The following is a 57,671-nucleotide window of genomic DNA, read 5'->3' on the forward strand; positions in this document are numbered from 1 at the left end:
AAATTCAATTTTCATTCACTCTTTTTAGTACATCGTTTTTTTATCAATAAAAAAAACCGACAACTTCCATAATTCAATGATTTTATATCATCATTGAATTATGGAGATTGTCGGTTTCACTTCAACTAACTTCAATAAAGTTTTTTGAAGAGCTCCCATTTTATAAAGGATTGTATGTATTACTCCTGTTAAAAAGAAAAGTATATTTCTGATCTCCTAGATTATGCAATCAATATATCAATTTATGTTATACGCTATCTTTTCATTAAGAAACTTTTTCATTTAGTCAATATTACATATTAAAAAAATGCTAAAGCCTTAATTATAGCAAACTGTTAAAATGAGCATCTATCAATTTTTTAAAACAATTATAAGATAAACCATATTAAGGAGTTTGTCAATTTCTTTATCAGTTTTTAAGATTTATTATACCTAAATAACTTCAAACTTTTAATTATTAGTATGTTAATAAAGTGCAAAACTTGTAGGTTTCTTAATCCTCCCCTAACCTTAAGGTGTTTTTTATTTTTAAAACTTTTCCTCAAGATTATGAAGCAATTTAAAAATCATTACTCGTTCGCCTGTACGGGAGCTTATATCTGTATGAAAGCTTTTCACTTTCTCTCCAGTTAATTCTAGTATAATCTCTTTTAAATCTTCAATTCCAGATTCAACTAGCTCCGAACGATTTTTCTTTATCGTTAGCATACCGTCTTTTGTTTCGCAAACAGTATATTCAGCCGGCGTTAAAATACCTTGTAAATTTACGATAATCATATCCCGTAATATATCTGTCTTAACGGATATAGACCCGCGTCCTAGGTAGTCCTTTTCCCAGTGAGTAATTGCTTTGCTTATCTCTGATTCAATAGAGCCTTTTGAGCTTTTCATCTATGTATCCTCCTTCAATAAAATAAATTTACAATAACAATATAATAATCCGGATTGATTTTATTTTCAATTATTGAGAAGAATTTATTGGGATTGTTGCAAGGTATCCTTTCATATCATAGCGATTTTTTATATTACAATATGGAATTTTTAATCATTCCCAACAAGATACGCTTACTATAAAGGCTTTGTTGCATAGATTTCTAAAAAGGACATTCCGGAGAAAGTAAGGGAGTTCTTGTGACATAATACACAAATGAAAGAGCCTACTCTGATGAGTAGACTCTTTCTCTTTTTAATAGCTCTGCTACAGTTGAATCAACTGTAGCACTAAAGGCCGTACTCCCCAAACGATGGCATACGATTTTTTCCCATCTTTTTTTCTGACTTAAGTCAATCCGATTATATCATTCTACAGCTTATATATGTTTTTGTATCCATTCATGTATAAATTGTTTTTCACCTGGAGTAAAGGCTAGATCCCCATAACGAATTTTCTCGTACACTTCTACAATTTCATGTGAACAACCGATACGTGTTAACCATTGTTGAATCGTTTCATAGGAACGTCTTTGTTTAGATAATGGCAAATTCCGTTCCCATTTCACTAATTCAGCACGTATAGGATTATGAGGCAATGCATTTATTTTTTTCTTTCCAATAGGAGATTGATCTATTTGGTACGGGAGGGGGTTTTCATCTATCTTATCTTGTAGCAATTGTTTTTTATTTCTTCTGGACTTATAAATGAGTCCAACAATAAATAATATGATAATACAAGAGTAAATTATTATATTATTCTTAGATGTAATTTCTCCCTTTAAAAGAGGAATGTGTGAACTTTCATCCCCCGGTTCTCTAGGTTCATCAATCCATAATTTCCCGCCCTTTTCGTCATCCGATTTATTATTCGCTTCACCATAAAAGTCTTCCTTACCCTTTCCACCGGTCAACGTTTCTGCAAAACCATCTATAAGATAAAATTTTGTGTTATTAATCATCCATTCCTGAAATATTTCGCGTGAATATAGGGCTCCTTGTGTTAGAAAAAAGGCAACAATTATAGTAATACAAAATACAATTAAGCGAAACCTAGCAACCATCCACTTGTCCATACTATCTCCTTTCTATTTTACAACCTGCAACCAGTTTGTTTGCTGCTTTGGTGGATATCCAATTATAAGTGGGATAGCACCCGGTTCTTGCTTTCGGAAACCGGTTTTATAAAATACCTCTGAGGACACAGGCTGGTCGTTTTCCGTAATTGTAGACAACAATTGTAAAGCCTTATATAATTGTGAGCGATTTCCTCCCGAACGGATTTGTAAAATACCGTTATTATGTACACTATTTACCCATAGTTCAAAAGAGCAATCTTGTACAAGTAACTGCTTACACACCCCAGTCGTTACCTCAATTAGCCATTCTATATCTGTACGCCATGTATAAGAATTTTTACCAACAAGATTGAGATAAATCGCATAACGGTCCCCTTGCGAAGGTTCGTATTTTTTAGCACTTAATACTCCTGTTCTTGCAGTTGCTCCCCAATGAATAGACCGAAACGCTTCTCCTTCATATGGTTTTACACCTATAATTTTTGTTTCGTTATATAAAGGCGAAACCGTTGCTGTACGGTACCCTTGTTGCCATCGCTTCGTTTCTGGGATAGTTACCTTCGCGATTCTTGGATAAACATGAAATAAAGGCACTTGTTTATATTTGTATGTATAATGTAAAGTAACGAGGCGAAAAGGATCACTCATTACAATTTCTATATGATCCCATTTCCATTTACCACGTTGCTTAGCTTGCGCATACAAATCAATGACAATCTCCTCATTTTTCGAAAGAGATAATGGAATACTATAAAAGTTTCCATGCTTTACCCAGTTTTCTTTTATATGCCAGTCTATCCCTCTTTGTGAACGAAAGCAGAAATTGAGAAAGGGAATAGGCATTTTCATATCATTTTGAATATATATTTTACAATGTCCCTTTTCATCAATAAAAAGCCGCTCATGATACTGTACAATTCTCCATTTTACTTTAGAGATTTTACTAACATACCAATGGGCAAATCCAATTAATAAAAAATAAGAAAACAACAAAAGAAATACAACGAAATTTTGATAAATTAACCAAAGAATAATAGTTATAATTATAAATACTATAATACTAGATAACTCTGCTATACGATGTTTTATAACGATAGTCTCCATCAGACTGACTCCACTGGAGCTGATACAGTTTCTAAAATTTCTTGTATAACTTGTGTCTTAGTTGTTTTCATTTCTCCTTCAATCGTTAGCGTTAATCGATGTGAGCAAACTGGTTTTGCAAGAAATCGAAAGTCTTCTGGTGTACAATAACTACGTCCATTTAATAATGCTCTTGACTGGGCGGCACGCATAAAAGCTAAAGAACCTCGCGGACTAACACCAATTTCTACCAAATTATGTTCGCGAGTAGCCTTAACAATATCTAATAGATAGTTTTCTACTTCTTCGTGGATTAAAATATTCTGAGCTTGTTGTTGTAAATCTAGAATCTCTTCACATGATAAAACACTTTGTAAAGACTCCATTGGATTCCCTAGACGAAATCTACGTAGCATTTCTCTTTCATGTTCCCTATTTGGATACCCCTGTCGAACAGTTAATAAAAAACGATCCAATTGTGCATCTGGGAGTGGAAATGTACCAGATGATTCCAAAGGATTTTGTGTAGCTACTACTAAAAACGGGCTCGGCAATTTGTAAGTATGACCAGAAATAGTTACAGTACGCTCCTCCATTACTTCTAATAAGGCCGATTGTGTACGAGGTACCGCACGATTAATCTCATCTACAAGTGCGATATTTGCGAAAACAGGACCCATTCGAGTTTTAAAATCAGATTCTTTCATATCAAAGTATTCGAGACCAATGACATCACCTGGTAATGTATCAGATGTAAATTGTAAACGTTGGAACTTACCATCTATACTTCTTGCTAAACTTTTTGCCAATGATGTTTTTCCTGTTCCAGGAACATCCTCTAAAAGGATATGTCCGTTTGCTACCAAAGCAATCATGACTAGTTCAATTGCAGCGTCATTTCCAACAATGATCTGAGCAATATTATTTTTAACCGCCTTCAATATATCCATCTAGCCCTCTCCTTTAATCAAGAAATTCTAACAAGAAAATCTTTATTCTCCCAATTTATTAGTTTTGTAAACTAGTGCAGTTGATATGACGATATTAGTATATAAAAATAAAAACAAAGAGATGTGTTTAACATCCCTTTGTTTTTCAATAAACTACTAATTTTAATGAACCATCTTAAATCGGCTTACCAACTGTACATGAACATCTAAAGACCACAGTAGACCCACAAGATGTTCCAGTCTTACAATCCCAAACATCATAAGTATGATTACCCATATAAGATGTACACTTAGAATTAGGATTGCAATAATATCTACCACTACAATCACATAATATAGCTCCTAATAAACCACTCATTTTAACACCCCCTCTTTAAAGAAAATACCAAATTTTCTTTAAATTGTAAATAATTTATTTTTTAAAAAATTCAAAAAATTATCCGTAGTAACCTCTTAAATCCGCAGTAAACCTTGGTAATCCAGCAATTTGTTGCTGCATATTCACCAAAAGAAATGTAGGAAACAACTGAATGTTATAATCTTTCATAAACTCTGGAGACCCTAAGAGCGTTAGAAAGGGTGATTCTTCAAAATGTTCTATATTTAAATTTTGGTTAATTGGATTATTGACGATTAATACATAATTGAATTCGTCTTTATACAAACTAGCTTCTTCACTAAATTCTTTAATATCTAGTGAACAGTACTGACAATGTACATCAACGATTAACAGAATAAGTGGCTTTTTTAATAGATCCTTTAAGGTAAATATTTTCCCCGAAATAGATTGGAGGCTAAAGTTTGGGGCTACTTCCCCTACTAGACCCGGTCCATTTTTTATTTGGGATCCTTGTTCCCTTTCTGATAGGTCTACTAAAGTTTGTAATAACTGCGCGCGCGTCCGATTCGTTACATATAACAAAATAATTACAAATGAAAATGGAAATACTAGTAACAACAAAATATCCCCCTTTTACTATAGTATCGTTTTAAATTAGCATTTATACTCGCATACTCTATCCTCCTTCCACCGTACATTTTAACATAATGTTATATTATGGGAAGTGTATTTTTAATAATTCTGAAAAATTAAACTATTACTCTTCCATATCTCATTTTAACATGATATTATACTGTTAATAAATTACATTTTCGAAATTAAATACAATATATTGAGGGATTTCTAATGATTAATACCTATTTAACAAGATCTATAAAATTAGTTGGATGTGTATGTAAATTAGAGTTGACACTGTATATCATTATACAAATAATTGAAAGTTTTACGCCGCTACTTTTGCTACTCACAACCCAAAGAATTTTAAACGGCTTACAAACACTTGTGAGTACAACCCATAATTCAACTAAAGAAGTCATGTTCTATTTAATCTTACAATTCATATTAACAATTTCCACGTCACTACTAGAAAAGGTAGAATTGTATTTATTTACCCGGATGCAACAAAATATTGAAATGGATGTTAAAGGAAGATTAACACAACAAGTAGTTAACATAAACTATGAGAACTTTGAAAATCACGAATTCTATAACTTAATTCAAAGATTCCAAGGCGACCTAGGATCTCAATTCCTTAATCCAATGATCCAACTTCTAGATATACTTAAAAATAGTATTATCCTAATCTCTGTCCAAATATTTTTGCTGCAGTTTCATTGGCTATTCACATTACTTACAATACTTTCAGCAATACCAATGTTATTAATGCAATTTAAATTTGGAGAACAAAAATACTTTTTAATGAAATTCCAAACTCCTAATGCAAGACTACAAAACTATATTTTTAATTTATTTACTAACCGCCAATCTAACAAAGAAATTAGATTAAACCAATCTCACAATTATTTATTTAAATTTTGGAGAACTAGTCTAAAAGAAAATAATAGAGCTATTCTTAAACAATTATCTTCACAACAAAAAAGAACGCTGCTATTAGATATTCTTACGGCATCAGTTTATGTTTATTTGGCTATCTATTTACTGTGGATGATAACAAAAAAAACTGTTAAAATCGGTGACTTTGTTACTGTAACAGAGGCCGTACAGCGTTCGCAGGGTTCAATAAACCAGATAACATTATTAATATCTTCTTTACGAGAACGCACCTTATTTTTAGAGGATGTTTTCACTATTTTAGATACACCTGCTGACATTGAAAGGAAGAATACTCTGTTCCCTGTTCCTCAAAAAATGGGAATACAATTTAAAAATGTATCCTTCACCTATGCAGGAGCAAATAAGAAAAGTTTAAGTAACATAAACTTAGACATCAGGCCGAATGAAAATATTATTATTGTTGGTTCAAACGGTTCCGGTAAGACAACATTAATAAAATGTTTAACAGGATTATATGAAATTAAGGAAGGAGCTATTTTAATTGATAATATCAACATAAAGGACATTAATAGGGAGAGTTTATATGAAAATATTTCTGTTGTTCATCAAGATTATGTACGTTACGAATTTAGTGTAAGTGATAATATACGTCTAGGAAATGTAAAGACTGCTGATACTGATTCTATTATGAAATCAGCAGATAAAGCTGGGGCACATGAATTTATTCAAAACTTACCCAATCAATACGATACAATATTGGGAAGAATGTTTGAAAATAGCCAAGATTTATCAGGTGGCCAGTGGCAAAGAGTAGCAATTGCACGAACAATGATTAGAAATGCACAAACCCTTATTCTAGACGAACCCTCATCTTCTTTAGACCCTATTACTGAGGCTAACCTTTTTAAGAAATTAATAGATATTTCCAAAGACAAGACTTCAATTTTTGTCTCGCACAGAATGTATGCTTGTCACATGGCTGACCGCATTATTGTAATGAAAGAAGGTGAAATAGTAGAAATTGGAACACACGAAGAACTGATAGATCAAAAAATGCATTATTACAAGCTCTATTCTCAACAAGCTAATATGTATGAAAAAAAGGAAAGTGTCTATGGAGTGTGAAAAATATGTCAGAAATATTAACTATTGTATATCTTTTTTATGGATATTTATTCCTATTTTCAAGTATAAACAAACTTAAAAACATGGAAGATCATTATAACACAGTTATTCTGTATAAGATTATACCTAAACAGTTTATACGCATTTTTATATGGCTAGAGACTCTATTCGAATTTTTTATAGGCGTTGGCTTCCTTCTTGGCTTTGCAACCTTCTATGTCATACCTGGTGCAATTCTATTATTAATCATTTATACAATTGCTATACTAATAAACCTTGTAAAAGGTAGAGTTGATTTTGATTGTGGATGTGGTGGTTTAGTAGGTGCACATAAATTATCTAAAAATTTAGTTTTCAGAAATATACTTTTGATATTTGTATTAATAGGAGGATTTACAGTCCAACCGTTCTCATTATTTGCAATGGCGTTTGATTATAAATTCTTCCTGATGAACAGTGTGTATATATTAGGAATTCTTGTGACTCTTACTAGCAAAGAAATGTTTGATTTAAAACAGAACATAAAACTATTGACTAAGGGGGAATAAATTTGGAATTAATTTGGGTTATTGCTTATTTTTTACTGTGGGTTATTATTGCTGTTCAAGGTTACTTCATTTATAGCTTTGTAAAGTCATTACGTATTTTTATGAGTAAGGTACAGCTAATTGAAGATAAGAGAAATACTTGAGGGGTGTACTATGAATACATACTGGTTAATTAACATTATTTTTCTATTCATATTAGTATTGGTTGAAAGTATAATTCTCTACAAATTATATAACACTTTAAAATTTTTTGTGACTAAGCTATATAAGATAGAAAGTATTAGTTTTAAACAAAAAATTCAAAAAGGATCTTCAGCTATTCCTTTTAGAATAAAAGACCAATTCAATCACGATATACAGATAAACGCAGCTATGAAAAAACCCATAACCATAATATTTATATCTGCTTCTTGTTCTACTTGTAAGCAATTAATAACTGCTATTAAATATACACCTGAATTACCCATTTATAAAAATTTATTATTTATCAGTCTAGGAAAAATAGAAGATAAATATATTGAAATACTCACCCAAAATAACATTTCATATGTCCATTCAGATAAAATTATAGCAGACTATAATATCCGGCAAGCTCCTAAAGCTATGATAGTTGATAAATACGGAGTAATTTTAGAGGCAAATAATATTAACAATTGGGATGAATTATTTAATATGAAACAACCTGATGCAGCTAGCTAATAATGAATTATTTTATGATCTTTATTTACTAGGCTCCCATATATTTATTAATTGAAAGTATAATTTTATACCAAGGGGTTAAAAAGGAGTTCATCACCTGTATATAGCAGGTAATGAACTCCTTTTATTATACCCCCCCTATTTTAATATGTATTTTAGGAAAACACTGTTCTCTAAAAAAGGTACACACTCTTATATAATTTAGACCTTGTTTCTTCTTTCATGTCACACTATTTCCCTCATTATATTTATAAGTCGCGTACCACCACATACCCATCGATTTAAGAATTCAGTTCCTTTTGTTTTTATCAGCTTACTAGGTGTGGCGCTATCCCTTTATAAATAGTTTGTGATACGAATGTCATTTGAAAATAAGGTCAATATATTCACCTTAAAGCACAAGCTTCATTCACGAAGCAAAATTTCATAAAAAAAGCCGATTTCTTTATCGTATAGGAAATCGACTTTTGGCTTAATTATTGATTTAGTAGTAAAAAAACTTTTTAAGATAATTATGTTTATACTATAGACGTTGATCTTTCTGGAAGTTTAAACGAAAATGATCCTCGTCATTATATACCCCAAATTCATATCCTTGCTCTTTATAAAATTTAATAATTTCAGGAAGTGCTTGTAATGTTTGCGCCTTTTCATGCATTAAAACAACTTCTACTTCTTCTGTTGTTTGTTTCTTTACATCTTCTATAATCTGAGCTGGATTATCTTTTAACTTCCAATCATTTGAGTCTATTGTCCAATCCCAAACTTTTATCCCTGCTTCTACAATTTGATTACGAATTTCCTCTCCCTTTAATCCTGGTGCAGATCCATATGGCGGACGGACTAGTTTAGGCGTTATACCTGTAATATTGTGGATAAGAGCTAACGTTTCTTTCATCTCTGGTACAAATTGTCCTTTTTTGTATAACTTCTGACTATTATGTGTCATACTATGTGCACCAATATAATGCCCTTCTTTTACTGCTCGTTTTACATTTTCCTGAAAACCTGTATTTTGTAAATTGCTACCTTGCATAAAAAATGTCGAGGCAACATTTTGCTCTTTTAGTACATCTAAAAATTTCCCAGTTAATTCGCTAGGACCGTCATCGAATGTTAAATACACAACTTTTCCTACCGGTTTTCCATCAGGTCTTTTCTGTTTTGCTGGTGGTGTTTCCTTTTTCTTTTCTTGTTGTTGCGTACTAACTTGATTACTACTTTCATTAGCTACTCCCTTCGCTGGAGTAGAGTTCCATTTCCCAATTAAGAAGAATGTGAAAAAGGTCGTTGCTAAAACAACTCCTAAAGATATGATTGCCTTCGTTACTACACTTGTTTTTTTCTTATTTTTCGATTCTTTCATGATTTTCCGATCCTTTCCCTATTAATTTTCATATTCATTATTTGTAAGGCTGAATTATTAGTTTCAACCGGTGTTTACAATAAATAGATTAATAGAGATGGATAAAGATAAAATGCAGATAATGTCGATTTCATTTAAAAATGATAAAAACGTGTAGAACAAAAATTCTACACGTTTTTATTTAAATAGAAATAAAATAATACTCCATCTTCTGTATTCGAAACACCATATTCCGCACCATGCAACTCTAATATATTCTTTGAAATAGCAAGGCCTAATCCTGTTCCACCTTTGGAGCGTTGACGAGACGTATCTCCACGATAAAAACGATCCCATATTTTTTCTAAATGTTCTAGTTCAATATGTGCACCTTTATTTTCTACACATACTTTTACACGTTCATTCTCTTCTATTGTAGAAATAATAATATTCTCCTGCTCTGGTGTATAGCGAATCGCATTCGTAATAAAATTCGTTATAACTTGTTCTATGCGATGTTGGTTTGCAACAACCTCAATTTTAGAAAGTTGTTTATGAACATGTAATTGCTTAGCTGTTATATCCGAGGTTAATTGCTCACATATATAATCAATCATCTCATCAATATGAAAGACATCTATTTCCATTTTATACGTACCAGATTCGAATTTTGCTAACTCCAGCATATCTATAATGAGCATATCCATTTTATCTACTTCTTTGGACATTGCTTTAAAGTAATACTCCTTTTTATTACTAGCAACATCATCTTCCAAAATTGAAATGCAGCTCTTCATAATACTTAAAGGTGTTTTTAACTCATGTGAAACACCCGCGATAAATTCTTTACGTGTATTTTCTAATTGCTTTTCTTTTTCTATATCTTGCTGCAATTGATGAATATACGAATGCAAAGCTGTAGAAAGCGTATTAATATTTTGTGATAAATCACCTATTTCATCGTTTGTAGTAATAGGTATCGTCTCAGAGAAATCTAAACCTGCAATTTTTTTGGTAGTGTTATTTATTTGTAATAATGGTTTGGCTATTTTTTTGAGTAATAGAACGATATCAACACAATTAAAATTAGTACAAAGATAATTAAATATACATAATAATCCTTTATCATTTGTACTGCTTCATTAACTGGTTGCAATGATGTCATAGCAAAAATATAGTTTATCTCACCATCTGTAGCTGTTGTTGGTTTGATTAATAGCTTATATTTAATATTATTTTCTTCGTAATCCATTATTTCTGTAGAAGTAGCATCATTAGATTTTTGATTCAATAATAAATCAACCTGAAATTGCTTTATTCTATCTATAAGCACACGATTTCCATATATAAAGTTCGTTCCTACAGCCCCCTCTGGTAATTCCACGTTCTGAATGCTTCCTGCTAAATATAATTGTGAACTTTCTTTTGAAGATACAGCTTTTGGCCCATACAATCTTTCTGACAGTTGCTTGTTCTCCAGCCCAACATTTTTCTCTTTTATCGTTAACATCGCAGGGACTGCTATATCCCCCTTCTGTACTCCATCGATAATAATATGGCTCCCTTGTTCTAAACTATATTTCATCCTTTCTATATCTTCTAAATTGATAAAACTATACAACGGTATGTGAATGGAACGTTCAGAAAATCTCTTATTTTCGCTAGGGTCTAATTGAATTTCTAAAGAGAAATCATTTGCATATTTTATATTACCTGCACGATCTAACGTTGTAATCCATGTCGCATTCTCTTGATAGAAATTTTGTTCCAATTCTTGAATTGCTTTCGCGTCATCCCCAGCTTTTACATATGCTTTTTCAAAGGATTGAATATTTGTTTTAATATCATTCACTTTTCGATTTGCGTAGTATTGCTTAAAAAATATAGTTTGTCCAATAAAAATAGTTACTAAAATAAGTGTGCATAATGCTGTTGTTAATATAAATAACTTTAATACAATTCCTTTTTTCATACTTGTCCCTCAAATTTATAACCAGCTCGTACAACAGTTACAATACAAGCTGCCTTTTGTCCTAATTTATGACGCAAATTACGAATATGCCTATTAACAGTGCGATCATCCCCAGCGAATTCATAACCCCAAATTTTATTAATTAGTTGTTCTCTCGAAATTACGATCCCTTGATTTTGCATGAGATACGATGCTATTTCAAATTCTGTATGCGTCAAATTTATATCTTCTCCATCTATAGTTATTGTACGAGAAGGGAAATGTACATGGATGCCACTACTCGTTAATGTGCCTGCAGTTGATACATTAACAGCGGAAGAATATCGGCTTTCTATTAACCGTTTTTCTCTTGCTAATAAAATAGGAGGACTATATGGTTTTGTAATTTTGTAATTGGAATGAATTTGAATCAAATAAAAAACCAAAAGAAATACTATGATATCGCGACTTAAACTAAATAATATGGTGTATATCAAAAATGAGTTTCCTGAATACTTTCGAAATGGAACAGTAAAAAAACAGTCTCAGTACATCAAAGTTGATTTAGAACACATTATGAATACCTTAAAACCTGGACAGGTGTGAATTTAGGATAATCAAATATTTTACATTTAAATATGATAGAATAGAAGTATATCCAAAACGGAGGAATAACAAATGAACTCAAACACAAAACAGTTTATTTATGATATCCAGCAACGAAAAAACAATTATATAGAAAATGCTTTAATAGCAATACAACACCCTAAAAAAGAGCAATCTGAACAGGTCATTCAAAATATAGTAGAGAAGATGGATATGATGAATAGTCTAGTTACTACGTACATGAGGGTTGAATCTGGATCTACGAAAGAATTAAAAGAACTTCAGAAAGAAATTATCCATGCTCAAGCATATATCCAAAAACGAAAATTTGAAGAAACACAGAGATAAAACCCTGTGTTTTTATTTGATGCTCTATGACGCTAATCTGTTATAAATCAAATTACATGTAATTTGATTATTGTTTTGGCATAATCCATACAATTTGTTGAATACATACAATATATGGCACCGTATCTTCAATGAGCAAATGATCGGGTTTCACATCCTTTAATTTACCTCTTATATTTCCTCTTACAGTTTCAATAACCACATGTTTACCAATTACTGATTGTAATGTCTGATATACATAGGGATTAGACACACTTACCATATTTTGTTTACTAAAGTCATTTCCCTCCAAATAACTCATTCTATAAGACTCCTTTCTAACTCGCATTCTTTCTCCTAATATATGATGTAAATCTTATAAATATGCTAGAAGGATAATTCATTATATGAACGAAAATAACATTTTAATAAGATACGGTTTCTATTGCTAAATTGCTAAAAAATTATTTATATAAAGTTACTTTTACTAGTTAATAGGTGATGATATAAGGATATTTTGAATGTACATCTAAGTTGTTCCTTTCAAGATATGTATCATTTTAAATACGCCCTTTATTAGAATAGTACTCATACTTTTTTTGAGATTCTTTCGTAATACGTGCGTTAAGTAAAATTGCTAGCAATAAAAACACTCCATATTTCCCCCCTGTAGCTCCTATGATAATCACACTACTACAAACAAGTACAATTAATAGGATAAACGAAACTAAATAAATACGATCATAATTCTTTGACATCTTCTCGTATTTTATGCGTTCTTTCCTTGCATCCATCTAAATTCCTCCTTTAAATAATCCATTTCACTCTCAAATAAATCTAGCCCTTAAAAAGGAAACAATCTATCGTTTTAAATAATTAGTTTGTTTTTTATCAACTAATTTATATAACGTAAAAAGAAATCCTACCAATATTAAGCTCTCCACCATGATAATCCCGACCCTCTCCTTCCTTTTAATCCCAACAAATCAGATAAAAGTTATGTATATCCCATATTAGCTGCAATAAGCAAAAAGGATCCCCCTTCTCTTAAAGGCCGATCCTTTTCTCCTTGTATGCAACTATTTTTACCTATTCTTGATTAATTAGAATAATAGCTGGTCCATCTACACGAATTCCACCAACTTCGATTTTTTCATAAGACTCAACTGTAATAGAGATGATCCCTTCTCGCTTCTTTAATTCATTACTTAATTCTTTTGTTAACATTTTTTTCATGTGTGTCTCCTTCTTACTGCTTAATTTACTATTGGTATGTAAATAAAATTTAAATTGGTTTCCTGGTCTGGAAACCAATTTTTTGTAGTTGACCATATGGTGTTACCAGTTCGTTTATCAATTTTACGTAAAGAAGATAAACAATTACTATTCACCGTCTCAGTAGATATAAGGACTCTTACAGATAGTGGTGAGATTGATTGTTTTTTCTTCTAGAAATAATGACTTAGATAGTATATTACCTAAAACAATGAAAGCCCTACCTCTCTTTCATCCTTACGGCTCCTTGTCCGTGCCAGTGTGAATCAGGATTGTAAAAATCAAGTGACTATTTAATCGAGTTATTTGATGAAACTTCAAACGTTTGTAAAAGAAATTTAAAAATAAAAATGGATTAGATTGAAGTAGTAACAAAAGAGGTATTTACTCTAAAAGTGAGTTGAAGAAATTGAATACCTTTGAAATACTTTACTTTTAATAATCAACATATACCCAGAAAATTCAGGATATTTCCGAGGGATGTCATACAGTATTTATAATAAATCTCAACAGAAACTTTTTATTTGTTTTTCAGTGATTCCTTTAATTAATTCTAGCTCGCTGACCAAAAATTTATATGCATCATCCAACAATTTTTTTTCGCTTGTATTCAGTGCTTTTTCCTTCTTTATACGGATTAAATCACGTATAACTTCAGCACCTTCTTGTATTTCACCCGTTTTTATTTTATCTGTGTTTACTTTATACCTTTGTTTCCAAGGCATTAATTCGCCTGATTCTCCATGCTGAAAAATGTGTATAATGCGCGTTAATGTAAGTATATCAATAACTGGGCGTATATTCGAACTCAATATTTTGCCTTTAGGAATCATGATTTGCATATTACTAATGGACATTTTTATGACATAATAAAGTTGCTTTTTCCCTGAGAACTCTTTTTCTTCTATGGCTTCAATTATACCTGCTCCGTGCATTGGATAAACAATGTTATCGCCAATTTGAAACATATAACCCACCTCCATATGTGGTAACCTTCTCAAGCTTAACACATATGTTATTTTTTATCAAATATTTAATAATATCATGAGTTTATTTTTGATGTCAATCACTTTTTTCTTCGGAAGTTAAATTAAGGAAAACAGCCGCAAAATAATAGAGAGCGTTCTAGATTTCAAATAAAAGAAAAGGGAATTCCCACGCGTATATTCTGAAATCTCTACTCATTAACGTAGATCAGTTTTTCCTTGAAAACGGCCAAATCGATCCCGTATTTTTTTCAATCTTACATGATACTCCAAAATCTCAATTCTTGCTTTTTCTGCTAGAGGGGCAATTGGTCGTAAGTCTTTTAACCCCCAATACTCAACCACTACATCAAGTACTTGATCAAAATATTGTAGTGGCCCATAGTTTGCTTCTTTTGCAATCACAGCCATTCTATTTTCAAAATCAGGCATGACGGCACCTGGCATTTTAAAATTCCTAATCACATTGGCAATATGGTAGCAATAATTTGGTTCCAATTCTAAATGTGTTCGAATAACGTCTCGATAAAACGCATAATGAAGTGTTTCATCTTTTGCAAGACGGCGTAATAATGTAGCAAGATCTGGATCATGCTTACTTGCCACCTTAGCTACATTATTGTAAAACACCATTGTTGCAAGTTCTTGTAGCGTCGTATACGTCATGGCTTCGATTGGTGTATGAAAATCAGGCTCAAATCCACACTCAACGACTGATTTTCTTAATTCATGTATACGTTTAGGGTTTACACTTCGAGTGAGTAGTAAATATGTCTCTAATAAATTCGAATGTTGATCCTCTTCTGAGGTCCAAGTATGAATAAAGTCTGTAATAACAGAAAGGGAGCCTTTAAAAGTCGCAGATAAATACGTTGTAAACCATGGTAAATTCACTTCTGTTAATAAAGCTGTTTCAATGGCCGTAATTACACCAGAAGGGAGAGTAACTTGACTTTCATCCCAAGGAACTCTTTTAAAGTCCATTCCCTTATCCCATGGTAAAAACTCATGATAACCCCAGTCTATCTTCTGCGCTCTTATTTTATGTTGTTCATACAGTTCTTTTAAACGTGGTTCTAATCGGAAATCTAAATCATTTGTTAGCATATAAGTGCCCCCTTTTCTTACCATAAATATTCAGCTTATTTTTATCCTTAAAAATTTTCTACAAATAAATATTACTTTCCTTTTTTTAAATCAAACATAACAAACTTGTAACAAAACTCTTTAAGAGCGCTATATTTTCATAGGATTTTTTTATCAAAAGAGGGACCGTTACATCTATTTTTTTATAAAATAGATATTGAGGCAAACAATATGTTAGTTAGTCAAAATAAAAACTAACCTCAGTAAATACAGAATAACATTCATCGATAAAGATACTCGTCATGTTGTAAATTTTGGTGAGTGTAAAAAGGTGCATGCCTATAAAGAATCGTTTTATAATAAAGATTGATAGTGTTTTATATACACTATCAACTTATTTAGACGTAAGATTATAATCCAATATATTAGATTAAGCGCTTGAAAAAAATATAGTTGATGAGATAGCCTTAAACGACAATTCCCAACAAGCTTAATGCACATTGGCTATGATGAGTTAGACCAAATTTTGTGAAACAGTATACAAAAAAGGGAAGAGGCGATAAACATGCAGTCAACAGAAGCGCATATGAAGGAAAAACAACGTAGAGAAAAAATAGAAATTATATTTAGTCACAGGGTAAAAGGGGAGAATTTTTTTCACGGTTCTTCCTATCAATGGAAAAACATTGTATATCAAAATTATAATAGGATACAACAAAAAGAGTTGGAAATTGAACAACTCATTTCGAAAATGGAAAAAGAAGGGATCCGTTTTACGCAGCACCGTTCACTCATACACTATCCCGTCATTGATTTTGTAAAATATATAGCTAAGATTTATAAGGAGCCCCTCGAAATAAAATAATCATATTTATAAAAGGTTTATTTCCGGGGATTTTTTCAACTTAAAACCAGGGGTACCGCCCCATTTCCATCAAGATAAAGATGTATATTCCATGCACTTCCGTTCTTGATGCTCACATGCTTGATATTTTTATTTGTTTTTAAAGTTTGCTTTTGATTAAAAGGGAAAATACACGCTATAAAAATAAAACCCCAATCTCTCCATATTAAAATCGAAAAATTGGGGTTTAGTCACGTAATAATATTTTTTATTTAAAACAAGTAACTGATTAACAATCCTGCCGATAATAAGAAGCCGAAAATCGTATTTGTCATCGCTGTTGATTTCATTGCGATGCGCATATATCCTGGATCCTTTGCTCCTTTTTGGAAACTTTGAATGGCAGAGATTGGCTTTCTCAAACCTAGGAACATAACTAATGCCCAAGGGCTTATATAACCCATCAATACAATCACAGCGATCCATACATAAGCAACGAAAAAGGCTACAGCTAGTGTTACGATTGCTTTTTCTCTCCCAAGGAGGATTACTAATGTCTTTCTTCCACCTTTAATATCTTCTTCGATATCTCGGATGTTATTTGACATGTTAATTGCACCTACTAAAATTCCAATTGGAATGGAAATCAATACACTTTCAATTGTTATCGTATTCGTTTGAATAAAGAAAGCGATAAGTACAAAACATGTCCCCATTAACAACCCAGAAACTAATTCTCCAAATGGAGTGTACGCAATTGGTAATGGACCACCTGTATATAAATACCCAACCGCCATCCCGATTAAACCGATAACGACTAACCACCAGCTGCTATTCATACAAATATAAACTCCAATAATTGCTGCTACTACATACAATAAAAGCGCAACTGTTAACACATTTTTCGGTTTCAATCCATGACGGACAATTCCACCACCGATACCAACAGAATCAGCGGTATCTAATCCACGTTTGAAATCATAGTACTCATTAAATAAGTTCGTTGCTATTTGCAATGCTAAACATGCAACCATCATCGCAATAAATAAAAGCCAATGAATGTCTGTAACATAAAGTGATGCTACTGTTCCTAAAATTACAGGAGAAAACGTCGCCGTTAATGTATGCGGGCGCGTCATCTTCCATATTAATTTAGCGGAACTAATTTCTTTTTCATTCCCCATAACTCTGTTCAATCTCCCAACATTTTAAATATAAATGACTAGCAGTATCTTTCTATCTATTTTCTGCTTCACATCTATTATATCAAAAAAAGAATTGGCGATAGAACTTTCATGCTCTTGCCTGCACCATAACTTTGCATCAAAATATCGTTTTTTCTAATAATAGGTACAGCCGCATGCTCATCAAGCTAACAAAGTAAATTACTAGATATGAAACGATCCTTGTTTCGCATCTAATAATTTATAGATAAGTAGGCATACTAAAGAAGCCTATTAAAACGTGATTTGTTCGCTTGAAACAGTAACGGAAAGTAATCTTTAATTATAAAAATCGTTTTGTATTCGCTCAACTCCTCCTCTTTCTTTTCAAATAGAGGCGTTTAAAGATTTTATATACCATGCATCCATAGTAGAGTGTTCAGAACCTGGTAGGGGTTCATTTAAAAGTATAAATTCAAATTTTTCATATAATAGACATGCAGTTTTTAATTCATGCATTGTTTCTAAATAGCACTTTTCATAATGTGTAGAGGCAAATGACAAAGCTGTTTCCATTAGTTTCTTGGAAAGCCCTAAACCTTGTGCTTTTGGACTTAAGTATAGCTTTTGTAATTCGCAAACTTTATCATGTTCGTTAAACGGTGCTATACCAATTCCACCAACAACTTCTCCTTCCATTTCCACTACCCAATAGTTCGCATGTTTTAGATTATTATAATATTGGTGTAGGTCATTAAGTTGAGGATCAAAATAAGCTGTTCCAGGAAGCGCTAATCCAAGTGATTTTAATGAATCTTGTATAATTTCTTTTACTCTTGCATTGTCTTCTTTTTTCATTTCTCGAATCATCATATACGATCTCCTTCAATTAAATTTTATTAAAGATTACGACAGATTTTTGAAAATGGCCCCTCTAAATGTTGACTAAGTCCACATTTTAAAGGTACAGTTATATTAATATTAAACGTGGACTTAGTCAACTAAAGGAGACTCTATGGATAAAAAAATTATTTATGACATCAGACAATTCAACCGATTCTATACAAAGGTACTTGGTTTATTTAATAATCAAATTCTAGATACAGATTATTCATTAACCGAAACACGAATACTATTTGAAATAAGCGAAAGAACAGAGTGTATTGCGAATACTCTTGTGCAAGAACTTAATATTGACAGAAGCTATATGAGTAGAATTTTACGTAGATTTGAGAAGGAAGAATTAATAGAGAAACGAAGCTCACTAAAAGACAACAGAAAAAACTTGCTCTTTTTGACAAAAAAAGGAGAGGAACTACTAGATATAATTCATATTCAGTCAGATGAACAAATAAATCAATTGTTTAACGGACTAAGTGATAATGAGATTAATGAGATTCGTGTTTCCATGATGATAATAAAAGAAAAATTAAATAAAAACATTAAACAAAAGTAAAAAAATGAATTGGGGTAGCGTCACATATCCATCAACTTAACAGAACAGGTTACCCCTAAAACGGTAAAAGTGAACTTTGGTGCTATTTTTGTTTAGTGGAACTTTAAAATATTAGCCTGATGGTGATGAGGTATAGCCGATATACATGAATATTAGGCTTACAACCTTTTGAACTTATAACTAGGTTTTATTATGTCTATTTACAAGGAACTGGCTATAACAACTACATTAAGTCTTTCAAAAGAAAATCCGTTGCTCAAATGCGAACAACGGACCTTCTTTATATGAACCAATGTAAAACATCCTCGGCAATCTCTTCCGGTCTATCCCAATGCATTAGGTGCCCTGTATCTGTATAAAGTTTAGTCGTAATATTAATATGCTTCCTAAATTCCGCAATCTGCAATTCTCTTATTTCTAAATAATTATCTGGAAGATCACAATACAATAGTAAAATATTGTTTTTAATTTTATGCGATTTCAATGTCTTATACACCGTATATTGAAACTTAATTACACTTCTAGCAGTATCGCCAGTAGCATGCCATTTCACTTTATTATCTTCTTCTCTCATTAAATCATAAACCGCATGTTCTATTAATGGTGACCATCTAGTGTAAACCATTTTTTCTGATTGGATGAATGCTTCTTTACTGCCAAAAATATATTCATCAAAATCTTTCTCGTAATGGGTGATTTCTTCTTCTAATGACCGAGGTGGGCACTCTCCTTCTTTCGCACCTTTATATAGCTCCGCAAAATAATTTGCATTCATTTTACCATGATGATAACCACCATCTAACAAAACCATTTTATTCACTTTTTCTGGGCATTCTGCTGCATAGTGAAGCGCAACGCTTGCTCCCCATGAATGTGCTACTATATGAAATGTTTCTTTTCCTATTCGCTCAAGTAATGCTACTACCCAATTTGTTAAATGAGATGCACCGTAATCTTCATCCTTCCCAAAACTTGGTGTTTTCCCATGTCCAGGTAGATCAAACGATACAATATGATATTTATCCTGTAAAAGTTCCGCTATTTCGATAAAACTTAATTTTGTACTTCCTAAACCATGAAAACAAATGATTTGAGGTTTACTTTTATCTCCCCATTCACAAACCCTTGCTTCATATTCGCCAAATTCTACAAAAAAGTGATTCATTTTCAATCTCCTCTAATTATTAGATGTAAATTAGTTTGTATGCAAAATCGTTTTTTCAGAATAAGTAAATTCGACAAAATTATCCAAATCCCTTTTTCGTAAATGATTTGTATAGAATACGAGAGTTAGAAAGCACCCAACGCTTATCATTTCAGTTAATGGTTAGACTACCTCTTCACGCCTATGAAATTAATATAATTTAATAATTGTAATACACGTCTATCGTATGTGTGATATTAGGTTGTATTCAACCTAATTAATAATAAACGAAAGAGCCCACTCATACGAGTAGGTTTTTTTTCTTTAAAATCTGTAAAACTATGATTACAGTCAAATCACTTCCAAACAACACCTCGCCGCTCGTATTCCATTCTATATTCAACAGCAGCCGCAATTTTAGGACTTGCGAACCTTTCCGTAATCCAAAGACCTAAGTCAACTCCTGAAGTAACTCCTCTTGCAGTAATAACATTTCCTTGATCCACAATTCTGTAAGGAAGAAGCTCTGCCCCATATTGACTCATTTCACTCTGCGCCAAATGATGCATTGTCGCCTTTTTATTATTCAATATACCGGATGCAGCTAGTAACATACCTCCTGTACAAACTCCCGCAACAATCGTTCCTTCGTTGTGCATCTCTCTAATCATTTTAGTCAGAGTACCAAGCTCTGCTTCCTTTCGTGCCCCGTTCTCAGCTTTATGATTCCAGCCACCACCAGGTACAATTAACAAATCTGGACGATTATCCATTCGTAAAAAATCATGTAGTGTAATCGTAACTCCAAACGAAGTAGTAACCTCTTGTTTTTGTTCACTTGCTACGAGTTCAACCGTAAATGGAGCCCCTTCGTCTATTGCTCTTTTCAGTACTTCAAATGGTGCAAAGGAGACAAGTTCTCCGAAACCATCAAACAATACAATTTGTATTTTCATTTTTTGAACACCTCATCGTTAAAAATCACTTTATCGGTTATTTACGAGCTGTAGGCAAAAAATATAACTTTATATAATACTTTAGATAAGACGTCTTGAATTCCTCTAACAAATAAGTAACATACATCAAATGTAAAAATACACATACAAAAACGCTATTCTTTCCTATCATTCTACAGAAAGAATAGCGTTTTTTTTAGATTGTTAGCCTATCTTTATTTATAACTCAACCAAGCGTCGCCCCAGTCGGCATGATCGTTTCCAATACCGTTACCTGCATCGTCGACTACTAGTTTTAATTCTTTCTTACCAGTAAGATCAACATCAACAAATTTGGCCGGGGTATTATAGTACATTGTGCCGCTGTTAAATACTTCCGCTCCATCAAGTAGTACTTTAAACACGACCGAACCGCCTTTACCGCCAGGTTCTTGATCAATTCCTACATAAGAATTAAATTGTTTGTAAGTTGCCTTTGATATATCATAGGTAACTTCTGATTTTGCATGCGTTCCGATTCCTTTTTTATACGTAATCGGGCCTGTCGTTCCGAGTAATGAAATTGGGTTTCCATCGGTACTTTTATCTTTTTGAACTGTTGCCCATCCGGCAGTTGCTTTTACCCATGGAATGTCACTCAGATAAATACCACCAGAAGCGACTTGCACTTTCGTTGAAGTCACGACCGAATTCCCCAATTTTACGGAGACACCAACTTCTTTCATTCCTTTAAACTGAGTTGGCGGAGTGATAACAAACGAATACGTTTCTTCTCCTCCTGCCGGTAATTGAAAGTCCGTTGTTGATGGCTGCGCATTCCATCCTTCTGGTAATTGCAATTCAATTTTGCCAGGTGTCACTTTTTCCTTTATTTCATTTTGAACTTTTACTTTTAATGTAGTAGAACCACCTTCAACAATAATTGGATTTGGTTCTACCTTTGCCGAAATAAGCTTTACTGCTGGAGTTACTTCTATTTGATTCGATTTACTAACCGTTCCACTATCTGTATTTACTTCCGCTTCAATGGCGTACTTGTTAGCAACTATATCAATTGGAACAGGTAAATCCGCCTCAATTGTTTTAGATCCTCCTGGTTCCATACCTTCAAAAGCTACTTTAATTGGTTTCACATTCCAGCTCTCAGGAGCCTTTACAACCACTTCTCCAGAAGAAGATTTCAATGTACCAAAGTTTGATAAATGAGCTTTTACCTTCACTGTATTTCCTGCTGTTACACTGTTCGTAGATTCTAAATCGAAACTGAGCATAGACTCAATTTTATAAGATTTACCTTTTTCCGTTTTAAAGGAAATCGTATCGCCATCCTTCGTAAATGGCACCGGTGTATTCGTCCCAACTCTTGTTACAGTAAATGGTGTATTGAACATCGCACTTTTTAACTTTACATCGTTCCCGTGATCAGAAGTGACCTGAATAACTGTAGGAACACCATTTTTCCAGTCCGCATTAATTGTAAATGCACCGCGTGCTCTTAGTCCTTTGTAAGAACCGTCCTTCCAAGCTTTCGGAAGTGCAGGCAATAGTTGAATAGAGTCGGTATGGCTTTGGATTAACATTTCAGCAATTCCTGATGTCGCGCCAAAGTTTCCATCAATTTGAAACGGTGGATGCGTATCAAATAAGTTGCTGAGCGTACTTCCTGTAAGTTGCCCTTGCAAAATTTTATAAGCATGATCACCATCTAATAAACGTGCCCATAAGTTAATTTTGTTCGCTTTACTCCAGCCTGTTCCCTCATCACCACGATGGTTTAAAGTAACTTTAGCTGCCTCTAGCCATTCTGGTGTTTTGTGATTAATCATACTTCCAGGATATAGCGCCACTAGCTGGGATATATGCCGGTGTGTTTCACCAGGATCGTCTATATCATCCTTCCACTCTTGCACCTGACCGTATCTACCAATTTGAATTGGCGGGAATAATTTATCCCTTTTCGCCTTTAACTCATCTCGAAATACATTATCAATCTGTAAAACTTCACTCGCTTCAATTACATTTGAAAACAACTCGTATACTAACTGTTGGTCAAAGGCACATCCATTAGAAATGCCACCAAGCTCAGGAGACCAGCACGGAGAAACAACTAACTTCTTATTTTGATCTTCCACTAAAAACTTACTATGAAACTCTGCTGCTTCTTTAAGAATCGGATAAATCTTTTCTTGTAAGTATTGTTTATCATCTGTAAATTTATAATGTTCCCAAACGTTTTGACCAATGAAGGCGTTCGCACTAGGTGCCCAGCCCCAGCCTAATCCCCAGCCAGGCGCAGTAAATCCAAATGGATTATTCATCGTATTAACGGTCCATCCGCCGCCCTTAACACCGAAATGTTTTTCAGCTGAAACTCTTCCTGGTTCTCTTAATGAATCCACATAATCCATTAATGGCACAGCTGTTTCAGACAGATTTGTCACTTCTGCCGGCCAATAATTCATTTGCAAGTTAATATTGAAATGATAGTCACTTTCCCACGGTGGTGTGTTCGAATTATTCCATACACCTTGTAAATTTGCAGGAAGCGTTCCTGGTCTTGAAGAAGAAATAAGCAAATATCTTCCGTATTGGAAGAATAGTTCTTCTAAATACTTACTGTTTTCTTTACTGTAAGACGCTAGTAGTTCATTTGTTGGAACAGATGGTTGTTCCCCTCCTAAATTTAAAGAAACACGATTAAATAAAGAGTGATAGTCTTTAATATGCGTATATTTTAAAACCTCATAACTCTTTTTCGAAATAGCAGACATGACTTTTTCAACCTTTTGATGTGGATCTTCTCCTTTATAAGTAGGGTATTTATTTTCATAATCAGTTGCCGCAGTCATAATAATTGTTACGCTATCTGCATTTGCTACTTTTATTTTTCCATTCTCTGCTGTTAACGTACCGCCCTCATTCAGTACTTTGAATGCTGCTTCGTATTTCATTCCATTATTCGTGATTTGTCCTTTCATCGTGATTTTATTATCTACGGACGTTACTTCCCCTCCTTGTGCACTCGTTGGTCTAACATCTAATGAAATCTTTTTCGCTTCACTAGCCGTTAAACGCATGACCATAACGCGATCAGGATAACTTGTGAAATATTCTCTATTGTATTGAACATCTTTATAGTTATAAGAAACAGTAGCAATTCCCTCATTCACATTTAATTCTCTGCGATAATTGGAAAATGAAGACGCATCTGGCATATTAAAATCTAAGTATATATCTCCAAAATTTTGATAGGAACCAAACCCTTTTTGAAGACCTGTAAGAAATTGTGAAGATTCCCTTTCTGCTCCTGATTTATCACCTTTTGATAACTTTTCTCTAATGCTCCCTAAATGACTTGCTGCTCCATCACGATTCCCGAAAGTATACTCACTCGTACTGCTCGGTCCGCCAGTCCAAAGTGTTTTTTCATTAAACTGAATACGTTCTTGCTGGACTCCACCAAAAACCATTCCGCCCATATAACCATTCCCGATTGGCAATGCTTGTTTTTCCCAATCTTTTGCCGGCTGATTGTACCAAAGCGTTAATTTCTTTCCTTCTGGTTTTGGAGTTTCAATTGTAATAGGTGATGTTGCCTCTACCTTACTAAACTCTCCCGTGCTTCCTAAAGAGAATAATAAAGTACCGAAAAGCAATCCCCCTGTTAATAAGTTTTTAAGTTTCAAATTTCCATCCCCTTTTGAAAAGCGAATGTAAAATGTCCCCTTCTACGCATTGACTTATTCTATTCTCCCCATGAAATTCGCTATTCTTTTATATGAAAGTATAATAGGCAAAAAACATTTGCCCATTATACTTCTTGTTATATACGCGACATGATTATCTAGTAAATGCTGCTGTTACACCACCATCAACCGTAATCATACATCCCGTTGTTTTATCCGCCTTTGAAGAAGCAAAGAAAGCAATCGATTCAGCGATGTCTTTCGAATAAATATTAACCAATAATGTTGTGCGTTTACGGTAATGCTCCTCTAACTGATCAGGCTCGATACCGTATGCCGCGGCACGTTCTTCGCGCCATTTTGAACCCCAAATAGCTGATCCTTGCAGAACCGCATCTGGAAGAACTGAATTTACACGAATACCATACTCGCCGCCTTCAGCTGCAATACATCTCGCTAAATGCGTTTCGAGTGCTTTTACAGAGCTATATGCCGAAGCATTTTTCCCGGCATATACAGAGTTTTTTGAGCCGACAAATACCATATTCCCACCAATTCCTTGCTGTTTCATTTGCTTGAACGCTTCACGTGCTACTAAAAAGTATCCCGTTCCAAGCACGTTCATATTTAAATTCCATTCCTGAAGCGTTGTTTCATCAAATGGACTAGATGTCGCAAGTCCTGCATTGTTCACGATACAATCAATGCCTCCGTAAGCAAGTGCTGCCTGTTCAAATGCCGCTTTCACTTCTTCTTCTTTTGTTACATCCATTTTTACCGCGAGCGCACGATCTTCGCCATACTTCTCGTTAATTTCAGCCGCAACTTTTTCTGCTCCTTCAAAGTTCAAATCAGCAAGCACTACATGTGCGCCTTCTGAAACGAGGCAGCGTCCTGTTTCACTTCCAATTCCGCCAGCACCACCTGTAATAAAAGCAACTTTGCGAGAAAATTCCGCTTCAGCTGGTGCTAACGATAATTTATACAGCTCTAACGGCCAGTACTCTACATTGTAAGATTCATTTTCATTTAGAGAAACGAAGCGTCCAAGTGTTGTGGAACCTTTCATTACTGAAATCGCCCTATGATATAGCGCACCACTTACTTTTGACATCGCCACATTTTTACCAGTATTCACCATACCGATACCAGGAATTAAAATAACGCGAGGTGCAGATTCAAACATTTTGTCACCTTCGTATTTGTTACGTTCAAAGTAAGCTTTATACTCTTCTTTAAAGCTTTCCACACCAGCTTTCACTTTCTCTATTAATCCGTCCGTGTCTTTCGTTTGCGGATCCCAATCGATATAAAGAGGACTGCGCTTTGTATGAACTAAATGATCTGGACAAGCCGCCCCAACTTGCGAAAGCTCTCGTGCATTGTGGCTGTTTACAAATTGAAGTACTTCATCTGCATCATCATAAGATAATAGCATTTTCTTTTCATCACTAACTGCCCCGCGAATAATCGGCATTACTTTTGCAAGAATACTTCTACGCTCTTCTACTGAAAGTGCTTCGTATTTTTGACCTCCAAATACAGTACTTTCATTCACTCTCTCATTGATATATTGTTCTGCCTCATTAATAACAGCAATCGTTTTTTCATAACTTTCCTTCGCCGTATCTCCCCAAACGACTAAGCCGTGTTTTTCCATTAACACTAGTTCAGCATTTGGATTATTTTTCACGCCTTCTGCAATCATTTTAGATAACGTAAATCCAGGGCGCACATATGGAACCCAAACGAAACGGTTACCGTAAATCTCCTCGGCAATTTGTCTTCCGTTATGCGCGCAGCAAAGACTAATAATAGCATCTGGATGTGTATGATCTACATGTTTAAAAGGTAAGAAAGCATGCAATAATGTTTCGATGGACGCACGCGGATGCTTGCTGTCAATCATACAATGCGCTAAGTACTCTACCATTTCTTCATCTGGCATTTCTTCGCGCTCCATTAATAAACGAATGTCTTCCATTCTTAAACCAGTAAAGTTTTGTGCTTTCATAGTCGCTAAATCAGATCCGCTTCCTTTCACCCACATGACCTCTACATCATGACCGCGAAAATCTTTTTCCACTGTTTTTACCGATGTATTTCCGCCGCCCCAATTACATACTGCACGGTCTGTTCCAATTAAATTCGAACGATACACTAATTCGTCTACTCCTTGCGATAATTGTGATTCCTTTGTTTCGTTCCATAAACTTTTAACCATATTTTTACCCCCGTTATTTTTTATTGTTTCGGATACGAAAATAGTGTGTATCCGTACTTGCAATTCTTTTCAGCACTACAGTTGGTACAATTTCATTCCAATGCAGAAAAATATGCTCTATAGTAATCCCCCGATATGCAATCAGGGGATCTTATCATTAATGGTATAATGGGCCAAAGTTTTGGCAGGCGCGGTAATCTGCTGCTTCTGGATCTTTCGTTCCGAACATACCCCATGCACTCGGTCTGAAGATATTCTCTTCTTTGACATTATGCATATTTACAGGAATTCGGAGCATGGAAGCAAGAGTAATTAAATCATTACCAATATGCCCGTAGCTAATTACGCAGTGGTTAGCACCCCAATTATTCATTACAGTGTAAACATCTTTAAAGGCACCTTCTCCTGTTAAATTTGGTACAAACCAAGTTGTTGGCCAAGTTGGATCGGTTCTTTCATCCAATACGTCATGAACCTCTTCTGGTATTTCAACTGTGTAACCTTCTGCAATTTGTAAAACAGGACCTAATCCTTTTACAAGGTTGAGACGAGCTGCTGTTACAGGCATATTTCCCTTCGTTAAGAAATCACTTGAGAATCCACCTCCGCGGAAATAGCCTGTTGAAGCTGGTCTCCAAGAAGTCGCTGCTAGACAATTTTGAGCTTCTTCCTCCGTAATTTCCCAAAATGGTTTTATAACAGGCTTTCCATCTTTCGTTTGTTGTCCTGTACCATCAAGCGCAGCGGAACCGGAGTTAATCATATGAATAAATCCATTTGCCGCCAATCCTTCCGGTTTATGCCCTGTCACGCGTTCTACCGCCTCCGGGCTCCAATACGTTCTTACATCTGCAAAAACTTGAGCCGTATTTGTTAATAGATGGCCAAATAACATCGTAACCCCATTTAAACTATCATTTTCAGTAGCCATAATGTATGGAGGACGAATTCCGTTCCAATCAAAGGACGAATTTAAAATTGTTTCCATAAAATCACCATTCGGGAAATGGTCCGTCCATTGGCGCTGCCCTTGGAAACCTGCAGAAATGGCATTATGCCCTAATGCTTCTTCACCATAGCCAAGTTCCTCTAATTTCGGATTTCCAACCATAAGATCTCTTGCAATTAACGTCATTTTCACGCTCGTTTCCCAATCTTTATTCTTTTGCTCCCTTGAGCGTTGCGTCTCTTCCGTATTATTATCTGGGCCTTCTGGACAATACTCCTTCACCCAGTTTAAAGCCATTGCATACTCTTCCTTATCATAGATCTCTTCATCTATCCTTCTTACAAATTCAGACATGTCGATGTATTCATTTCTCATTCCTAAATAATCTTGGAAAAATTCAGGTTGGACTGAACTACCAGCAATCCCCATAGAGACAGATCCCATCGAAAGATACGATTTTCCTTTTAAAGTAGCAACAACAAGACCAGACTTTGCAAATTGGAGTAACTTTTCCTGCACATCTTCAGGAATGGATGTATCACTTAAATCTTGCACATCTTTCCCGTATATGCCGAAAGCCGGAATTCCCTTTTGATTGTGAGCAGCTAGGACAGCCGCAAGATACACTGCCCCGGGACGTTCTGTTCCATTAAATCCCCATACTGCTTTTGGAATATCGGGATTCATATCCATTGTTTCAGAACCATAGCACCAGCATGGTGTAACAGTGATAGAAACACCGACTCCCTCTACTGCAAATTTTTCAGCCGCTTTAGCCGATTCAGCCACACCGCCAATGCATGTATCAGCAATGACACATTCTACTGCTTCCCCATTATAGTGACGCAAATTTTCAGTTAATAAGTTCGCTACCGATTTTGCTAGATTCATCGTCATATCTTCAAGAGATTCACGTACACCATTTCTTCTCCCATCAACAGTTGGTCTTATACCAATTTTCGGTAATTTATTGTAAAATCTATTATGAACAGTTTTCATTTTAAAACCCCTTTTTCATTACATTTTGGTCGATTATTTCGGTAAAGCGGCCGTATGCTTCCTGCCATTCTGATTGATTTTGAGGTTGATAGTATTTAACAGGAAACGAATTTTTAACAATGTCTCTACCTTCCTTTAAATCTTTTATTTTTCCGAGTGCGATCCATTGGGATAATGCATTTCCAATCGCACTCGCTTCAACCGGTCCTGCTATAACAGGGCGGTTTGTCGCATTTGCAGTAAATTGACAAAATAAATCATTTTGAATGCCACCGCCACCCATATGGATAACCTCTATTGATCTTCCAGTTAAAGCTTCTAGTTTTTCTAAAACCCACCTATACCTGAGTGAAAGACTCTCCAAAATACAACGGAGGAAATTCCCTTCCGTTTCAGGCGGCTGTTGACCACTCTTTATACAGTAATCCCGTATTTGTTTCGGCATATTTTCTGGATTGAAGAAAGCAGGATCATCAGGATCTATGAAATGTGTAAACGGTTTTGTATGTCGAATCAACTCTGCCTCTTCTTCGTAAGTAAAAATCGTCCCTTCTTTTGCCCAAACGGCTCTACATTCTTGCATGAGCCATAATCCCATAATATTTTTGAGTACCCGGAACTCGCCATCTGCTGTTCCTTCATTTGTAAAGCCCCATTCCAATGCCTGTTTATTAACGATTGGATCTTTTACTTGAACTCCCATTAAGATCCACGTACCGCAACTCATAAAAACTGAATTTTCTGACTTTATAGGCAATGCAGCAAGAGCACAGGCTGTATCATGTCCCGTTCCAGCAATAACCTTAACAGGCTGTATTCCAAATTCGTTGTGAATCGAAGAAAGCGTCGGACCAAGAGTCGTTCCTGGCATCACAATATTTGCCATGATTTCTGTAGGAAGGCTAAGCTCGGTCATAAGGGCAGTATCCCAATTGCGCTCATGAATATGAAATAGCGATGTCGTTGTACTGATCGTATATTCATTCGCCTTTACACCGGAAAATAAATAACTCAATAAGTTTGGTGTTAATAAAAGAGTTTTTACCTTTTCCATTAAATCTGGATTATTCTTTTTTATCGTATACAGCTGGCAAATCGTATTAATTGCTGCTGGTGTAACTCCCGATCGAGAGAACAAAACATTCGGCGGAATGACTTCCGTGATTTCCTTTAGGCTATCATTTGTATGCGGATCTCTATAAGAATAAGGATTGCTAAGCAATTCACCTGTTTCAGATAGAAGCCCGAAATCAACTCCCCACGTATCGATAGATAAACTTTCAATTGATTTATGTCCGTTTCTAATACTTTTACCAATTCCATTTTTCATCTCCTGGAATATCCTTAACACATCCCAATAATAATGACCTGTTGCGTAAACCGGGCGATTGGAGAACCTGTGAACCTCTTCAATATAAAGGCGTTTTCCATCAAATCCACTTACCATTAAACGCCCATTGGATGCACCTAAATCAAAAGCCCAAACTTTTTCCATTCATTCACACCCTTCAGAAACATATAACTATTCCGCATCTTTTAATAGTTGTAATCTATATTTCTCGGAAGATAGATTTCTTAACTCGTGACATTCATCCTCTGTCAGTACTCTTGGCACTCCTATTGTCGATGCAATCGTATATACCTTTGCCGCTTCTTCTAGAATTTGCATAAGAAAATATGCTTCTTTCATTGTTTTACCAACCGTCAGGACGCCGTGATTTCTCATTACCACTACATCATTTTCTTCAATTACACCCGATACCGCGTTAGCCAATACTTCTGTAGTCGGTATCATATAGTCAAGGTAAGCCACGCTTTGAATCATTGCCGGAAAATCTGGGAATAGACTCGGAATCGTATGGCCAGTACATGATACACCTACCGAATGGCTTGGATGCGCATGTAAAACAGCTGTTATATCCGGACGCTTACGAAAACATTCCAGATGCATTAATATTTCAGAGGATGGTTTTAAATCATCCAATATCTCACCAGTTTCAATATCGACACGTACCCACTGATCGTCTTCTATCTCTTGCAAATCAAAACCGCTAGGAGAGATATACATCATATTCCCATCTCTCATACTTAAATTTCCACCTGCCCCTACGACAAGACCCGTTTGGACAATCTTATTTGCATATAATTTCAAATCATTGATTACACTCGTCAATGTTATACACCTCAGTTTCTATGTTATTTGCACTGCTAGTTTCGTTTTATATTTTATTGATATAGAACTTCCTTAATTTTTGGATCATCGATGTTCTTTTTATCGTACCAATAGAAACCAGTGTCGATTGTTTTTGATACTTGTTTCCCATCTAAGTTTTCAACAGCGGCTTTCACAGTTTCATAACCAATTCCAATTGGATTTTGTGTAATCGCACCTGCCATTACTCCGCTCTTAATCGCATCAATTTGTAGTTTTCCAGAATCAAAGCCAACTACTACGACACTCTTTTTGTTCAATTCTTTCACAGCATTTACTACACCGATTGCAGAACCTTCATTTGTACCGAAAATCCCTTTTACATTTGGGTGTGCTTGCATAATTGCTTTAGCAGCGTCAGTCGATTTTAATTGGTCACCGCTACCATATTGAATGTCTACAATTTTGATGTTCGGATACTTTGATTTGATTGTATTTACAAAGCCATCTCGGCGTTCAACACCAGTTTTACTTGTCTGATCATGAGCAACTACTGCTACTTCCCCTTTTTCATCAATTAATCCAGCCATTTTCTCAGCTGCAAGAGCCGCTGCCGCTTTATTATCTGTTGCAGCTGTTGCTACAGGTATATCTCCTTCAACACCTGAGTCAAATGCAACAATCGGAATTTTTTTGTTTTTTGCTTGTTCTAATAAAGGAAGAGCAGCCTTAGAGTCTAATGCAGCAAAACCAATCGCATCTGGTTTTTTATCAAGCGTGCTACGTAACATTTCAACTTGTTTATCAACCTGTGCTTCCGTTTCAGGACCTACAAATGTAATATTCACCTTATATTCATCTGCTGCTTGCTCAGCCCCTTTTTTAACTGCTTGCCAGAACTGGTGCTGGAACCCTTTTGAAATGATCGCAACATAACGTTTACCGTCATCTTTTGGAGGAGCACTACTATCCTTACTTCCCGTGCTTGCATTGTTTGAAGAACACGCTCCCATAAACATTGAGATTGCGAGAATTGACGATAAAACGATGCCTTTTTTTGCTTTTTTCATCTAAAATTCCCCCTATATATTGTTTTATATTAAACGCAATATCTCAGTTAATTCTTCGCTTTTTTGTTTCGCAACACATCTGCGTAAACTGCTAATAAGATAACAGCCCCAACAACTACTGTTTGCCATTCTTGCGGCACTGAAAGGATTTGTAGACCATTTGTTAACACACTCATAATCAATGCACCAATCACAGTACCAAGAATTGTTCCTTTACCACCACTTAAAGACGTTCCTCCGATAACGACTGCTGCGATTGCTTCCAATTCATATCCTGCTCCTAAAGCAGGCTGAGCAGAATTTAAACGAGATGCCATTATAATCCCTGCAACACCAGTAAAAACACCTGCAATCATGTAGATAATTATTTTCCACTTATCTACATTCACTCCAGAAAGACGCGTTGCTTCTTCGTTACTTCCTAGTGCAAATGTATACCTTCCGATTATCGTTTTATTTAAAATTAAGCTTGCGAAAATGGCCATTCCAAAAAAGATGAAAACCGCATTCGGAATAGCAAAACCAGGGATAATAGAACCCATCGCAATTTTGTTAAAGCTCGGTATAGAAGTGAAATAGATTGGAGTGGCTTTCGAAATAACAAGTGCCAATCCTTTCGCAATCATCATCATCGCTAACGTTGCAATAAATGGTGGAATCTTCAATTTTGCAATCGCAGCCCCAGAAACCAAACCTACTACCGCACCTATTAAAATACCTCCGATAACAGCTACCCAAACCGGTAAACCTAAATTGACAGCAAAAACGCCTGTCATAACCGAAGACAAAGTTAGTACGGTTCCACATGATAAATCAATTCCACTTGTAACGATAATCATCGTTGCCCCTAAAGCAAGGATGCCTGTAACAGCTGTCGATAAAAAGATTCCTATAATGTTATCAAATTGCAGAAAATTAGCTGAAGCAATTGAAAAAATGAAAACAAGTACGATTAAACTTGCAAATGCTAGAAGCTGCTGAAGAGCATTTGAATTCATCCCTTTCCTCATCTTCCCTTCAACTGGAAGTTCGACTACCTTTTGTATTTCCATTCCTGTTCACTCCTTTATCATCCGTTAATATTCATTACATAATTCGTTTTGTTGCAAGCGTCATAATCGCTTCTTGCGATGCTTTTTCATCATTTTTCAATTCTCCAGTTATCTTTCCTTCACACATGACAATTACACGGTGACTTATTCTTAAAATTTCAGGAAGTTCTGAGGAGATCATAATGATCGATTTTCCTTGCTCAGCTAAATCGTGTAGTAACTTATAAATTTCGTCTTTTGCCCCAATATCAATTCCGCGTGTAGGCTCATCAAAGATTAAGATATCTGAATCTCTAGTCAACCACTTGCCAATAACTACTTTTTGTTGATTCCCTCCTGAAAGGTTTTTCACTAATTGATTACCTGACGGCGTTTTTATTTTTAACCTTTTAATTAATTCATCAGACTGTTGATCAATTTTAGATACATGCATCAAGCCAAGAGGTTTTACATAATCTTTCATGGATGCCATGGCAATATTTGTTTTGACATCCATCCCAACTAGAAGCCCAAACTGTTTTCGATCTTCGGACAAATAGCCAATTCCATGTTGTACTGCATCAGTCGGGCTTTTGATACTCAACCTTTTTCCATTTATGAAAATCTCCCCTGAATCTAATGGATCTGCCCCAAATATGGCACGGGCTACTTCCGTTCTTCCAGCTCCCATCAATCCAGCGAAGCCAACGATTTCTCCTTTATACAGTTCAAAACTTACATCCTTTATCGTGTTCCCTCTCTTTAAATTTTTCACTTCAAACACTTTTTCTCGCGTTTTCTCTTTCATTTCTGGTTTTTGATTGTTATCAATTTTTCTTCCAACCATCATAGAAATTATTTGTTCAATCGTTGCATCTTTCGTGTTCATCGTTCCTACGTATGTACCGTCTCGCATAATCGATACACGGTCCGTAATTTTCTTTAGCTCTTCCATACGGTGAGAAATATAAACAATCCCCACACCGTCCCCCCGTAATTTCCGAATCATAACAAACAATGAATCGATTTCAGTATCCGTTAAGGCTGCGGTTGGCTCATCCATAATCAATACTTTTGAATCAAAGGAAAGAGCTTTAGCGATTTCCACCATTTGTTGTTTCGCAACTGTTAAATCCCCTACCAATTCCCTTGGATCTAAATGAATGTTTAACCTTTCAAATAGTTTTTTCGCCCTGTTATTGAGTTCTTTTTCATCTAAAAAAAGATTAAATAGCCCTTTAGGTTCTCTTCCAATAAAAATGTTTTGGGCAACTGTTAAATGCGGAGCTAAATTAAGTTCCTGATGAATAATACTGATCCCAAGTCTTTGTGCTGCTTTTGTATCGGGTACCTCTATTTCTTTTCCTTCGTATGCAATCGTTCCAGTATCCCTTTGATAGATCCCTGTTAAAATTTTCATTAATGTGGATTTACCAGCTCCATTCTCCCCCAAAAGCGCGTGAACTTCGCCTTTTTTCAATTCAAACCGCACATTAGAAAGCGCTTGCACACCAGGAAACGCTTTACTAATTCCATCCATTTTCAGTAGCAATTCACTCACCCCATCACCTACTACCCTATGATTTTTTAAATGAAACAATATATAAGTTTCATACTGCGCTAATCCGTAACCACGCCCTTTTTTAAAATGATATTGGCATAAAGAGCACTCTCACTCGTTGCAACAATTGCATAAGCTTTCTTTGCTCTCTCATAAAATGCAAAGCGGTCAATCATCTCAAAACTATCAAAATGAGTGTCATATTGTTTGATCACTGCATCATACGTTTCCCAAATGACGGGCGTGGTAGGATCCCCTTGTACAACCTTCATTAATGAAACGGAATGATCGCTATACGTATCGAGCGGAAAGAACTGCAAAATCGCCTGTAAAACTTCAAGAACCCCATGCCCTTCACACCGGATGAGCTTCGCCCCGCAAGAGGCAGCGGGGAAATTTCCATCCGCTAAAACAATCTCATCCCCATGCCCCATTTCTAAAAGAATTTTCATTAAATCTGGACTCATTATTTTCGGTATTCCTTTTAGCATTTCTATCTCCCTTCCAATTTTTATCTGAACGAAAATCATTATTTCTAATCGTTTTAACTACTTACACTTTGTGCATCTATTAGTAATTTCGGTGTAAATATTTCATTAAAAGGACCTTCTTCATTATTTAAACGCTTTAGTAAAATATCACCTACTCTTTCTCCCATTTCATATGGTTTGTGAGCTACTGATATAATCCCAGGTGCTCGTAATAATTGCGCTGCTTCCACATCACCAAATGAAGCTACCACTATGTCCTCTGGTACTGAGTATCCTCTCTTCGTTAATTCAAGAAGAACACCGAATGCCATTTCATTGTTCAAAGTTAGAATAGCTGACGGTTTCTCAGTGAAATTAAGAAAATAATCAACTGCTTTCATTCCACCTTCTCTTGTGAAAGTGCTATTAAACGTGTAGTTTTCATCTTCATGAATCCCGAACTCTTCCAAAGCTTTTTGAAATCCTTCATAGCGCTCTTTACCTGTACTAACGTTCAACAATCCATTCACAAGACCAATCGATCTATGACCCTGTTTTAAAAGATAACTCGTTAATGTATAAGCACTTTCAAAATTACTTTCTATAACCGAATCTAATTTTGGACCTCCAATCTCAACAGTCCGGTCAACTAAAACAATTGGTACACCGGCTTGATGAATACTTCTTACTCTTTCTTCACAACCTCCAGCAGTCGCCAACACAATCGCATCTACCCGTTGTTCCACTAGTAGCTGCAACAATTTATCCTCTTTTTTAGGATTTTCATGACTACTACAAAAAATAAGGTTATAACCCTTTTGCTGTACAATATCTTCAATCGCCTTTGAAATTGTCATGTAATACTGGTTTGTGATATCTGGAATCACAACACCAATCGTATATGTTTTATCTTGCTTTAAACTTCTAGCAATCGCATTTGGTTGATAATTAAGTTTTTTCACAGCTAAATAAACACGATCTTTAATGTCGTCACTTACAAATCCGCTTTCGTTTAACACCCGAGATACTGTAGCTGTAGACACATTCGCTTCCATTGCAACATCTTTAATTGTAGACTTAGCCATTTCATCACTCTTTCTAAGTTTTCAAGAAATCGTTTACTTCAGTTTCGTTTAAAGCTTTATTTCATCCATGTAAACGATTACTTAGTAGTTTACATGGATAATAATAATTTAATTTTCGAAATATTTCAACACTTTTTAAAAACATTTTTTTATAAAAAATACGACTATACATCAGATAACCTGTAAAGTGTGCATGAGAGCATTTTTTTATGATTAAATGGGACTTTTTTAGACTTATATTCTATAGAAGGAATGCTGCAACATCGTTCTATTACGAAGATTCATATTACATAAAAAGAAAGAGCCTACTCGTGTGAGTTGGCTCTTTCTTTACTTACTAATACATATAGATTTTCTCCCCTTATTTTATAAACTCTCAAATGTTCTACTAATTCATTCTCTTCACCTAATAGACTCGTCGTTTTTTTAACGAAGTTCCAATTTAAACTGCCGGATAACCATAGTAGTGAAGAAAGTCTTTTATAATCATTTAAAGTTAAAATATTATTAGCTCCATACCCTTTTAAAAATGCTCTAGCAACTTTCGAACATACTACATGTGACTCTATTCCTTCTTTCCGGGAATACCACTTTATTAAAAAGGCTAGTCCTTCCATACGATCAACATATCCAATCGATTCAAAATCTACAATTCCTTTTACACATTGATTTAAATCCCATATGACATTTAAAGGATTTAAATCAGTTTGTACAATGAACTCCAAATTACTCGCATGTGCGCATTCTATATGATACTTAGCGAGATCTATATACCCTCGCAATTCCTTACATGTACCACCCTTATTTTCTAATAGCTTTATAAATTCACCATATCCATCTAAATGAGATTTCTTTTGAAAAGTCGAGCTTTGAAACATACTAGAAATATCATGTATCTTTCTTGCTTCCTTTCCGAAGACTTCTGCCATCGTTTCTGTACAATGAGTAACATGTTCCCCTTCCATCCAAGTAGACAATACAAACCGGTACTGTTCCTCATTCCAAGTGACACATGTAAAGGAATCTCCCGCCCTATTCTCCTTAATCTGCATAAACGGTATTCCATGCTCTCGTAAATAATACGTAAACCGTACTTGCTCTTTCAATTGTTCATTTGATAACGTTCCAAAGGCTGGATTGATTGTTCGATCGCTATTTATAAACCGTGCGGAATACCGATTCCCATTCACCATGATTTTATAGTGTAAATCTGTATGCCAACTGTTCTTATGTAGTTCTTCTTCAACTACTAATGTACGAATTTCTTTAAAGTAGTTTATTACTATGTCTTTTATTATTTGTTTCATACTATTCTCCTTTCATACAAAAATTCATTTTTGTACTTCCTAATAAAAACCTTTTAAAGTGAGAATTTTTATGATACACCTAATGTATTCAAATAGAGAATCCTATCCTACTGTGAGTAATAATGCAGTTATATAATTTTGCCGCCAAAATTACAGTAGCCTTCTATTTATGTAGATGAAAGAAGGCTACTAAATCTTTTTAAAAATCTAGTTATTTCATAGTGAATGTATTATTGATTAAATAATACATTTGTTTAATACAAGTACTAAATCAGAAAAAATAACCGTCATAATGCAATTAACAAATTGAGGATTTTCATTTAAACTTTATAAAACTCAAATGTATTTTTCTCTAAACATATTGTTTCATCAGAAGTTTTGATAATTATATCAAAACGCTGACTATACGAATGCATAAATACTTCATATTGAATCCGGCGTTCTTCATGAGACTGCCTTAAATAATTTATATCGGCTCCCCTTTCAGCTATATCCCGGCTTGATCTTCTCATTAGTTCCGTTTCGCCATCTGTATAAAAATAAATTTTCAAATCAAATAAATCAGGATTAATAAATGCGGCGCTCATTCCTTCCACAATCGTTACTTTATTTTCCGAAGAAATCAACTTACTTTTCATATAATGCGTATCTATCGTATAAAAATCTAACCCCGCTCTAATCATATGAATATCTCTTTCTAAAGCTGCCAAATGGTGCGCCGCTGGATGACAAGCTGTCATTTTATAACGATGATTTTCATTTTGATATGTATAGTGAATCACTGCATGCTTGCGGATATCCGAACTAACAATGTAAGGATCTGTATTAATATAATTTACTTCATTTTGATTTAGTAGCTTTACGAGTCTATTAGTAAACGTCGTTTTTCCAGCTGCACCATGTCCTGAAATACCGATAACAATTTGTTCATCTCTCATCTTTAACCAATTTATGATTTCTTGTAACAACTTATCCATCATTCTCCCCCTTGCGCTAATATACTACCCTTTATTTTAATATCCAAAAATCCTTTTATTTAATTATACATAAAAAGGAAAAGATAGTGTGATTATTCATCATACCATCTCTAATTCTAAACAACTTTATGATCTTTTAAATGACTTTATTATTTGTGAACACCTACATGATTAAATACATTTCTAACTTTATCAATCCAATAGAATATCCTCTATTTTTCGGTAATTTATGCGAACCAATACAGTCATGACTAATAAAGGAAAGAGCCAATCTCCTATATGATAGAAGATTGGCTCTTTCCTTTATTTATTCCCCTGTTTCAGAAAATCGCTTTATACGTTCTCCAATTTCATCGCGAACACGTCGAAATTCAGACCATTCTTTTCCTGCTGGATCATCGAATCCCCAGTGAACACGATTTACGTGCGGAGGTGTCGAAGGACAAACAGAATCTGCATGACTACAAAGGGTAACGACTAAATCAGCGTTATTTAAAATATTTGCATCAATCATATCTGATGTTTGATTCGTTATATCAATATTTACTTCGTTCATCGCTTTAATCGCATTTGGATTTACTCCATGTGCTTCGATTCCTGCAGAATATACATTCCACTTATCTCCTACATATTGTTTGCCCCATGCTTCTGCCATTTGGCTTCGGCACGAATTTCCTGTGCATAAGAAATAGATTGTCTTTTTGTTTTCCATGTTGTTTTCCGCCTTTATTTTTAAATTATACTGGTTGATCATTAAAATATTTACGCTTAAACCAAAAAGCGACGTTTACAAGTGCAATCATTACAGGTACTTCCACTAACGGCCCAATAACAGCTGCAAATGCTGCACCTGAATGAATACCAAACACACCAACTGCTACTGCAATCGCTAACTCAAAGTTATTACTACCTGCTGTAAATGCTAACGTTGTAGTCACTGGATAGTTTGCACCAATTTTTCTTCCCATAAAGAAAGAAACAAAAAACATGACAATAAAATAGATTAATAACGGAATTGCTATTCTTACTACATCTAATGGTACGCTAACAATCATTTCCCCTTTTAATGAGAACATAACGATGATTGTAAATAGTAATGCAACTAATGTAAGTGGACTAATCTTCGGTATAAACACCTTTTCATACCATTGTCTTCCTTTTAACTTAACAAGTACAAAACGTGTTAACATACCTGCTATAAAAGGAATTCCCAAGTAGATAAATACGGATTTTGCCACTTCTACCATTGTAATATCGACAATAGCCCCTTCAATTCCTAACCATTCTGGAATGACTGTTACAAACACGTATGCATAAACGGAGAAGAATAACATTTGAAATACTGAGTTAAAAGCCACTAAACCTGCTGCATACTCTTTATCCCCATCTGCAAGGTCGTTCCAAACAATTACCATTGCAATACAACGTGCTAAACCAATCATAATGAGTCCGACCATGTATTCTGGCTTATCCGGAAGAAAAATAATTGCTAGAACAAACATAAGTACAGGTCCAATAATCCAGTTTTGTACTAAAGATAAAACCAATACTTTTACATCTTTAAATACTCGGCCCATTTCCTCGTAACGAACCTTTGCTAATGGTGGATACATCATGACAATTAAACCGACAGCTAGCGGGATAGACGTTGTTCCAACTTGTAATGTATTCAGTCCTTCTACTATACTAGGAAATACAAACCCTAAACCAATCCCAACAGCCATAGCTAGAAAAATCCATAGTGTTAAATATCGATCTAGAAAAGATAAACGTTTCATTTTATTTTCCATCTCCTATTAACAACAAGAATTTTTTTCTACTACGTTAGAAGTCGTGCAACAAGATGACTCTTCAATTGTATGAACATCACTCTGTGCTTTTGTATAAAAGAATTCCCACTCGTTCCCATCAGGATCCGTTACCCAAAACTTATCTTGAACTGCATAGCAACAAGTCGTATCCATCTCATCACGCGCAAAGAACCCTTCTTTTTCTAATCTTTCTTTATGAAATGTAATTTCTTCAGCTGTATCCACTTGGAAACCGAAATGATTTACTTGATTTCCCTTCACTTCATCTCGTACGTTCAGCGTGAAATTAAGTCCTGGCGTCTCTAATAAAAATTTTGCATAATCCACTTTCACCTTAACTGGTGACACACCAAATACCTTTTCGTAAAATTCGATAGACTTCTCTAAATCCGTAACATTTATACCAACGTGAACATATCTCATAGCAACTTCCTCCTCTTTATATGTTATTAATCAATTTTTTTTGATTAATAGTACAAAATTTTAACAACAGCTACCTTTGCCTGTTTTTCTAAAAATACAGCACAATTCTTCTGATAATAAATTATTTACTTCCGCATCATTTAAATCATAATAACTCCACGTACCTTTTGTTTCTTTTACAATTAAACCTGCATCTAATAAAATCTTTAAATGATAGGACAACTTAGATTGCGTCATTTCAAAAATCTCTGTTAAATCACACACACAAGTCTGGCCTCGCTGACAAAGTTCATACATAATCTCTAAACGCTTCTGGTCTGCTAATGCTTTGAATTTTTTCTCATAGAGCTGAAAATCTTGCGCCACTGTAATACCCTCTCCCTTCATCAACTTTTTTTGATATTTATAGTATATATGTAGATGAGTTCTATATGCAACTAGTTCATCAAGTTTTTTTGATTTAGCAAAAAAACTTCCTCGCTTCATATCTTTTTACAACTTAATAGTTAAAATATTTCTGAGGAATGGAGTCTCTATAACTGTTTTAAATTTTAATTTGACCATTATAGAGTAGTGCCCCATCACCATCAAACTAAGAAAAACAAATACCCCCAAATGAAAAAAATCGATATAACTCTTCGGCAAATAAAGATAACTCTTGTTTTTCTTACATATTCATAAAAAGCACGTCACCCTTTCTCATTAACATAAGAGAATAGTAATGTGCTTTTCATTTCAAAAATAGTCTAAATCCTTAAGTTGATGGTTGTGGAGCGGAACCCCAATAAGAACGGTATCTAAGGGTGTATGAGAGGTGTTAGTTCCATTCCAAAGGCCTCAGCCGACGATTAACTCAAGTACCGATTTCGGATGACCCCCATGTGATGAAGTTCGTGTCCTGCGATGCCGTACGTGAGGGCGCGCACCGTAATACCTAGGTCGTTGGCTGTGCCCTTGCGGGTCCACGCCTCCATCGGTAGCCCACGCAGCAATGTGATCGTTGATTGCCGTACGGCCCGGTAGTCTTCGGCCAATTGCGTGGTTGTCCAACTTCCGAAAGGAGGCATGAACAATTCCTGATCGAAACCAGTCAGAGGCGTCTGGTCACCTCTTGCGAACCGGAGCAGGCGATAGGTCATGACACGTTCCGCATCTGCAATGTGGCCCACGACTTCTTTCAGCGTCCACTTTCCTTCCGCATACCGATATACGGCCTGGCTTTCGGTCAACGATGCCAGGAGCTCGGTCATTTGCTTTTCCTGGGCGAACAGAATATCGATGATGTTACCGTCCGGCACCAAACGGATATATTCGCCGGAGTTCCCGGCGTATTCTTCTTCTGAAGGTCTTTGATTCATGCGTATTCACCTCTTTATGTACATATAGAAAATTATAGCGCTCGTCTATGTCTAATAAATTCGCGAAATGATAGAACTTCCCTTCTAATAATTGAGGATAAACAACTATTTAGTTGGTCGGTCGCCACAATATCCTGATTCGTTAGCACAATAAAAATTATCTGTTATACAATATTTCGAAATTATTAATATATATAGGTAACACTTTCTTTTTTTATTTAAAGATGAATTTTCAATTATATTTTGAAATGAACCGGAGTAAAACACGCTAATCTAACTACTTTTTCATACAAGATGTTATACAAAAAAGAATAGCGAAGATCCCTAGAATCCCCGCTATATCAATGATGTATAAAATCTTGTGTAAGAGATAGATAGACATAGAGACAAAAAATTTAGTAAAAACAAGGATTCTATGAAAAACTTGCTACCGATAATAAGACATTATGTTAATCTCACATGTATAGAATATACAACCAAAATCAAACAACATATCATTTCTCCCAAGTGGTAAAATAAGGAAAAGGGGGCGAAAAACTAATGGAAGACTCTATGTTTGCGTTTCGAGTTGTTTTCAATGCACTAACATCATTCTTTTCCAACGGGGTCTGGGTCGTTTTGTTCTTCTTCTTGTTAAATAAAACGTATGAAAACAAAACTTTCAGAACAGCATCGAGTATTATTACTGTTGTTGTCTTAGTATTTTATTTGTTTTATTGCATTCGGAATAGCATTTAATGCCTTTCTTTAAATAAGAGAGGTTTACTTTACTTCCAATACCGAGAATTATGTAAATAAGCTGTCCATGTGGACCATAGCCATCAAGTTAAAAAAATGAGTCCGATGCCTTTTGGCATCGGACTCATTTTTTTACAATAGGGAGTAGAAGAGTACGGTTTTGGACATACTCAAATAAGACTCTCCGGATTTCGTATTTTTTATACGGCTTTGTGAAGTCTTTTCGTACATTCTTGAGTGATACTAAGGATATCGAACGGTGTACGACACTTATACCTTCGTGCTTTTCTTCCGTTTTTGACAAGATCCTGAAAGAGCCTGGTTAGCACTGATACAGGATGTTGAAAGGTTGTGAAAAGCACGTCGTGTATACTAGAGAAGTAAATTTTGACGATATATGTACACTTATACTCACTAACCTCTTTTTGTTTTTTCTCCCATATAAGTCTTCTCATTCGATATGTAATGCTAGCTACCAAACACAAACCAATTAATTGCCCATATAAATGACATTGAAATCGTTCCAGTTTCACAGGTTTCACTTCATGAATTTTAAAAATAGACTTCCATGTTTTAAATATAATTTCAATTTGCCACCGTAAAGAATACAGTTCATACACTTCATTGTGCGGAAGGTGTTTACTAGATACGTTCGTAATAAGAAGGTTGATCCGACTTGCATATTTCGGCATCCTCTTTTTCGCTTTCTTGTGATGTTCCAAACGTTTCGCCCACTCAGTTTGTGTTAGACGATATATGACAAGGCGTGTTTTATGTTTTTGGCGAAGTCCTATATAGATTTCTGGTAATTCTAATATTTGTCCTTCAGCTAGATCTTTCGTCAATTTTTCTAAATCGAGAAGAGTCCATTTTCCATCTTTCTCTTTTTGATAGACTTGTGTATTCCAGCGAATACGTGACACATAAAATGCTTTTCGATCCGCAATTTTTTCTAAATCATAAATAGAAAAATAACCAAGATCACGAAGAGAAAGTTCCCCTGGCTCTAATGTTTGCGTACGTTCCTGTCCATAACGGCAATCGCTACTTGTTCCATCGCTTACAGCTGTTTCTAAAAATTCTCCAGAAATCAGTTCATACTCTAATTGAATTTTCACACCAGCTTCTGAACCACCACCCCCTATCCCTTTGTAAGAAGATGCATATTGAGCTGGAAGCTGAAAGGCTGTTGAATCTAGTATACGGATACGTGTAAAACGGTTAGATAAAGGAGTCATTGGAGAAAACTTCTTTCGAAATACTTGTAAAAACAATTCCTTTAAGAATTGTACAGTCTGTGCATTAAATCGTTCGTTCAGACCTTGACTAGATAATTGGATTCCCGTAGCTCTAGTTAGTTTCGCACATAAACTAACTAGGGATTCTGTCCCAATTGCTTGGCTGAGAAACACGCATAATGAAACGAGGTCTTGTGCTCTACACTTTCGTTTTCGTCGAATCATTCCAGTTTTAACTGCTAGTAGTTGTAAGTGGTGAATCGAAAATTTACTTTTAAATTCTTCACCTAGTAAACGTAACTCTTCTTGTGTAACATCATTAATTTTATACATAAAATGGGTCATCCTTCCTTGCGGTATGCATGGAAGGATGACCCATTTAGTTAAATTTTATTCATTTCCTTAAGTTGATGGCTATGGTCCATGTGGACAGCTTATTGTTTTTTTTGCTTAGCGTGCAAAATTCGCGTCTTGTTGGCGGTACCCCATGCCTATCAAGCTAATATTTTAAAGAACCCCCAAAACGAAATTTTTATTTCTTGACAATTATTAATTAATAAAACCGGTTGCTGGATTTATCCTTTGATGGAAAAGTCATATCCCTTTAAAGGCTGTTGAGTAGAATAATGAGTAATAGCTCCAGTTATTAAAGAAATTAATCCCCAAATTAATGCAAGGTAATGTACTTGGGAGCTTGGTAGAGTATAAATAAAAAGGCACCCAAGTGAAGCTCCCAATATAACAAGTATGAAATATAAATAATCTAAATGAACCCAGCAAAGAATGAGAAAATGGGCGGCATTTATAATACATATTACGGGAAGTAACATATCTACATTCAGTTCTTTAACGAGAAGCAATACTGGGATACAAACAACTACGACACCGGAGGAAAATGCGACCAATGATGAATACTGATTAGGTTTTGCAGACATGTTCATCACTTTAAATAAAGCTACTCCAATTATAGGAATAAGCAATCCACCCCATATATAAAACTCTACTACTGCTACTTTAGGTAATGCATAAGTTAATATAAATGCTAATAACCAAAAAACAGCACCTGCAATTAACATAAATCCTCCGCCTCGGTATTCTTTAATAAAATCATAGCGATCCTGACTAATCTCAACATTTTTAGGTACAAAAGGTATTCTCACAGTTTCCCTCCTCAATTAAATTTCCCCACCATTAAATGGCCTTTTTGTGGCGTCATTTCAAGTGATTTTGCAATATCTGTTCATTTAAAATTCTAGCAAGTATTTAAGAGTTCCTTCCTTGTTTTTTGGTGTAGGTGCTGGCTAGAGGTTTAGGGGCTAGTGCTCATCGCTATCAAGCTAAAATTTTATAGTACCCCCCAGAACGAAATTTTGTACTAACTTGTAACAAAATGCTCATTTTTTCGTTTTGAGGTATTTGCATTTCTTAGCTTGATGGTGATGGGGGGTACCCCTACTAGAAAGATTGTCTCCGCGTGAACGTGAAGAACTTGAAAAAATTAAAAAAAGAAGCAATGAAAGAACCACCGGATTTCTTTGAATATATTCAGTCTACCGAAAAAGATAATAAATGATACATAATGCCTCCAATAGAATATTTATCAAATTGATAACATATGTATCCCTTTCTATTTTTACAGAAATTGTAATATTATAAGTGTATGCATATAGAAGAGGAGGCATAGTTTCTATGAAAAATGTTAAGTTTTATGGGTTGATTCTAGCATTCATCTTGCTACTGGCAGCTTGTAGTAGTAATTCCTTTGAAGATTATACATCAAAAGCTGATAAGAACATTAAGGATAAAAAATATAGCGAAGCTATAAAGAATTATCAAGAGGCTTTGAAGTTGAAGGATGATAAAAAGATTAAAAGTAAGTTAGAACAAACCGAAAATTTAAAGAAAGCGCAAGATGCTTTTGATAAGCATGAAATCGGGAAAGCTATGAATAATGTTCAAAAGGCAAAATGTGATGAAAATAAAGAATTAACAAAGCAAGCAAATGCATTGCAAGGTGAGATTCAACAAGAATTTTTAGCTACATTTAATAAGTTGAACATGAATGATATTACTGGCGATGTAAAAGAAGCCCGTAAATCTTTAGATGATCTTATGGCTTGGATACAACAATCTGACCTATTAAAATCTCAAAAGGATTTTGTTGATACGTTACCTGAAAAAGAAGCAAGTATCTCTAAACTAGAGGAAAGTAAAAAATAAAGAAAAGAGGTTGCCTAAAAGTAATTATTCAGCGACTTTTGGGACAACCTCTTCTTTTTATTATAGATTTTTAAGAAAGTTTAGAATAAAATAAAAATATGGTCACCTACCTATTATTCACTAATGAAAAGAAAAGGAGGTAGCGAAATGCAACTGAAGTATGGGAAGCACATTAATATATTATCTATTGTTCTAACTTTGTTCTCTTTTTCCGTAATTGTAAGTTTCTCTACCTGGTTGAGTGGATATTCAATTCCCAATCTTTCTACAATGCTTAAGGTAACAATGTTGAGTGCATTTATTCTTGGAATTATAGGGTTTAGACAAGAGAAAAGCGCACTAGCGATTATCATTATGGGAATATGTGCCTTTGCTCTAGTCGTTCTATATACTTATGCGGTTATAAGTTTTCTTGAGCATTAAACACCATGAAAAAGAAACGAACATTTTTGTTCGTTTCTTTTTCATGGTGTTGGATGATTATTATAAAATAGCCTCTTCTAATGATTGAGTGCTGAATCCAAGAATTGATTTTTGAGTGTTATTTTCATGATCTTTTACAATGATATATGGAACGCCCTGTACGTTAAAGAATTCAAACTCTTCCTTTCCTTCTGGGGTATTAGGGGTACCGCCCCATCGCTATCAAGCTAAGATAAATTTGTATCCATATAATCAAAAAAACGCTATTCTTTTTGTAGAAATATACAGAAAGGATGGCGTTTTTGATGAATCCTATCATTTCCAATGAACTGAATCTTTTCGCACAAGAGCTACAATACTTTTTATCTCCAATAGTCCTACAAGATATCGCCAAACAAGTTGGTTTTGTACAGCGATCTAGTAAGTATCAAGCAAACGAACTCATTGCCCTTTGCGTATGGCTCAGTCAAGAAATCGCTAGCACATCGCTTACACAATTGTGCAGTCAGTTAGAAGCCTCAACTGGAGTACTGATGAGCTCAGAAGGATTGAATCAACGCTTTAATCCAGCAGCTGTCGCATTTCTTCGAGAAGTCTTTACTTCTCTTCTCACACAAAAACTCTGTTCAAATCACTCGCTTTCTGCACACATGGTCTCTACTTTCAATCGTATCCGTATTTTAGATGCGACAGTGTTTCAACTGCCTGATCATTTCGCCACTGACTATCAAGGTTCAGGTGGAAGTAGTAATACGGCAGGCGTAAAAATCCAATTGGAATATGATTTACTTAGTGGTCAATTTCTTAACGTGCAGCTTGGACCAGGAAAGAATAATGATAAAACATACGGTACCATCTGCCTTGAAACCGTAGAGGCGGGTGATTTGTGTTTACGTGATCTTGGTTACTTCGATTTAGGAGACTTACAAACTATTCATGATAAAGGGGCTTACTACATCTCGCGGTTGAAGCTAAATACGCGGATTTATATCAAGAACCCTGAGCCAGAATACTTCAACAACGGCACGTTAAAAAAGCAAACAGAATACATACAGCTTGATATGACACAAATAATGTCAGATCTAATCCCTGGTGAAACGATAGAAATTCCCGAGGCATACATTGGCCAAAATCAAAAACTTCCAGCACGTGTCATTATCCATCGTTTAACCGATGATCAAACGCAAACACGCCTAAAAAACCAAGCGATACGTGAAAAGAAAAAAGGCATTGTCATGAAGGATAAAAATAAACGTTTAATGGGCATGAATGTATATATTACGAACACGTCTTTAGAAGAAGTACCAACTAACTACGTGCACTCACTGTATTCACTTCGTTGGCAGATTGAAATTTTGTTTAAAACGTGGAAGTCATTTTTTGAAATTGATGAATATAAAAACATTAAAAGAGAGCGCCTAGAGTGCCATTTATATGGACAACTAATCGGTATTCTCCTCTGTTCTTCTACGATGTTTCAAATGCGACAGTTTTTGCTTGAAAAAACAAATCAGGAGCTAAGTGAATACAAAACGATTTATATGATTAAAGATTACTTTCCGTTACTGTTTCAAGCGATAGCCATTGGCACAGAACAACTTTTGAAAATTTTGCATCGTCTTTATCTATTGCTCAAAAAGAACGGTCGTAAATGTCATCGGTATAAGAAAATGACCGTCTTTTATATTCTAGGGATTGTGTATAAAACGACGGTGAAGCATAGACAAACTGCCTAGCGAAAAAATCAGATTTTAATAGGCTTCTTTAGTATGCCTACTTTTCTATCAATTGTTAGTTTTGAACCAAGGATCGTTTCATATCTAGTAAATTACTTGATTAGCTTGATGGGCATGTGGCGGTACCCCATCGCCATCAACCTAAGATTTTATAGCACCCCCAAAACGAAATTTTGTACTATCTTGTAACAAAATGCTCATTTTTTCGTTTTGAGGTATTTGCGTTTCTTAGTCTGATGGTGATGTGGTGGGACCCAAAACAGTACAATTTTATTTCAAAGACACAACGATCTTACTACACACTTTTTATTTATCCCACACTCTCATCTGCTAGTATTACTATTTTTTATTACTAATGTTGCCGTTTCACTCGGATGGCTAAGAGGAAAATGATGGCCATATGGAACAAAATCAACCTTACCAAGATGCGATGGAGCAGAATAGCCTCTGTCATAATCCCCCCAAATAATGTGAAGATTATACTTTGTTACTTCATTGAAATCACCTTGATCGTTTTTCAGTAGTAAACTATTAAGCTGAACCGTAGTATTTAAAATTCTAGGAGAAGTAAAACTGTTCCTTATTTTTTCGATATAATGTTCAGGGATGCTCTCCATACTTTCAAACAAACCATTACTTAATAAATATCGCCCTATGAAATTAGTAGTTGCCAGTTTTAATGTCCATTTGTTCATAAATTGAGGAACATTTAGCGATTTAGCATTTTTTTTAGCAACAGGTGGCTGAAGTAAAGTGATTGAATACTTCTTATCTATGTACTCTTGTACCAATGCTTCCAGAAGAATAAACGCACCGAATGAATGGCCAATTAGATGTGCACCATGAGTAGCTTTCTCCAATAACTTTTTCACTACATTCAAATAGACATCTAGAAGATTTTTCTCTCGTTTAAAAGGAGAACGTCCCAAACCTGGAAGATCCAAGATCCATACAGGTTGACCAGTTTTTTCATGAAGCTCTTGTGCTAAAGGAAATAAATCCTCTCCATCACTCAATAAACCATGTAATAAAATAAACGGTTTACCCTCTCCTTTTAATTGGTAAAGGGTATTGTTATCGCATAATGTTCGTTTAAATAAATGATTATGCTGGCCATTTTGATATATCATTCGATAATCCAGATCTGCTACTACGGCAGGGAAAAATTTTATTACACTCGTCTCCTTAAACCAATCTCCTCCCATAATTTTTTTCGCTGAAACATTTGAAAATTTTCGTTTTGTAATAAAATTCAGTCCATCCGAAGGAATTTTTGTTATTTTACTTACTCCACTATTCATAATTGCTTTCATAAGTGGCATTGGGACAGAGATTTTTGGTGCCCTCATATTCATACTTTCCGACATAATACTTAATAATTCAGCAATGTTCTGATCGTGCTGTTTGTCTTCAACAAGTGTATATGTTTGAATAGTCGGTTGTTCCAATCTGAAAACCTGCACAATAAACTTCGCAAGCTCATCGTTTGAAATAAGTGGTAACCTATATCCCTTACCTCCAGGAATCACTGGCATGAGCCCTCTTCGCATACTCATCACAAGCAAACCTAATCCTGCTATCTGCTCTGTACTCCCTGTTTTACTACTACCGACTACAGTTGGCGGATTAATTACAGAAAGCGGATAACCTACCGCTGATGCCTGGTGACGGATATAAAGATCTGCTAAAAATTTTGTTCTCTCATATGGATTTTTTATTTTCAAATCATTGTTTCCTTCTTTAAACACATCAATTGCAATCTTGCTATTTTTATCATCAAAGGGACTCATATAACCTACAACATGAATAAATTGTTGCAAGCCCTTCAATTGATGAATACTTTTAGCTAATTCACTAATATGTTTTGCACCATTTAAAAATACGGAAGCTGCCTCTTTACTTGTCGCTTGAATATCCATAGGGCCTCCTGCGTGAATAATCACATCCGTTTTCAATACCCTCTCCTTATCTTCAGCACTTAGACCTAAATCTATTTTCGTCAAATCACCTTCAATAAAGTGCATAACTGCCTTTTTTAAGATGCCTCTTTCTTGAAAAAGGCGTATTGCTTTACTTTTCGACCTCACTAAAAGAAGAATTTTAACATCCTCTTTGGCTAATTCTTTTACTAATTGCTTTCCAATAAAGCCTGTTCCACCAGTTAAAAATACTGTTCTCATATAAAATCCCCTTTTTAGTACTAATTAGTACTAATTTGATGTAAAAAAAATGCTTCTTTTATCGAAGCAATTTTAAAAAATGATCTGCTGTTTTCGTAATTACAGTTGCATCCTTCAATGTTTCTGAAATAAATAACGCTCCTTCAAGATTTGTAATAAAAAGGGATGCAACCTCATCAATATTAATCGTATTTCTGAATTCTCCATTCTCTACCCCTTGTTTAAGTAATAGAGAAACTTTCTTTTGTAATCCTGTAAAAAAAAGACCTATTTTTTCTTTTATTTGCGTGGCCTGTTTAGGACTTTGAATATAAAGAGTAATAAATGGACAGCTCCCCTTATACTCTCTCGACTGAACTCCTTGTGATAATTGCTTTAAAAACAGTTGAATACGATCTTCAACTAAAAATTGGTTCTGAGAAAGTACGTCATCAATTGCAGATTGATACATTTCAATCCAATAATCAACGACCCCTTCTAATAATACTTCCTTATTAGAAAAGTGATAATACACATTAGACTTTGAAACTTTGCTTACACGTACTAATTCATCCATACTTGTATAAGCAAACCCTTTTTCTAAAAATAATGTTGCAGCTACTTCAATCACACGTTTTTGATTCATTAATTTTACCTTTGTCATAACTAGAACTATATAGTACTAATTTAAATGTTGCAAGCATTTATGTTAATTTTGAAAAAATTTTGATTAAAAAAATTCTACTAACATTGATTTTACTGCAAAAAAATCTTAGCATCAGTGTTACGCAAAAAAGAAAAGGAGTGGATCCCCCCACTCCCTTTAACCATCTACCCCTGATTCCTCTGCGCCCCTCTAAACTCCTCCTTCACCTTCTCTAACAACCCTTCTTCCGTAATTAATCGATACGCTGTATTTGCTAGTGCTTTTGCGGATGTAATTAATGCTTTATCTCCTAATTCTGAACGTGCTGCTTCTCTAAATTCATTCGTGTGTGCAATTAAATTGTCTGGACCGATTTTAATGTATGGGTGAATTGTTGGTACGACTTGACTTACGTTTCCTGCGTCTGTTGAGCCGATGCCAAATCTTTCTTTCCGATTTACGTCCTCACCTTGTAATTCTAGTTCTTCGGCTACGACGTCATTAAATGTTTTTGTTACGAGTAGTTCATCGATTTCATTTTGGAATTGATGAATTTTCACTTTCGTACCTGTTGCTAATGCTGCTCCCTCTGCGATATTTCTTACTTTTTCTGTTATTTCCGCACATCTTTTTCTCGTTGCTGCACGGATGAAGAACCTTGCTGCAGCGTAGTCAGGAATAATGTTAGGTGCTTTTCCGCCTTCTGTAATAACACCATGAATTTTCACATCTGACGGAAGTTGTTGGCGAAGTGCGTTAATGCTGTTATACAGCTGGATAATCGCATCTAATGCGTTAATTCCTTCTTCTGGTGAAGCTGCGGCGTGAGCTGTTTTTCCGTAAAAATGAAAATCAAGTGGATCGACTGCTAGTGAAGGGCTCGTTGTCGCTGTTTTTCCGCTCGGATGAATCATAAGTGCCGCATCGATATCTTTAAATAAACCAGCTTTTACATAACTCGCTTTCGCACTACCGTTTGGCCCTCCTTCTTCAGCCGGAGTACCAAACACGACAACTTCCCCGCCAATTTCTTCAAGCGTTTCTGATAATGCGATCGCTGCCGCAACGCTAATTGTGCCAATTAAATTGTGACCACACGCATGACCGAGTCCTGGTAAAGCATCATACTCAGCTAAAAATGCGATAACTGGTCCTTGTTTTCCTGAACTTTTTCGCGCGATAAAACCTGTTTCATGTCCAGCTATATTGTGTTGTAATTGAAAACCTGCGCTTCCTAGTAATAAACTCAACGTTCTTGATGCGTAAAACTCTTGGTTACCAATCTCCGGATTCGCATGAATATCGTGACTTGTTTCTATGTACTTTTCCTTATTTCTTTCGATACTCTCTTCAATTATTTTTCTTTGTGACGTTACTCCTGTCGCTCCCATTTTTCTTCCCCCTTATATTTTCACATAAAAAAGCCTCTTTCTAAAAGATAGAAAGAGGCTTCTGCATATACAGTCAAAATGAGCTTCTTTCTTATCTTTCAAGTTACCTTGCTGGAATTGGCACAGTATTCATAACGAATCTGCTGCCGAGGTGTCATAGGGCCAGTCCCTCAACCTCTCTTGATAAGAATTTTCATAAAATTATATTAAATTACATTCATTCTAAGTTCATTCCGATTAAAAGTCAAGGAATTCCTATCCGAATTTACCGAATATCTAAAAACCCTTTTAATACACCAATTGTTTCTGGTGCTTGCAGCCTTGCACATACGTATGGAAATTCCGTACTACCTTCAAACATCATTTGAGATGTGAGTGGCGCTCCTGCCCAGAAGATTTCATCATCGATTACGATAAACGGGAATGCTTTGTTTTGTCTTTGTAACTTTACATTTTTTAACGGAACTGGTCCATCACTATACACTGTTATTTGCGCATTTGTACGCATTAACGCTTGCCATACTCGTTTATCCACTTGCTTTGTGCTTGGAAGTGAAATAATAATCTTTCGTTTTGCAGCTAAAATATCTTTTAATAACACTTTCGGCTCTTCAAGATTCATTTCCATAAACCAGCGTAAACGTTTCGAAATTTTCCGCTCCCACAATTGTCTTGATGTTGTGCGATCATACACATCTCCGTGACGTTCTATATGAGCTGTTAATTGTGATAACGCTTGTTTTCTCGAAAGATTTTTACGCATATAATGACAATCTGATAGTTGAATGAACTTCCCTCTTGCCCTTGTCACTGCAACATTGACGAGGCGATGATTTTTATGGTCAAAGAATAACACGCCTGGTCGTTCTTGCGGATAACTATCCACTGTATCAAAAATCATCATATCTCTTTCAGACCCTTGAAACTTATGAACCGTCGCTGCTAAAACAGGTATGTTTTGATATTTCGTTCTCTGCAATATTTCCCTGATACACGTTGATAAAAAGCGGGATTGTGCCCTGTAAGGTGTAACAACACCGATCGATTGAACACCATCTAACAGTCCGATTAACATCATTTGCATCGCTACTAAACCAGACATAATATTAAAACGAGAACCTGAAGCAGCGTCTTTTAACGAAAAGGCACCCATTAGACTCGTATCAAATAAAACACTCGCCTCATTTGCAAATGGTTGCAATTGCGCAAGTTCTTTACGGTCTGAAACAGACGGATGATCATACACTCTATTTTTATAAATAAATGAATTTGTAAACTTAGATATATCCGCATGCATACGTCTTTGTTCCTGCAGCATAAAGAGGTTCGGATGTGCTTCTGACTTATTGACAGACTCAACAATCCCGGCATGGTAAAACATATCTTCCCCGAGCCATTTTCGAACGAGTTCATGGTTCGCCATCGCAATTGGAGGTAACTGTAAAAAATCACCACATACGACGATGCGTTTTCCAAGTGATGCAGCTAATGCAATTTGCGGAACATATGCCATACTCACTTCATCTACGACAACTAAATCAAATGTACGCTCATAAATCAGTGAATCAATGGCACATTTCGATAAAGTTGCACCGATTACTTTTGCATTTTCAATGTATTCTTTTTCTACTTCTTTAATTTTCGCTTTTTGCTTTCGAAGATCACTTTCAATCTCTTGTATACGCTTCTTATCAGCAGAAGTCGCTTTATATGATAAAATCTTTTCACGGAGATCTTGTCGTGTTTCCTCTAAATAGAGTCTTTCTTCTCCCCAAGATCCGTTCGTCGTTTCAACTAACTTCGATGCAAGCAACGTTTCATGATTTCGTATATGATCATGTTGGCTATAACCGTAACGAACAATTTCGCCAGGCGTCCATTTCTTTTTCTTCTCAATTTGCTTCGTTACTTCACTCATTAATACGTCCACTGCTGCATTACTATGAGCTAGCACAAGTACCGATTTTCCTTTTTGATAATGCGCCGAAATAATACGTGATAAATTATAAGACTTCCCTGTTCCAGGTGGTCCCCACACGTACGTTGTCGGATTGTAAAACGAACGATACGCCAATTCATTTTTCGGATTTTTCATCTTCTCAATATGTTTCGGACTGCTCGTCCCATCAACAAGACGCTTTATACGATTACGTTTTAACTTATCTTTATGTGCCTCTTTCAATCGCTCTTGTAGTTGCTCTAACAATTGCCACGGTTCACTGTATAAAACAGCCTCTCGTATTTCACCTTGTATATAATCATTTAATTTCAGTTCTATTTCTAATCCGTGTACAGATAATACTTCCCCTGTCGCTTCCTCACCATCAAACTCAATTCGAATTGGTGAACCTTCAGGTAAGCTTACTTCCGAAATAAGCTGAAATACGTATACTGTACTTTCATAATCTGTATATAAAAAACGACCGTTCATGATAGAAATTTTACTACCACCTATCGTTTTCCAATGTTTAATTTCATACGCTAATGCATAATGCCACTCTTTCATCGTTGCCGATAATGAAGGAGTTTGAGTAGGTGTATTCATCGTATAATCTCCTTCCTTCTCCCCAAACATACTTTCTCACTATACCATATAACACGCTAAAATTTGTAAGGTTTTTATCTTGCATATTTTCTTAATTTTCAATAATATATTGTATATAATTTTCAGAAAGAAGGAATCTACATGCCAGTTAGAAGAATCGAACACGTTGGACTTATGGTTGCAAACTTAGAAACATCTATTTCATTTTATGAAGAAGTAGTCGGCTTACAGCTCATTAAACGGATGGGGCACCCGAATCCAGACTTACAACTCGCTTTTTTAGGTGTGGAAGAATCGAAGGAAACGATACTCGAATTAATTGAAGGCTACAACTCTTCTCTTCCGGCAGAAGGAAAAGTACATCACATTTGCTTTAAAGTGGATTCATTAGAGGATGAGATTGAAAGACTCAAAAAACACGAAATAACCTTTTTACTAGGAGAAGAAATTGAAACATTACCAGATGGAACACGTTACATATTCTTCGCTGGTCCTGATGGAGAATGGATTGAGTTTTTTGAGACGGAGAGATAAATGGAATAGCTTTCGGAATGCAACGAAATTGGTCAGAGCCTCCCTATGAAACAGAATGGGATTTCTTTATAAAGTCTTTATTAAACGGAAAAACTGATGCACTTATACACCTATCACTTCTAATTATTATCATTACTTTAGATTTAGCATTTATATTTTATTATAAAAATAAAAAGAAATAGGATATTCTCTCCTATTTCTTTTCTTAATGTTATAAAAATCTTTCAAATAGCTCTAACTTGCACAATGCTTCCCGTTAATATAATACGCTGATTCTGTGAAAACCGTAAATACAACCTCTACTTCTGGAAGTCCAAAATCCATTACATATGTAGTAATAGCCTTGGCAAATCGATCACGAATTTCCTGTCCACGCTCGAACCATTTCACTTCAATAAGAGGAAACGCCTCTATTTCTTCTCCATTGAATACAAACGTAGAACTTGGTAGTTCCAATGTGAAATTATCCGTACCACACTCACAGATTTCTGCGAGTTCTTCTACTAATGGCTTGCTTATCCTTTTTAATTGTTCAGTAGTAATTCCACGAAACACAACATGCGGCATGTGAATCCCTCCGTTACATAGCTTTATATTTGCTCACATCATAACACAATTTATTTTGCTGCACTAACATTTTAATGACATTCTTAAGAATGATCATATGTTAGTGATGCAATACATGTATTGTAACCTGAAAAATAATAAAGAGGTATTGTCACATCGGTATTAAACTAATAAAAAAATACTCCTAAATAAAAACACGCTACTCTTTCTGTAGATTCATAGGAAAGTATAGCGATGAGATATTCCCTCTATTTCTCCCGTATCGATACGCGAGAATCAACATTGTTTATTATATGCCAAAACAATAACAAAAACGGAACTGTTATCAGGTCTCTTCTCGCATTTTTAAGTCCTACAACCTTCATTACTCCTAGTTACTAAATATTAGTTATGTTCATAATTTTGTAACATGTATAGACGGGTATATATGTTATAATCAACTTAGCAAATTACAAATAAATTTGCATTTCCTGTGCCCCTTACCTCCCAGTAAGGGGCGTACCCTTTTATAAATCATTATTTCAATACAACTTTTTCCGCAGTACTTTCTCGTCAATTTCACAAGTTTAAGAACTCTCATACGTTACCTTTTCCAAGGAACTATATGAAGATACACGAATCCCTATTTATATAGAGATTTTTTGAATTACGTGTCCCTCATTATTTACTATAACCACGATTCAGTTTCGTTAACTTTTCATTGATGTGAAAAATTCTTACTCTAATATCTTTAATACCAGATGCTTGCAGTCTGTTTTTGTGCATTTCGGCGTATTTGTCAGCATCTTGTTTTTCTTCAAATACATAGATGCCTCCAGCTTCTTTCGTTTCTTCGTTCTCCGTCCATATTTTCCAATGGAATCCTTCTTCTTTATTAATACTTTTTGCTAAATCCAAAAATGCTTTTTCCATTTCTTCACCAAAAGGACCTTCAAACGGAAAATCAACTTGTAGTAAATATGC

52 protein-coding genes, 4 pseudogenes and 1 riboswitch (1 of these 57 running past the window's edge) are annotated in these 57,671 nt (G+C 35.1%); of the genes and pseudogenes, 13 read left to right on the forward strand and 43 right to left on the reverse strand.

Features of this window, described 5'->3' with window-relative positions; all coding sequences use genetic code 11:
* Positions 1 to 528 precede the first annotated feature (528 nt).
* The 6 genes from MHB74_RS15165 to MHB74_RS15190 form a co-directional block, all read right to left on the reverse strand.
* Positions 529 to 891 carry a DUF2294 domain-containing protein gene (locus tag MHB74_RS15165; RefSeq protein ID WP_025118617.1) on the reverse strand — a complete coding sequence of 121 codons (363 nt, stop codon included), beginning with the start codon at positions 889 to 891 and terminating at the stop codon, positions 529 to 531.
* Between the two features lie 419 nt (positions 892 to 1,310).
* A complete protein-coding gene (locus MHB74_RS15170; protein WP_061678347.1) occupies positions 1,311 to 2,006 on the reverse strand; it encodes a hypothetical protein in 696 nt (231 codons plus the stop codon).
* 12 nt (positions 2,007 to 2,018) lie between these two features.
* Positions 2,019 to 3,116, reverse strand: a complete 1,098-nt coding sequence (locus MHB74_RS15175) for a DUF58 domain-containing protein (protein WP_061678346.1) — start codon at positions 3,114 to 3,116, stop codon at positions 2,019 to 2,021.
* On the reverse strand, positions 3,113 to 4,042 hold the full coding sequence (locus MHB74_RS15180) for an AAA family ATPase (protein ID WP_061678345.1): 930 nt from the start codon (positions 4,040 to 4,042) through the stop codon (positions 3,113 to 3,115). Before MHB74_RS15180 ends, MHB74_RS15175 begins: the two co-directional genes overlap by 4 nt.
* A gap of 162 nt (positions 4,043 to 4,204) precedes the next feature.
* Positions 4,205 to 4,372, reverse strand: coding sequence for a hypothetical protein (locus tag MHB74_RS15185; RefSeq protein ID WP_158007640.1), 168 nt, complete (start codon positions 4,370 to 4,372; stop codon positions 4,205 to 4,207).
* A gap of 106 nt (positions 4,373 to 4,478) precedes the next feature.
* Positions 4,479 to 5,000: a redoxin domain-containing protein gene (locus MHB74_RS15190; RefSeq protein WP_061678344.1), complete on the reverse strand. Its 522-nt coding sequence runs from the start codon at positions 4,998 to 5,000 to the stop codon at positions 4,479 to 4,481.
* A 228-nt stretch (positions 5,001 to 5,228) separates the two neighbouring features.
* Here MHB74_RS15190 and MHB74_RS15195 point away from each other — a divergent pair, with 228 nt between their 5' ends.
* Genes MHB74_RS15195 through MHB74_RS15210 form a run of 4 tightly spaced genes read left to right on the forward strand, consistent with a single transcriptional unit; the run spans position 5,229 to position 8,269 of the window.
* Positions 5,229 to 7,022 (forward strand): ABC transporter ATP-binding protein, encoded by a 1,794-nt coding sequence (locus tag MHB74_RS15195; RefSeq protein ID WP_061678343.1) that lies wholly within the window; start codon positions 5,229 to 5,231, stop codon positions 7,020 to 7,022.
* Positions 7,023 to 7,027: 5 nt separating this feature from the next.
* Entirely contained in the window at positions 7,028 to 7,570 is a 543-nt protein-coding gene (locus tag MHB74_RS15200) for a MauE/DoxX family redox-associated membrane protein (RefSeq protein ID WP_061678342.1), read from the forward strand.
* 2 nt (positions 7,571 to 7,572) lie between these two features.
* Positions 7,573 to 7,713 (forward strand): hypothetical protein, encoded by a 141-nt coding sequence (locus MHB74_RS15205; RefSeq protein WP_158007638.1) that lies wholly within the window; start codon positions 7,573 to 7,575, stop codon positions 7,711 to 7,713.
* Between the two features lie 10 nt (positions 7,714 to 7,723).
* Positions 7,724 to 8,269 carry a hypothetical protein gene (locus tag MHB74_RS15210; RefSeq protein ID WP_061678341.1) on the forward strand — a complete coding sequence of 182 codons (546 nt, stop codon included), beginning with the start codon at positions 7,724 to 7,726 and terminating at the stop codon, positions 8,267 to 8,269.
* A gap of 523 nt (positions 8,270 to 8,792) precedes the next feature.
* On the opposite strand, the gene MHB74_RS15215 is transcribed toward MHB74_RS15210, so the two are convergent.
* The 3 genes and pseudogenes from MHB74_RS15215 to MHB74_RS15225 form a co-directional block, all read right to left on the reverse strand.
* Positions 8,793 to 9,635: a polysaccharide deacetylase family protein gene (locus MHB74_RS15215; protein ID WP_061678340.1), complete on the reverse strand. Its 843-nt coding sequence runs from the start codon at positions 9,633 to 9,635 to the stop codon at positions 8,793 to 8,795.
* A 167-nt stretch (positions 9,636 to 9,802) separates the two neighbouring features.
* Positions 9,803 to 11,586: pseudogene (locus MHB74_RS15220) on the reverse strand (sensor histidine kinase).
* Positions 11,583 to 11,972, reverse strand: a pseudogene (locus tag MHB74_RS15225) (winged helix-turn-helix domain-containing protein); the annotation flags it as partial. The pseudogenes MHB74_RS15225 and MHB74_RS15220, both read right to left, overlap by 4 nt.
* 271 nt (positions 11,973 to 12,243) lie before the next feature.
* Here MHB74_RS15225 and MHB74_RS15230 point away from each other — a divergent pair.
* Positions 12,244 to 12,519: a hypothetical protein gene (locus MHB74_RS15230; RefSeq protein ID WP_061678339.1), complete on the forward strand. Its 276-nt coding sequence runs from the start codon at positions 12,244 to 12,246 to the stop codon at positions 12,517 to 12,519.
* Between the two features lie 67 nt (positions 12,520 to 12,586).
* Here MHB74_RS15230 and MHB74_RS15235 read toward each other — a convergent pair whose 3' ends face one another.
* From MHB74_RS15235 to MHB74_RS15255, 5 genes are all read right to left on the reverse strand, one after another.
* Positions 12,587 to 12,820, reverse strand: a complete 234-nt coding sequence (locus MHB74_RS15235) for a YuzF family protein (RefSeq protein ID WP_061678338.1) — start codon at positions 12,818 to 12,820, stop codon at positions 12,587 to 12,589.
* A 238-nt stretch (positions 12,821 to 13,058) separates the two neighbouring features.
* Complete coding sequence (locus tag MHB74_RS15240; RefSeq protein WP_000340034.1) at positions 13,059 to 13,292, reverse strand: hypothetical protein; 234 nt, start codon at positions 13,290 to 13,292, stop codon at positions 13,059 to 13,061.
* 295 nt (positions 13,293 to 13,587) lie between these two features.
* Positions 13,588 to 13,734 (reverse strand): BC1881 family protein, encoded by a 147-nt coding sequence (locus MHB74_RS15245; protein WP_000738548.1) that lies wholly within the window; start codon positions 13,732 to 13,734, stop codon positions 13,588 to 13,590.
* A gap of 545 nt (positions 13,735 to 14,279) precedes the next feature.
* Positions 14,280 to 14,741 carry a CarD family transcriptional regulator gene (locus MHB74_RS15250; protein ID WP_000486298.1) on the reverse strand — a complete coding sequence of 154 codons (462 nt, stop codon included), beginning with the start codon at positions 14,739 to 14,741 and terminating at the stop codon, positions 14,280 to 14,282.
* Between the two features lie 216 nt (positions 14,742 to 14,957).
* Positions 14,958 to 15,866, reverse strand: a complete 909-nt coding sequence (locus MHB74_RS15255) for an acyl-ACP desaturase (RefSeq protein WP_061678337.1) — start codon at positions 15,864 to 15,866, stop codon at positions 14,958 to 14,960.
* Between the two features lie 544 nt (positions 15,867 to 16,410).
* Here MHB74_RS15255 and MHB74_RS15260 point away from each other — a divergent pair.
* On the forward strand, positions 16,411 to 16,710 hold the full coding sequence (locus tag MHB74_RS15260) for a hypothetical protein (RefSeq protein ID WP_001191994.1): 300 nt from the start codon (positions 16,411 to 16,413) through the stop codon (positions 16,708 to 16,710).
* A gap of 251 nt (positions 16,711 to 16,961) precedes the next feature.
* On the opposite strand, the gene menA is transcribed toward MHB74_RS15260, so the two are convergent.
* Positions 16,962 to 17,873, reverse strand: coding sequence for a 1,4-dihydroxy-2-naphthoate polyprenyltransferase (gene menA / locus MHB74_RS15265; protein WP_061678336.1), 912 nt, complete (start codon positions 17,871 to 17,873; stop codon positions 16,962 to 16,964).
* A 366-nt stretch (positions 17,874 to 18,239) separates the two neighbouring features.
* Positions 18,240 to 18,725, reverse strand: coding sequence for a GNAT family N-acetyltransferase (locus MHB74_RS15270; protein ID WP_061678335.1), 486 nt, complete (start codon positions 18,723 to 18,725; stop codon positions 18,240 to 18,242).
* A gap of 142 nt (positions 18,726 to 18,867) precedes the next feature.
* On the opposite strand from MHB74_RS15270, the gene MHB74_RS15275 reads away from it, so the two are divergent.
* On the forward strand, positions 18,868 to 19,308 hold the full coding sequence (locus MHB74_RS15275) for a MarR family winged helix-turn-helix transcriptional regulator (protein WP_061678334.1): 441 nt from the start codon (positions 18,868 to 18,870) through the stop codon (positions 19,306 to 19,308).
* Positions 19,309 to 19,588: 280 nt separating this feature from the next.
* Here the strand turns inward: MHB74_RS15275 and MHB74_RS15280 are convergent, their stop codons facing one another.
* The 19 genes from MHB74_RS15280 to MHB74_RS15370 form a co-directional block, all read right to left on the reverse strand.
* A complete protein-coding gene (locus tag MHB74_RS15280; protein ID WP_061678333.1) occupies positions 19,589 to 20,473 on the reverse strand; it encodes an alpha/beta fold hydrolase in 885 nt (294 codons plus the stop codon).
* A gap of 335 nt (positions 20,474 to 20,808) precedes the next feature.
* Entirely contained in the window at positions 20,809 to 21,408 is a 600-nt protein-coding gene (locus MHB74_RS15285; RefSeq protein WP_061678332.1) for a DJ-1/PfpI family protein, read from the reverse strand.
* Positions 21,409 to 21,623: 215 nt separating this feature from the next.
* Positions 21,624 to 25,094, reverse strand: coding sequence for a glycosyl hydrolase family 95 catalytic domain-containing protein (locus MHB74_RS15290; RefSeq protein WP_061678331.1), 3,471 nt, complete (start codon positions 25,092 to 25,094; stop codon positions 21,624 to 21,626).
* Between the two features lie 154 nt (positions 25,095 to 25,248).
* Positions 25,249 to 27,318 carry a bifunctional aldolase/short-chain dehydrogenase gene (locus MHB74_RS15295; RefSeq protein WP_061678330.1) on the reverse strand — a complete coding sequence of 690 codons (2,070 nt, stop codon included), beginning with the start codon at positions 27,316 to 27,318 and terminating at the stop codon, positions 25,249 to 25,251.
* 157 nt (positions 27,319 to 27,475) lie between these two features.
* The gene (locus MHB74_RS15300) at positions 27,476 to 29,266 is read right to left on the reverse strand and encodes an L-fucose isomerase (protein ID WP_061678329.1); all 1,791 of its coding nucleotides are present in this window, start codon (positions 29,264 to 29,266) and stop codon (positions 27,476 to 27,478) included.
* 1 nt (position 29,267) lies between these two features.
* Positions 29,268 to 30,761: a rhamnulokinase gene (locus tag MHB74_RS15305; protein ID WP_061678328.1), complete on the reverse strand. Its 1,494-nt coding sequence runs from the start codon at positions 30,759 to 30,761 to the stop codon at positions 29,268 to 29,270.
* Positions 30,762 to 30,788: 27 nt separating this feature from the next.
* On the reverse strand, positions 30,789 to 31,439 hold the full coding sequence (locus MHB74_RS15310; protein ID WP_061678327.1) for a class II aldolase/adducin family protein: 651 nt from the start codon (positions 31,437 to 31,439) through the stop codon (positions 30,789 to 30,791).
* 53 nt (positions 31,440 to 31,492) lie between these two features.
* Positions 31,493 to 32,488 carry an ABC transporter substrate-binding protein gene (locus tag MHB74_RS15315; protein WP_061678326.1) on the reverse strand — a complete coding sequence of 332 codons (996 nt, stop codon included), beginning with the start codon at positions 32,486 to 32,488 and terminating at the stop codon, positions 31,493 to 31,495.
* Positions 32,489 to 32,535: 47 nt separating this feature from the next.
* Positions 32,536 to 33,540 (reverse strand): ABC transporter permease, encoded by a 1,005-nt coding sequence (locus MHB74_RS15320; RefSeq protein ID WP_081110254.1) that lies wholly within the window; start codon positions 33,538 to 33,540, stop codon positions 32,536 to 32,538.
* Positions 33,541 to 33,574: 34 nt separating this feature from the next.
* Complete coding sequence (locus MHB74_RS15325) at positions 33,575 to 35,080, reverse strand: sugar ABC transporter ATP-binding protein (RefSeq protein ID WP_061678325.1); 1,506 nt, start codon at positions 35,078 to 35,080, stop codon at positions 33,575 to 33,577.
* A gap of 59 nt (positions 35,081 to 35,139) precedes the next feature.
* Positions 35,140 to 35,571, reverse strand: a complete 432-nt coding sequence (locus MHB74_RS15330; protein WP_061678324.1) for an RbsD/FucU family protein — start codon at positions 35,569 to 35,571, stop codon at positions 35,140 to 35,142.
* 53 nt (positions 35,572 to 35,624) lie between these two features.
* Entirely contained in the window at positions 35,625 to 36,635 is a 1,011-nt protein-coding gene (locus tag MHB74_RS15335; RefSeq protein WP_061678323.1) for a LacI family DNA-binding transcriptional regulator, read from the reverse strand.
* A 305-nt stretch (positions 36,636 to 36,940) separates the two neighbouring features.
* A complete protein-coding gene (locus MHB74_RS15340) occupies positions 36,941 to 37,942 on the reverse strand; it encodes a phosphotransferase (protein WP_061678322.1) in 1,002 nt (333 codons plus the stop codon).
* Positions 37,943 to 38,262: 320 nt separating this feature from the next.
* The gene (locus MHB74_RS15345) at positions 38,263 to 38,919 is read right to left on the reverse strand and encodes a uridine kinase family protein (RefSeq protein WP_061678321.1); all 657 of its coding nucleotides are present in this window, start codon (positions 38,917 to 38,919) and stop codon (positions 38,263 to 38,265) included.
* Between the two features lie 307 nt (positions 38,920 to 39,226).
* Positions 39,227 to 39,631, reverse strand: a complete 405-nt coding sequence (gene arsC, locus MHB74_RS15350; protein WP_061678320.1) for an arsenate reductase (thioredoxin) — start codon at positions 39,629 to 39,631, stop codon at positions 39,227 to 39,229.
* Positions 39,632 to 39,656: 25 nt separating this feature from the next.
* Complete coding sequence (arsB, locus tag MHB74_RS15355; RefSeq protein WP_061678319.1) at positions 39,657 to 40,697, reverse strand: ACR3 family arsenite efflux transporter; 1,041 nt, start codon at positions 40,695 to 40,697, stop codon at positions 39,657 to 39,659.
* Positions 40,698 to 40,715: 18 nt separating this feature from the next.
* Entirely contained in the window at positions 40,716 to 41,153 is a 438-nt protein-coding gene (locus MHB74_RS15360; protein WP_061678318.1) for an ArsI/CadI family heavy metal resistance metalloenzyme, read from the reverse strand.
* Between the two features lie 60 nt (positions 41,154 to 41,213).
* A complete protein-coding gene (gene arsR / locus MHB74_RS15365; protein WP_161772891.1) occupies positions 41,214 to 41,540 on the reverse strand; it encodes an arsenical resistance operon transcriptional regulator ArsR in 327 nt (108 codons plus the stop codon).
* A 461-nt stretch (positions 41,541 to 42,001) separates the two neighbouring features.
* On the reverse strand, positions 42,002 to 42,511 hold the full coding sequence (locus MHB74_RS15370) for a DinB family protein (RefSeq protein ID WP_061678317.1): 510 nt from the start codon (positions 42,509 to 42,511) through the stop codon (positions 42,002 to 42,004).
* Positions 42,512 to 43,051: 540 nt separating this feature from the next.
* On the opposite strand from MHB74_RS15370, the gene MHB74_RS15375 reads away from it, so the two are divergent.
* Positions 43,052 to 43,249, forward strand: coding sequence for a hypothetical protein (locus MHB74_RS15375; protein WP_078030455.1), 198 nt, complete (start codon positions 43,052 to 43,054; stop codon positions 43,247 to 43,249).
* A 270-nt stretch (positions 43,250 to 43,519) separates the two neighbouring features.
* On the opposite strand, the pseudogene MHB74_RS15380 reads toward MHB74_RS15375, so the two are convergent.
* Both MHB74_RS15380 and MHB74_RS15385 read right to left on the reverse strand, forming a co-directional pair.
* A pseudogene (locus tag MHB74_RS15380) lies at positions 43,520 to 44,820 on the reverse strand (IS4 family transposase).
* Positions 44,821 to 45,062: 242 nt separating this feature from the next.
* Positions 45,063 to 45,647 (reverse strand): DUF7010 family protein, encoded by a 585-nt coding sequence (locus MHB74_RS15385; RefSeq protein ID WP_061677727.1) that lies wholly within the window; start codon positions 45,645 to 45,647, stop codon positions 45,063 to 45,065.
* Positions 45,648 to 46,176: 529 nt separating this feature from the next.
* On the opposite strand from MHB74_RS15385, the gene MHB74_RS15390 reads away from it, so the two are divergent.
* The 3 genes from MHB74_RS15390 (at position 46,177) to MHB74_RS15400 (ending at position 48,866) form a co-directional block, all read left to right on the forward strand.
* Positions 46,177 to 46,707 carry a hypothetical protein gene (locus tag MHB74_RS15390; protein WP_000800119.1) on the forward strand — a complete coding sequence of 177 codons (531 nt, stop codon included), beginning with the start codon at positions 46,177 to 46,179 and terminating at the stop codon, positions 46,705 to 46,707.
* A gap of 147 nt (positions 46,708 to 46,854) precedes the next feature.
* On the forward strand, positions 46,855 to 47,130 hold the full coding sequence (locus MHB74_RS15395; protein ID WP_001176332.1) for a hypothetical protein: 276 nt from the start codon (positions 46,855 to 46,857) through the stop codon (positions 47,128 to 47,130).
* Between the two features lie 305 nt (positions 47,131 to 47,435).
* Positions 47,436 to 48,866, forward strand: coding sequence for an IS4 family transposase (locus MHB74_RS15400; protein ID WP_061677729.1), 1,431 nt, complete (start codon positions 47,436 to 47,438; stop codon positions 48,864 to 48,866).
* Positions 48,867 to 49,189: 323 nt separating this feature from the next.
* Here the strand turns inward: MHB74_RS15400 and MHB74_RS15405 are convergent, their stop codons facing one another.
* The 4 genes from MHB74_RS15405 to MHB74_RS15420 all read right to left on the reverse strand — a co-directional run bounded on the left by MHB74_RS15405 (position 49,190) and on the right by MHB74_RS15420 (position 55,637).
* Entirely contained in the window at positions 49,190 to 51,046 is a 1,857-nt protein-coding gene (locus tag MHB74_RS15405) for an alpha/beta fold hydrolase (RefSeq protein ID WP_061677731.1), read from the reverse strand.
* A gap of 58 nt (positions 51,047 to 51,104) precedes the next feature.
* Complete coding sequence (locus MHB74_RS15410; RefSeq protein WP_001072320.1) at positions 51,105 to 51,671, reverse strand: TetR/AcrR family transcriptional regulator; 567 nt, start codon at positions 51,669 to 51,671, stop codon at positions 51,105 to 51,107.
* 185 nt (positions 51,672 to 51,856) lie between these two features.
* Positions 51,857 to 53,062, reverse strand: coding sequence for a M20 family metallopeptidase (locus MHB74_RS15415; protein ID WP_061677733.1), 1,206 nt, complete (start codon positions 53,060 to 53,062; stop codon positions 51,857 to 51,859).
* An 88-nt stretch (positions 53,063 to 53,150) separates the two neighbouring features.
* Positions 53,151 to 53,252, reverse strand: a riboswitch (SAM riboswitch).
* A gap of 75 nt (positions 53,253 to 53,327) precedes the next feature.
* Positions 53,328 to 55,637, reverse strand: a complete 2,310-nt coding sequence (locus MHB74_RS15420; protein ID WP_061677734.1) for an AAA domain-containing protein — start codon at positions 55,635 to 55,637, stop codon at positions 53,328 to 53,330.
* Positions 55,638 to 55,748: 111 nt separating this feature from the next.
* Between MHB74_RS15420 and MHB74_RS15425 the strand changes: the two genes are divergently transcribed.
* Positions 55,749 to 56,141, forward strand: coding sequence for a VOC family protein (locus MHB74_RS15425; RefSeq protein ID WP_061677736.1), 393 nt, complete (start codon positions 55,749 to 55,751; stop codon positions 56,139 to 56,141).
* A pseudogene (locus tag MHB74_RS15430) lies at positions 56,138 to 56,323 on the forward strand (hypothetical protein); the annotation flags it as partial. The gene MHB74_RS15425 and the pseudogene MHB74_RS15430, both read left to right, overlap by 4 nt.
* A 52-nt stretch (positions 56,324 to 56,375) precedes the next feature.
* Here the strand turns inward: MHB74_RS15430 and MHB74_RS15435 are convergent.
* Positions 56,376 to 56,708, reverse strand: a complete 333-nt coding sequence (locus tag MHB74_RS15435; protein ID WP_001120967.1) for a DUF1904 family protein — start codon at positions 56,706 to 56,708, stop codon at positions 56,376 to 56,378.
* A gap of 660 nt (positions 56,709 to 57,368) precedes the next feature.
* Positions 57,369 to 57,671: the 3' portion of a monooxygenase gene (locus MHB74_RS15440; protein ID WP_061677738.1), read on the reverse strand. Its footprint extends 3 nt past the window's final position; 303 of the gene's 306 nt are visible here — the last part of the coding sequence; the start codon falls outside the window, past its right edge; the stop codon is at positions 57,369 to 57,371.

Origin of the sequence: Bacillus sp. FSL K6-0069 (assembly GCF_038007785.1) — a bacterium.
In the GTDB taxonomy this organism is placed as follows: Bacteria; Bacillota; Bacilli; order Bacillales; family Bacillaceae_G; genus Bacillus_A; species Bacillus_A mobilis.

Coding starts and splice junctions, on each gene's coding strand:
- MHB74_RS15165 (WP_025118617.1), bottom strand. CDS start 891: ATGAAAAGCTCAAAAGGCTCTATTGAATCAGAGATAAGCAAAGCAATT.
- MHB74_RS15170 (WP_061678347.1), bottom strand. CDS start 2,006: ATGGACAAGTGGATGGTTGCTAGGTTTCGCTTAATTGTATTTTGTATT.
- MHB74_RS15180 (WP_061678345.1), bottom strand. CDS start 4,042: ATGGATATATTGAAGGCGGTTAAAAATAATATTGCTCAGATCATTGTT.
- MHB74_RS15195 (WP_061678343.1), top strand. CDS start 5,229: ATGATTAATACCTATTTAACAAGATCTATAAAATTAGTTGGATGTGTA.
- MHB74_RS15200 (WP_061678342.1), top strand. CDS start 7,028: ATGTCAGAAATATTAACTATTGTATATCTTTTTTATGGATATTTATTC.
- MHB74_RS15210 (WP_061678341.1), top strand. CDS start 7,724: ATGAATACATACTGGTTAATTAACATTATTTTTCTATTCATATTAGTA.
- MHB74_RS15215 (WP_061678340.1), bottom strand. CDS start 9,635: ATGAAAGAATCGAAAAATAAGAAAAAAACAAGTGTAGTAACGAAGGCA.
- MHB74_RS15230 (WP_061678339.1), top strand. CDS start 12,244: ATGAACTCAAACACAAAACAGTTTATTTATGATATCCAGCAACGAAAA.
- MHB74_RS15235 (WP_061678338.1), bottom strand. CDS start 12,820: ATGAGTTATTTGGAGGGAAATGACTTTAGTAAACAAAATATGGTAAGT.
- MHB74_RS15240 (WP_000340034.1), bottom strand. CDS start 13,292: ATGGATGCAAGGAAAGAACGCATAAAATACGAGAAGATGTCAAAGAAT.
- MHB74_RS15245 (WP_000738548.1), bottom strand. CDS start 13,734: ATGAAAAAAATGTTAACAAAAGAATTAAGTAATGAATTAAAGAAGCGA.
- MHB74_RS15250 (WP_000486298.1), bottom strand. CDS start 14,741: ATGTTTCAAATTGGCGATAACATTGTTTATCCAATGCACGGAGCAGGT.
- MHB74_RS15255 (WP_061678337.1), bottom strand. CDS start 15,866: ATGCTAACAAATGATTTAGATTTCCGATTAGAACCACGTTTAAAAGAA.
- MHB74_RS15260 (WP_001191994.1), top strand. CDS start 16,411: ATGCAGTCAACAGAAGCGCATATGAAGGAAAAACAACGTAGAGAAAAA.
- menA (WP_061678336.1), bottom strand. CDS start 17,873: ATGGGGAATGAAAAAGAAATTAGTTCCGCTAAATTAATATGGAAGATG.
- MHB74_RS15270 (WP_061678335.1), bottom strand. CDS start 18,725: ATGATGATTCGAGAAATGAAAAAAGAAGACAATGCAAGAGTAAAAGAA.
- MHB74_RS15275 (WP_061678334.1), top strand. CDS start 18,868: ATGGATAAAAAAATTATTTATGACATCAGACAATTCAACCGATTCTAT.
- MHB74_RS15280 (WP_061678333.1), bottom strand. CDS start 20,473: ATGAATCACTTTTTTGTAGAATTTGGCGAATATGAAGCAAGGGTTTGT.
- MHB74_RS15285 (WP_061678332.1), bottom strand. CDS start 21,408: ATGAAAATACAAATTGTATTGTTTGATGGTTTCGGAGAACTTGTCTCC.
- MHB74_RS15295 (WP_061678330.1), bottom strand. CDS start 27,318: ATGGTTAAAAGTTTATGGAACGAAACAAAGGAATCACAATTATCGCAA.
- MHB74_RS15300 (WP_061678329.1), bottom strand. CDS start 29,266: ATGAAAACTGTTCATAATAGATTTTACAATAAATTACCGAAAATTGGT.
- MHB74_RS15305 (WP_061678328.1), bottom strand. CDS start 30,761: ATGGAAAAAGTTTGGGCTTTTGATTTAGGTGCATCCAATGGGCGTTTA.
- MHB74_RS15315 (WP_061678326.1), bottom strand. CDS start 32,488: ATGAAAAAAGCAAAAAAAGGCATCGTTTTATCGTCAATTCTCGCAATC.
- MHB74_RS15320 (WP_081110254.1), bottom strand. CDS start 33,540: ATGGAAATACAAAAGGTAGTCGAACTTCCAGTTGAAGGGAAGATGAGG.
- MHB74_RS15330 (WP_061678324.1), bottom strand. CDS start 35,571: ATGCTAAAAGGAATACCGAAAATAATGAGTCCAGATTTAATGAAAATT.
- MHB74_RS15335 (WP_061678323.1), bottom strand. CDS start 36,635: ATGGCTAAGTCTACAATTAAAGATGTTGCAATGGAAGCGAATGTGTCT.
- MHB74_RS15340 (WP_061678322.1), bottom strand. CDS start 37,942: ATGAAACAAATAATAAAAGACATAGTAATAAACTACTTTAAAGAAATT.
- MHB74_RS15345 (WP_061678321.1), bottom strand. CDS start 38,919: ATGGATAAGTTGTTACAAGAAATCATAAATTGGTTAAAGATGAGAGAT.
- arsC (WP_061678320.1), bottom strand. CDS start 39,631: ATGGAAAACAAAAAGACAATCTATTTCTTATGCACAGGAAATTCGTGC.
- arsB (WP_061678319.1), bottom strand. CDS start 40,697: ATGAAACGTTTATCTTTTCTAGATCGATATTTAACACTATGGATTTTT.
- MHB74_RS15360 (WP_061678318.1), bottom strand. CDS start 41,153: ATGAGATATGTTCACGTTGGTATAAATGTTACGGATTTAGAGAAGTCT.
- arsR (WP_161772891.1), bottom strand. CDS start 41,540: ATGAAGGGAGAGGGTATTACAGTGGCGCAAGATTTTCAGCTCTATGAG.
- MHB74_RS15370 (WP_061678317.1), bottom strand. CDS start 42,511: ATGAATCAAAGACCTTCAGAAGAAGAATACGCCGGGAACTCCGGCGAA.
- MHB74_RS15375 (WP_078030455.1), top strand. CDS start 43,052: ATGGAAGACTCTATGTTTGCGTTTCGAGTTGTTTTCAATGCACTAACA.
- MHB74_RS15390 (WP_000800119.1), top strand. CDS start 46,177: ATGAAAAATGTTAAGTTTTATGGGTTGATTCTAGCATTCATCTTGCTA.
- MHB74_RS15395 (WP_001176332.1), top strand. CDS start 46,855: ATGCAACTGAAGTATGGGAAGCACATTAATATATTATCTATTGTTCTA.
- MHB74_RS15400 (WP_061677729.1), top strand. CDS start 47,436: ATGAATCCTATCATTTCCAATGAACTGAATCTTTTCGCACAAGAGCTA.
- MHB74_RS15405 (WP_061677731.1), bottom strand. CDS start 51,046: ATGAGAACAGTATTTTTAACTGGTGGAACAGGCTTTATTGGAAAGCAA.
- MHB74_RS15410 (WP_001072320.1), bottom strand. CDS start 51,671: ATGAATCAAAAACGTGTGATTGAAGTAGCTGCAACATTATTTTTAGAA.
- MHB74_RS15415 (WP_061677733.1), bottom strand. CDS start 53,062: ATGGGAGCGACAGGAGTAACGTCACAAAGAAAAATAATTGAAGAGAGT.
- MHB74_RS15420 (WP_061677734.1), bottom strand. CDS start 55,637: ATGTTTGGGGAGAAGGAAGGAGATTATACGATGAATACACCTACTCAA.
- MHB74_RS15425 (WP_061677736.1), top strand. CDS start 55,749: ATGCCAGTTAGAAGAATCGAACACGTTGGACTTATGGTTGCAAACTTA.
- MHB74_RS15435 (WP_001120967.1), bottom strand. CDS start 56,708: ATGCCGCATGTTGTGTTTCGTGGAATTACTACTGAACAATTAAAAAGG.